At 61.0% G+C, this 56,874-nt stretch carries 55 protein-coding genes (2 of these 55 only partly in view); 29 read left to right on the top strand and 26 right to left on the bottom strand.

Annotated elements, in window-relative coordinates; genetic code table 11:
* A protein-coding gene (locus tag GH983_RS12920) for an alpha-glucosidase family protein (RefSeq protein ID WP_153762596.1) crosses the window boundary here: on the top strand, positions 1-927 show its 3' portion. The gene continues 735 nt to the left of window position 1, outside the view; 927 of the gene's 1,662 nt are visible here — the last part of the coding sequence; the start codon falls outside the window, past its left edge; the stop codon is at positions 925-927.
* The gene (aac(6'), locus tag GH983_RS12915; protein WP_153762595.1) at positions 924-1,376 is read left to right on the top strand and encodes an aminoglycoside 6'-N-acetyltransferase; all 453 of its coding nucleotides are present in this window, start codon (positions 924-926) and stop codon (positions 1,374-1,376) included. Before GH983_RS12920 ends, aac(6') begins: the two co-directional genes overlap by 4 nt.
* 3 nt (positions 1,377-1,379) lie before the next feature.
* Here aac(6') and GH983_RS12910 read toward each other — a convergent pair whose 3' ends face one another.
* From GH983_RS12910 to GH983_RS12865, 10 genes are all read right to left on the bottom strand, one after another.
* On the bottom strand, positions 1,380-2,171 hold the full coding sequence (locus tag GH983_RS12910; protein WP_054148456.1) for an ion channel: 792 nt from the start codon (positions 2,169-2,171) through the stop codon (positions 1,380-1,382).
* 9 nt (positions 2,172-2,180) lie between these two features.
* Positions 2,181-2,270 carry a type II toxin-antitoxin system YoeB family toxin gene (locus GH983_RS12905; RefSeq protein ID WP_371418348.1) on the bottom strand — a complete coding sequence of 30 codons (90 nt, stop codon included), beginning with the start codon at positions 2,268-2,270 and terminating at the stop codon, positions 2,181-2,183.
* 33 nt (positions 2,271-2,303) lie between these two features.
* Positions 2,304-2,561, bottom strand: coding sequence for a hypothetical protein (locus GH983_RS12900; protein WP_153762593.1), 258 nt, complete (start codon positions 2,559-2,561; stop codon positions 2,304-2,306).
* Positions 2,558-2,764, bottom strand: a complete 207-nt coding sequence (locus GH983_RS12895) for a hypothetical protein (RefSeq protein ID WP_069043608.1) — start codon at positions 2,762-2,764, stop codon at positions 2,558-2,560. The genes GH983_RS12900 and GH983_RS12895 overlap by 4 nt, the downstream gene beginning before the upstream one ends.
* Positions 2,765-2,814: 50 nt before the next feature.
* Positions 2,815-4,509, bottom strand: coding sequence for an adenine deaminase (gene ade, locus GH983_RS12890; RefSeq protein WP_153762592.1), 1,695 nt, complete (start codon positions 4,507-4,509; stop codon positions 2,815-2,817).
* A gap of 90 nt (positions 4,510-4,599) precedes the next feature.
* Positions 4,600-5,016 carry a carboxymuconolactone decarboxylase family protein gene (locus GH983_RS12885; RefSeq protein WP_153762591.1) on the bottom strand — a complete coding sequence of 139 codons (417 nt, stop codon included), beginning with the start codon at positions 5,014-5,016 and terminating at the stop codon, positions 4,600-4,602.
* A gap of 10 nt (positions 5,017-5,026) precedes the next feature.
* The gene (locus GH983_RS12880; RefSeq protein WP_153762590.1) at positions 5,027-5,839 is read right to left on the bottom strand and encodes a cyclase family protein; all 813 of its coding nucleotides are present in this window, start codon (positions 5,837-5,839) and stop codon (positions 5,027-5,029) included.
* Between the two features lie 174 nt (positions 5,840-6,013).
* Positions 6,014-6,880 (bottom strand): aldose 1-epimerase family protein, encoded by an 867-nt coding sequence (locus tag GH983_RS12875; RefSeq protein ID WP_153762589.1) that lies wholly within the window; start codon positions 6,878-6,880, stop codon positions 6,014-6,016.
* 131 nt (positions 6,881-7,011) lie between these two features.
* Positions 7,012-7,311, bottom strand: a complete 300-nt coding sequence (locus GH983_RS12870; RefSeq protein ID WP_153762588.1) for a hypothetical protein — start codon at positions 7,309-7,311, stop codon at positions 7,012-7,014.
* A gap of 199 nt (positions 7,312-7,510) precedes the next feature.
* Complete coding sequence (locus GH983_RS12865; RefSeq protein WP_054148464.1) at positions 7,511-7,912, bottom strand: rhodanese-like domain-containing protein; 402 nt, start codon at positions 7,910-7,912, stop codon at positions 7,511-7,513.
* Positions 7,913-8,049: 137 nt separating this feature from the next.
* On the opposite strand from GH983_RS12865, the gene GH983_RS12860 reads away from it, so the two are divergent.
* Entirely contained in the window at positions 8,050-8,460 is a 411-nt protein-coding gene (locus GH983_RS12860; protein WP_054148465.1) for a thiol-disulfide oxidoreductase DCC family protein, read from the top strand.
* Positions 8,461-8,512: 52 nt separating this feature from the next.
* Positions 8,513-9,190: an SDR family oxidoreductase gene (locus GH983_RS12855; protein ID WP_153762587.1), complete on the top strand. Its 678-nt coding sequence runs from the start codon at positions 8,513-8,515 to the stop codon at positions 9,188-9,190.
* A gap of 117 nt (positions 9,191-9,307) precedes the next feature.
* Here the strand turns inward: GH983_RS12855 and GH983_RS12850 are convergent, their stop codons facing one another.
* The 9 genes from GH983_RS12850 to GH983_RS12810 all read right to left on the bottom strand — a co-directional run bounded on the left by GH983_RS12850 (position 9,308) and on the right by GH983_RS12810 (position 18,420).
* Complete coding sequence (locus GH983_RS12850; protein WP_069043615.1) at positions 9,308-10,561, bottom strand: hypothetical protein; 1,254 nt, start codon at positions 10,559-10,561, stop codon at positions 9,308-9,310.
* Positions 10,562-10,808: 247 nt separating this feature from the next.
* Entirely contained in the window at positions 10,809-11,915 is a 1,107-nt protein-coding gene (locus tag GH983_RS12845; RefSeq protein WP_153762586.1) for a branched-chain amino acid ABC transporter substrate-binding protein, read from the bottom strand.
* 181 nt (positions 11,916-12,096) lie between these two features.
* Positions 12,097-12,366: a hypothetical protein gene (locus tag GH983_RS12840; RefSeq protein WP_153762585.1), complete on the bottom strand. Its 270-nt coding sequence runs from the start codon at positions 12,364-12,366 to the stop codon at positions 12,097-12,099.
* Positions 12,367-12,620: 254 nt separating this feature from the next.
* Positions 12,621-13,949, bottom strand: coding sequence for an aspartate aminotransferase family protein (locus GH983_RS12835; protein WP_054148537.1), 1,329 nt, complete (start codon positions 13,947-13,949; stop codon positions 12,621-12,623).
* A gap of 350 nt (positions 13,950-14,299) precedes the next feature.
* Positions 14,300-14,617, bottom strand: coding sequence for a helix-turn-helix transcriptional regulator (locus GH983_RS12830; RefSeq protein WP_006725707.1), 318 nt, complete (start codon positions 14,615-14,617; stop codon positions 14,300-14,302).
* 116 nt (positions 14,618-14,733) lie between these two features.
* Entirely contained in the window at positions 14,734-15,480 is a 747-nt protein-coding gene (locus tag GH983_RS12825) for a HugZ family protein (RefSeq protein WP_153762584.1), read from the bottom strand.
* Positions 15,481-15,525: 45 nt separating this feature from the next.
* Positions 15,526-16,569, bottom strand: coding sequence for a choline ABC transporter ATP-binding protein (gene choV / locus GH983_RS12820; protein WP_153762583.1), 1,044 nt, complete (start codon positions 16,567-16,569; stop codon positions 15,526-15,528).
* On the bottom strand, positions 16,566-17,435 hold the full coding sequence (gene choW / locus GH983_RS12815) for a choline ABC transporter permease subunit (RefSeq protein WP_054148472.1): 870 nt from the start codon (positions 17,433-17,435) through the stop codon (positions 16,566-16,568). Before choW ends, choV begins: the two co-directional genes overlap by 4 nt.
* A gap of 94 nt (positions 17,436-17,529) precedes the next feature.
* Positions 17,530-18,420 carry a choline ABC transporter substrate-binding protein gene (locus tag GH983_RS12810; RefSeq protein ID WP_371418488.1) on the bottom strand — a complete coding sequence of 297 codons (891 nt, stop codon included), beginning with the start codon at positions 18,418-18,420 and terminating at the stop codon, positions 17,530-17,532.
* A 323-nt stretch (positions 18,421-18,743) separates the two neighbouring features.
* Between GH983_RS12810 and GH983_RS12805 the strand changes: the two genes are divergently transcribed.
* From GH983_RS12805 to GH983_RS12770, 8 genes are all read left to right on the top strand, one after another.
* Positions 18,744-19,130: a cytochrome c family protein gene (locus GH983_RS12805; protein WP_054148474.1), complete on the top strand. Its 387-nt coding sequence runs from the start codon at positions 18,744-18,746 to the stop codon at positions 19,128-19,130.
* 204 nt (positions 19,131-19,334) lie between these two features.
* Positions 19,335-20,423 (top strand): hypothetical protein, encoded by a 1,089-nt coding sequence (locus GH983_RS12800; protein ID WP_153762582.1) that lies wholly within the window; start codon positions 19,335-19,337, stop codon positions 20,421-20,423.
* Positions 20,424-20,502: 79 nt separating this feature from the next.
* Complete coding sequence (locus GH983_RS12795) at positions 20,503-21,654, top strand: hypothetical protein (protein ID WP_153762581.1); 1,152 nt, start codon at positions 20,503-20,505, stop codon at positions 21,652-21,654.
* A gap of 2 nt (positions 21,655-21,656) precedes the next feature.
* A complete protein-coding gene (locus tag GH983_RS12790) occupies positions 21,657-23,570 on the top strand; it encodes an AAA family ATPase (protein WP_153762580.1) in 1,914 nt (637 codons plus the stop codon).
* Between the two features lie 51 nt (positions 23,571-23,621).
* Entirely contained in the window at positions 23,622-23,882 is a 261-nt protein-coding gene (locus GH983_RS12785; protein WP_153762579.1) for a type II toxin-antitoxin system RelE/ParE family toxin, read from the top strand.
* Positions 23,882-24,292: a helix-turn-helix transcriptional regulator gene (locus GH983_RS12780; protein WP_153762578.1), complete on the top strand. Its 411-nt coding sequence runs from the start codon at positions 23,882-23,884 to the stop codon at positions 24,290-24,292. The genes GH983_RS12785 and GH983_RS12780 overlap by 1 nt, the downstream gene beginning before the upstream one ends.
* Positions 24,289-25,584 (top strand): DUF6638 family protein, encoded by a 1,296-nt coding sequence (locus GH983_RS12775; protein WP_069043623.1) that lies wholly within the window; start codon positions 24,289-24,291, stop codon positions 25,582-25,584. The genes GH983_RS12780 and GH983_RS12775 overlap by 4 nt, the downstream gene beginning before the upstream one ends.
* A complete protein-coding gene (locus GH983_RS12770; protein WP_153762577.1) occupies positions 25,577-26,686 on the top strand; it encodes a DUF2333 family protein in 1,110 nt (369 codons plus the stop codon). Before GH983_RS12775 ends, GH983_RS12770 begins: the two co-directional genes overlap by 8 nt.
* A gap of 85 nt (positions 26,687-26,771) precedes the next feature.
* On the opposite strand, the gene GH983_RS12765 is transcribed toward GH983_RS12770, so the two are convergent.
* Complete coding sequence (locus GH983_RS12765) at positions 26,772-27,464, bottom strand: LuxR family transcriptional regulator (protein WP_153762576.1); 693 nt, start codon at positions 27,462-27,464, stop codon at positions 26,772-26,774.
* 179 nt (positions 27,465-27,643) lie between these two features.
* On the bottom strand, positions 27,644-28,108 hold the full coding sequence (locus GH983_RS12760) for an Lrp/AsnC ligand binding domain-containing protein (protein WP_054148481.1): 465 nt from the start codon (positions 28,106-28,108) through the stop codon (positions 27,644-27,646).
* 107 nt (positions 28,109-28,215) lie between these two features.
* On the opposite strand from GH983_RS12760, the gene putA reads away from it, so the two are divergent.
* The 3 genes from putA to GH983_RS12745 all read left to right on the top strand — a co-directional run bounded on the left by putA (position 28,216) and on the right by GH983_RS12745 (position 35,816).
* Complete coding sequence (putA, locus tag GH983_RS12755; RefSeq protein ID WP_153762575.1) at positions 28,216-31,335, top strand: bifunctional proline dehydrogenase/L-glutamate gamma-semialdehyde dehydrogenase PutA; 3,120 nt, start codon at positions 28,216-28,218, stop codon at positions 31,333-31,335.
* A gap of 338 nt (positions 31,336-31,673) precedes the next feature.
* Complete coding sequence (locus GH983_RS12750) at positions 31,674-33,347, top strand: formate--tetrahydrofolate ligase (RefSeq protein WP_153762574.1); 1,674 nt, start codon at positions 31,674-31,676, stop codon at positions 33,345-33,347.
* 231 nt (positions 33,348-33,578) lie between these two features.
* Positions 33,579-35,816: a TonB-dependent hemoglobin/transferrin/lactoferrin family receptor gene (locus GH983_RS12745; protein ID WP_153762573.1), complete on the top strand. Its 2,238-nt coding sequence runs from the start codon at positions 33,579-33,581 to the stop codon at positions 35,814-35,816.
* Positions 35,817-35,872: 56 nt separating this feature from the next.
* Here GH983_RS12745 and GH983_RS12740 read toward each other — a convergent pair whose 3' ends face one another.
* The gene (locus GH983_RS12740) at positions 35,873-36,778 is read right to left on the bottom strand and encodes an extensin family protein (RefSeq protein WP_246727400.1); all 906 of its coding nucleotides are present in this window, start codon (positions 36,776-36,778) and stop codon (positions 35,873-35,875) included.
* 286 nt (positions 36,779-37,064) lie between these two features.
* On the opposite strand from GH983_RS12740, the gene GH983_RS12735 reads away from it, so the two are divergent.
* From GH983_RS12735 to GH983_RS12695, 9 genes are all read left to right on the top strand, one after another.
* Positions 37,065-39,254 carry an anthranilate synthase gene (locus tag GH983_RS12735; protein WP_153762572.1) on the top strand — a complete coding sequence of 730 codons (2,190 nt, stop codon included), beginning with the start codon at positions 37,065-37,067 and terminating at the stop codon, positions 39,252-39,254.
* A gap of 173 nt (positions 39,255-39,427) precedes the next feature.
* Positions 39,428-39,688: a CopG family ribbon-helix-helix protein gene (locus GH983_RS12730; protein ID WP_153762571.1), complete on the top strand. Its 261-nt coding sequence runs from the start codon at positions 39,428-39,430 to the stop codon at positions 39,686-39,688.
* Between the two features lie 50 nt (positions 39,689-39,738).
* Complete coding sequence (locus GH983_RS12725; RefSeq protein WP_153762570.1) at positions 39,739-40,026, top strand: hypothetical protein; 288 nt, start codon at positions 39,739-39,741, stop codon at positions 40,024-40,026.
* A 338-nt stretch (positions 40,027-40,364) separates the two neighbouring features.
* On the top strand, positions 40,365-42,626 hold the full coding sequence (locus tag GH983_RS12720; RefSeq protein WP_153762569.1) for a TonB-dependent siderophore receptor: 2,262 nt from the start codon (positions 40,365-40,367) through the stop codon (positions 42,624-42,626).
* Positions 42,627-42,831: 205 nt separating this feature from the next.
* Positions 42,832-43,740, top strand: a complete 909-nt coding sequence (locus GH983_RS12715; RefSeq protein WP_300889325.1) for a cation diffusion facilitator family transporter — start codon at positions 42,832-42,834, stop codon at positions 43,738-43,740.
* A gap of 18 nt (positions 43,741-43,758) precedes the next feature.
* The gene (queF, locus tag GH983_RS12710) at positions 43,759-44,223 is read left to right on the top strand and encodes a preQ(1) synthase (protein WP_069043636.1); all 465 of its coding nucleotides are present in this window, start codon (positions 43,759-43,761) and stop codon (positions 44,221-44,223) included.
* 76 nt (positions 44,224-44,299) lie between these two features.
* Positions 44,300-44,650, top strand: a complete 351-nt coding sequence (locus tag GH983_RS12705; RefSeq protein ID WP_153762568.1) for a hypothetical protein — start codon at positions 44,300-44,302, stop codon at positions 44,648-44,650.
* A 932-nt stretch (positions 44,651-45,582) separates the two neighbouring features.
* Entirely contained in the window at positions 45,583-46,254 is a 672-nt protein-coding gene (locus GH983_RS12700; protein WP_153762567.1) for a hypothetical protein, read from the top strand.
* A 96-nt stretch (positions 46,255-46,350) separates the two neighbouring features.
* The gene (locus GH983_RS12695; protein ID WP_153762566.1) at positions 46,351-47,418 is read left to right on the top strand and encodes a hypothetical protein; all 1,068 of its coding nucleotides are present in this window, start codon (positions 46,351-46,353) and stop codon (positions 47,416-47,418) included.
* Between the two features lie 51 nt (positions 47,419-47,469).
* Here GH983_RS12695 and GH983_RS12690 read toward each other — a convergent pair whose 3' ends face one another.
* Positions 47,470-47,886 (bottom strand): hypothetical protein, encoded by a 417-nt coding sequence (locus GH983_RS12690; protein ID WP_069043640.1) that lies wholly within the window; start codon positions 47,884-47,886, stop codon positions 47,470-47,472.
* 249 nt (positions 47,887-48,135) lie between these two features.
* Between GH983_RS12690 and GH983_RS12685 the strand changes: the two genes are divergently transcribed.
* Positions 48,136-48,474 carry a hypothetical protein gene (locus GH983_RS12685; protein WP_069043641.1) on the top strand — a complete coding sequence of 113 codons (339 nt, stop codon included), beginning with the start codon at positions 48,136-48,138 and terminating at the stop codon, positions 48,472-48,474.
* A 10-nt stretch (positions 48,475-48,484) separates the two neighbouring features.
* The gene (locus GH983_RS12680) at positions 48,485-49,363 is read left to right on the top strand and encodes a CsgG/HfaB family protein (protein WP_153762565.1); all 879 of its coding nucleotides are present in this window, start codon (positions 48,485-48,487) and stop codon (positions 49,361-49,363) included.
* A 124-nt stretch (positions 49,364-49,487) separates the two neighbouring features.
* Here the strand turns inward: GH983_RS12680 and GH983_RS12675 are convergent, their stop codons facing one another.
* Positions 49,488-49,991, bottom strand: a complete 504-nt coding sequence (locus GH983_RS12675) for a hypothetical protein (protein ID WP_153762564.1) — start codon at positions 49,989-49,991, stop codon at positions 49,488-49,490.
* Positions 49,992-50,440: 449 nt separating this feature from the next.
* Here GH983_RS12675 and GH983_RS12670 point away from each other — a divergent pair, with 449 nt between their 5' ends.
* Positions 50,441-51,937 (top strand): YdiU family protein, encoded by a 1,497-nt coding sequence (locus tag GH983_RS12670; protein ID WP_194842714.1) that lies wholly within the window; start codon positions 50,441-50,443, stop codon positions 51,935-51,937.
* 91 nt (positions 51,938-52,028) lie between these two features.
* Here GH983_RS12670 and GH983_RS12665 read toward each other — a convergent pair whose 3' ends face one another.
* Positions 52,029-52,562 (bottom strand): DUF992 domain-containing protein, encoded by a 534-nt coding sequence (locus tag GH983_RS12665; protein ID WP_054148498.1) that lies wholly within the window; start codon positions 52,560-52,562, stop codon positions 52,029-52,031.
* A gap of 238 nt (positions 52,563-52,800) precedes the next feature.
* On the opposite strand from GH983_RS12665, the gene GH983_RS12660 reads away from it, so the two are divergent.
* Positions 52,801-53,232, top strand: a complete 432-nt coding sequence (locus tag GH983_RS12660) for a pyridoxamine 5'-phosphate oxidase family protein (RefSeq protein ID WP_069043647.1) — start codon at positions 52,801-52,803, stop codon at positions 53,230-53,232.
* Between the two features lie 228 nt (positions 53,233-53,460).
* On the top strand, positions 53,461-56,022 hold the full coding sequence (locus tag GH983_RS12655; RefSeq protein ID WP_153762562.1) for an FAD-dependent oxidoreductase: 2,562 nt from the start codon (positions 53,461-53,463) through the stop codon (positions 56,020-56,022).
* Between the two features lie 74 nt (positions 56,023-56,096).
* Here GH983_RS12655 and GH983_RS12650 read toward each other — a convergent pair whose 3' ends face one another.
* Positions 56,097-56,874 carry the final stretch of an ATP-dependent endonuclease gene (locus GH983_RS12650; protein ID WP_153762561.1) on the bottom strand. It continues 1,004 nt past the right edge of the window, so only the last 778 of its 1,782 coding nucleotides appear in the window; its start codon lies off the right edge, out of view — the gene reads right to left on this strand; its stop codon occupies positions 56,097-56,099.

The raw sequence follows: 56,874 nt of genomic DNA, 5'->3' as shown, positions 1-56,874 counted from the left end.
GGCATGCAGAGCCATCTCTATGACAAGACGCAGCCTGAGAATATCGAGTTCCTCAAGCGCTTCCGAGCATTGCTCGACCAGTATCCGGACCGCACGACCGTGGGCGAAGTTGGCGATGGCGCCCGTTCCCTGAAGACTGTCGCCGCCTACACCTCCGGCGGCGACAAGCTGCACATGTGCTACACCTTCGACCTTCTGGGGCCAGACTTCACGCCGAGCCATATCCGCCACTGCGTCGAGAGTTTCCAGAAACAGGTGAAGGACGGCTGGGTCTGCTGGGCCTTTTCCAACCACGACGTTACGCGGCATGTGAGCCGTTTCGTCCAGCAGCCGCAGGAACGGGAGGCTGTGGCGCGGCTCGCCATATCAGTGCTTTCGGCTCTCCGCGGCTCCATCTGCCTCTATCAGGGCGAGGAGCTTGGCCTGCCCGAGGCAGAGCTTGCCTTCGAGGATCTGCGCGATCCCTATGGCATCCGCTTCTGGCCTGCCTTCAAGGGGCGGGATGGATGCCGCACGCCGATGGTCTGGGAGAAGGGCAAGACGCAGGCCGGCTTTTCCACGGGCAAGCCATGGCTTCCGGTGCCGGCGGAGCATCAGGCGCTTTCGGTCGATGTGCAGGAGAGGAACGGCGGCTCGGTGCTCCCCCACTACCGGGCGACGCTTGCCTTCCGCAAAAGCCATCCGGCGCTGATCGACGGGGACATGGAGTTTCTGGCGACCAATGAGGATGTGCTGGCCTTCATTCGCTCTAAGGGCGACGACCGGCTGCTCTTCGTCTTCAATCTCCGCCGGGGCCCGCAGGAGATCGGCTTGCCTAAGGGGCATGGCGTGCGCGAGGTGTTTCCGATGCCCGGTCTGACCGGCTCGGTAGTCGACGGAGAGATCCGCCTCGGGCCGCTGGATGGCATTTGCGCGCGATTGTCATGACCGGGTTTCGGGTTCGGCGAGCGACAGAAGAGGATCTCGACGCTTGGGCATCCCTTCGCCATCAGCTCTGGCCGCATCTGTCGCTTGAGGGACACCGGACGGAAATCGTCGATGCGCTGGCACAGCCGGAGAAGCTTGTCGCCTTCCTTTGTGTGAGTGCCACCGGCAACGCAATCGGGCTAGCCGAGGCCAGTGTGCGGTCGGACCATGTCAATGGCTGCGAGACTTCGCCGGTGGCCTTCCTGGAGGGCATTGTGGTGGACCCGTCTTTCCGTCGGCAAGGCGTGGCGGCGAGCCTCGTCGCGGCCGTTACAGATTGGGCGAAGGATGAAGGCCTGAGCGAACTCGCTTCCGATGCCGAGATCCACAATACCGTCTCCCATGCCATGCATGCGGCACTGGGCTTCGAAGAGACCCAGCGGGTCGTCTGTTTCCGCAAGTCGCTTTGACGATCAGACGGCGCCGTCATCGGGAATGTTGAGCACATGGCCGCAGGCCTTGCAGTGCACGGCGTCCACGTCGTGTCGCTGAAGCCCGCATTGCGGGCAGGGGAAGGTCACCTTGTTGGGGCGGACGATCGCCTGGGCGAGCCGCACGAAGAGCGAGATACCGATGATCATGGTGACGATCGACGTCAACTTGCCGAAGGTGCCGGGCAGCGTGATGTCACCGAAACCCGTCGTCGTCACGGTCGCCACGGTGAAATACATCGCATCAATGAAGCCGGTGCCGGGATCTTCGCGATAGAAAAAGAAGGTGTAGACGAAGCCGGTTACCAGAAAGAGGAAGACGAAGAGATTGATGAAGGCGGTGACGACATCCGTCTGCTCCTTCAGGCCAAGCCGGTTCAGCATCAGTTTGAAGACCGGTCGCTGGGCGACGGCCCAGATGCGCGCCACGCGCAGGAAGGCGAAGTTGAACAGCCATTGCGGGAAGAGCAGCGTGCCCAGCACGAAAAGATCGATCCAGGTCATCGGCCGCATCAGGAAGCGGCGCGTCGACCAGGACGCCGACCATTGGGCAATCAGCTCCACCGCGATCCAGGCGGCAATCATGTAGTCGAGGATCAGGTAACTCGGACGATCACGCAGATAGGGTCCGGCGAGAAAGAAGCCGATGATCGCGATGTCGATCACCATCAGCGTGAACTGGAAGCGGATCGCGGCGGTATCGCGGCCGTAGTAGAGGCGAACGAGGCGCTGGCGGAACGGCTTGATTCGATTGCCTTCAGTCTCGGATACCATGGGCCCTCGTCAGTAATGGTAGCGGCATTGCAGGACGACCAGCGTCTGGTCTTCTCCCATGCCGACAACGGCGTAGACGACCCTGTGTTCCTGGGTCATGCGGCGGGACCACATGCCTCCAGCACACAGCGATCATCGAGTGATCAGTTTATCGTAATCCGCATGAGAGCCGATCCAGAACCAGATCCAGTCCTCGCTCGACCGGACGGCAAGCGCCCGATGTCCAATGCCGACCCTCGCCGACCAGACCTTGCCGATCTGCTTGAAGTGCAGAGATGGATTCTGGGGATCGGCCTTCAGGCGATCGAAGTTACGGTCGGCGAGTTTGCGAACCGCTTCTGGAAGAGGGTTGTCACAAGCCCAGAACTCCGGTGTCGTGTGGTGATTCACAGCGGCCGCGTTCGCGCACCCGCGTGAGATGCCAATGCCAACGCGCCCTCGATGAGTTTGTCCAGTTGTCCTGCTGCCGAATCGTGTTCGATCTCTCGATCCCAGCGCTCGGCGCGCAGTTCTTCCACCGAGGCCGCAAAGGTGTCGAACTCCTCAGGCGACAGTTCGCGGACCATTTCTACAAGACGTTCGAGACGTGTCATGGCTTCATCCTCGCTTCAAACATAAGGCTTCTATGGTCCGCTGCCAATCCTCACCCGATCAGGCAGAACTTGTCGACATCGACCATGCCCTTGTCGGAAATCTTCAGATGCGGGATCACCGGCAGTGGCAGGAAGGCGACCTGGAGGAAGGGTTCTTCGAGTTGCGTTCCAAGGGCATAGGCGGCTTGTCTCAAGTGATGCAGCGTGTCGCGCACGCTCTCATAGGGCTCGAGGCTCATCAGGCCGGCGACGGGCAGCGGGATCTCGCCGGTGACCTTGCCGTCTTCCACCACGACGAAGCCGCCCTTGATTTCGCCGAGCCTGTTGGCGGCGAGCGCCATGTCCTCTTCTGAGACGCCGACGACGCAGATGTTGTGGCTGTCATGGCCGACGGTCGAGGCGATGGCGCCCTTCTTCAGGCCGAACCCCTGAACGAAGCCATTGGCGTGGTTGCCGTTCTTGCCGTGACGCTCGATGACGGCGACCTTGATCACGTCATTTTCGAGATCGACGGATGTCTGGTTGCCCGAGGTCGGCAGGCGGTAGCGGCGGTGTTCAGTGATGATCTTGCCGGGTATGACGCCGATCACGGGTGTTTCGCCCTCTGCGACCGGCACGCCGAAGTCCGCAGGCTTCACTTCCCGTGCCTTGACGCTGTCGAGCCCGACGGGGGCGACCGGCTTGCGGGTGGCGAAGAGGGCGTCTGTCACACGGCGGCCGCCGGCAAACACCATCTCGGCCTTGCAGTTTTCGAGGCTGTCGATGACCACGAGATCGGCCCGCCAGCCCGGTGCCACGAGGCCTCTATCGCGAAGTCCGAAAGCGCGGGCGGCCGAAATCGAGGCGGCGCGGTAGACGGCGATGGGATCCACGCCGTGTCTGATTGCTTCGCGGATGAGATAGTCGAGATGGCCCTGCTCGGCGATATCGAGCGGGTTGCGGTCGTCGGTGCAGAGCGCCAGGAAGGGCGACAGCCGCTCGGTGAGGATCGGCATCAGCGCGTGCAGGTCTTTCGAGACCGAGCCCTCGCGCACAAGGATATGCATGCCCTTGCGGATCTTCTCCATGGCTTCCGCAGCACTCGTGCATTCGTGGTCGGTGCGGATGCGGGCAGAGAGATAGCCGTTCAGGTCGCGGCCCGACAAGAGCGGCGAATGACCGTCGATATGGCCGTCCTGGAAGGCTTCGAGCTTCGCCATGCAGATCGGATCCTTGTGGATCACGCCCGGAAAATTCATGAATTCCGCAAGCCCGATCACCTTCGGATGATCGCGGAAGGGCAGGAGCCTTTCGATCGGCAGGTCGGCACCCGACGTTTCCAGATGTGTCGCCGGTACGCAGGACGAAAGCTGGACGCGGATGTCCATGATCGTCTGCTCTGCGGAATCCAGGAAGAACTGGATGCCCTCGGTGCCCAGCACATTGGCGATCTCGTGCGGGTCGCAGATCACGGTCGTCACGCCATAGGGCAGTACGCAACGGTCGAATTCATGCGGCGTGACCAGCGAGCTTTCGATATGCAGATGGGTATCGATGAAACCGGGCACGACGATCTTGCCGGTGATGTCTATGACCTCGCGGCCTTCATAATCCTCGACGGTTCCGACAATTGTCTCGCCTGATATCGCGATGTCGGAGGCAACCAGTTCGCCGGTGACCAGATCGAAGAAGCGCCCACCCTTCAACACGAGATCCGCCGGCTGGCGGCCGGTCCCCTGATCGATGCGGCGTTCGAGGTCGGTCATGCAGCGTCTCCGATTCTGTTGTTCCCGGCACTGTAGCGACTGGGACGGGTAGAGGGAAAGGGCCGCGATCTCGATCTGCGACGCTGATCCTCAATCACCCTTGCTGGCGGAATGAGCCTCAAACCGCTCATCCACCGGCACGCCGAGCGCCACCGCCAGCGCATTGGTACGGCTTGCCATGGCAACGACCTGCAGGAGTTCGGCATGCATTTCGGGCGTCATGCCCTTGGACTTTGCGGAGGCGGTGTGGCTGTGAACGCAATAGGCGCAGCCATTGGTCGCTGACACCGCGATGTAGATCAGTTCCTTGACCAGCGGGTCGAGGGCGCCGGGCGCCATCACTGTCTGCAGCCGGTCCCAGACGGATTTGAGTTCGTCCGGATCATGGGCGAGCGCCCGCCAGAAGTTGTTGACGTAATCGGTGCCGCGTTTTGTTCTGATATCGTTGAAGACGGCGAGCGCTTCCGCGCTCGCCTGCTCGTCGCTGAGGAGAGGGAGGACAGCCATGTGGTCGTCCTCAAATCAGCGCGAGGACGCGGGCCGGCCCACCGGTGCCGCGCTTGTGCTTCGGCGCGCCGACCATGATCGTCGCTCCGGTGACCGGAAGCTCCTCCAGATTGTTCAGGCATTCAATGCCGTAGCGCCCGCCCGGCAGCCAGCTGTTGTGCACGGCGAAGTCGGCCGAATTGCCCGGATCGAGCGACAGCGAATCGACGCCGATTGCCGCCACGTCGAGCGTGGCTAGCAGGTCGGTCGCCGACTTGCCGAAACCGGGGAAAGCGAACTTGCCTTCACCGTCGTTGCGGAAGGCGGGTTCACTCACCTTCTTCGCCCAACCGGAGCGAAGTGCCACGACCGCGCCCCGAGGGATCTCGCCATTGGCGCTGATCCAGGCCTCGACGTCTGCCGCCTCGACAGTCGCATTGGCGTCTTCTTTGGCGCGGTCTGTGATGTCGATGATCGCGAGTGGGGCCACAAGTTGTTGTGGTTCGATCTGGTCGACGCTCTTGCCGTCGGCGCTGAAATGGAAGGGGGCGTCGATATGGGTGCCCGTGTGCTCGAAGATCGTCAGCTTGTGAAGCTGGTAGCCGTTACCCTCAAATTCGACCGCCCATTCATATTCGATGCCCGGGTTGCCGTCGAAGGTCGGGAAGGTCTCGTCATAGGCGTGGGTCAGGTCCACCACCTTGCTCGGGCTCTGCTGCGCCAGAACCGGCCTGGAAACTCCGCCGGCGGCGACGGCCGCGCCCGCAAAGGCCATGCCCTTGAACAGCGAGCGCCGCGACAGCATGTTCTGCTTCACATTCTCGATAACGCAATGATTGCACATTGGGGTTGCCCTCTCCACGGTTGGTAACCCGTGGAGAGTAGCCGAAGGATGGCAGCGAGCAAGAGGTGTCTCGGGCGCTGGTCTCGAAGCGCAGTCAAGGGAATTTCCCGGAGAGGACCGCCGCCATCGATTACCAGGCGCGCTTTTGCTCCGGGTCGCATGGGACCTTTTTCCTTACCCCCTGATCTCCACCGAAAAACCGAAGCGCATGACATCCCCTGCCGGCAGGGCCAACGTATAGGGCCGTTCGACCAGTTCTGCGGTCCCACCCGCATGGGCGGCCATGCCGTGCCAGGGTTCGACGCAGAGGAAGGGGGCGCCGGGCTTCTGCCAAAGGGCGATATTGGGCAGGTTCTCGAAGGTGAAATGCATCGAAGGCCCATTTTCTGCGGCATAGGTCAGCCCGGTGCCCGCATCTTCGGGGAAGACCAGTGCATCATTGGCAAAGAGCGCATGGTTCAGATCGAGCCTCCCGGCCGTGAAGGGAGAGGGCAGGCGCTTGCCGATCAGGCCGGCTTCGAGCTGCACGACCGCAGGTTCGGCGCCATTGTCGAGCTGAACATGATGCGGCTTGTCCTCGGCTCCCGGCAAAGGCCAGAGAAAGGCCGGATGAAAACCGAGGCCGAAGGGCAAAAGCCCGTCGCCGGTGTTCTCGACCGTCGCCGTTACCGACAGGCTGCGTCCGTCGAGGCGGTGCTCCAGCGTCAGGCGAAAATCGAAGGGATAGACCTCGCGCGTTTCTTCATTCGAGACGAGTTCATGGCGACAGGCTGTCGCCGTCTGCTCGACGATTGCAAATTCCCGCCGGCGGGCGATGCCGTGCTGCGCCATGGGATAGGTCTTGCCGTTGATCGCCAGCCTGTCGTCCGGCGCCTTGCCGACGATCGGGAAGAGGATCGGGGACCGCCCCGTCCACCAGGTGGCATCGCCGTCCCAGAGGAAATCTCGGCCATCCGCTGTCTTCAGCGACTGCATTTCTGCGCCGAGCGTCGAGACCTCGACGGCAAGTTCCTGGTTGGCGATGCGAATCGTAAGGGGCATGAAGGGTCCTCGTCTGTTTGGCCGCACCCTAAAGGGATTGGCGGCAAAGTGCGACGCGGATGTGTCGAGCTTCCTTCCCGAGCTCTGCAGGGCTTTCCCCGTTGGCTCTCCCTTTGAAGAGGTGCTCCTTTTCAGACGATCGCGACACGCTCGCCGAACGGGGTGTTTTCATCGAAATTCTGGGTGCCGATGCGCTCGCTCTCGCCGGAGAAGCGCTTCTCCTCAACATCGCCGCCGTCTTCCACAGGTGAATCTTGACCGATCTTCTCTTCTGCATCTTGCTGATGCCGTTCTTCGAGGTCGTGATTGATCTTCGACTGGCGGGCCGCAACCCAGGCGTTTTGCGCGTCGGAACCGAGGTTCAGGGTGGAACCGGCTTCCGTCTGGCTGGAGGCTTCGCTGCTGGAGATGCGGCTGATGCGTTCGACCATGATCGTCTCCTCACGAGACTGGACCCTCACAACACCTGCCATGACCTCCTGTCACGGACAAGGCGAGCGCGGGTCGTTGCGGAGCATCGACCCAGCCTCGTCGCCGTCATGCGCGAGGGTTGCGATCGTGCGGCTTTCACGCTTCAAGATAGAGCAATTGCCCTCGGTATTCAACGTACGGCTGGTCGCTGGTCGCCCGTCAGCCCTTCGTCTTCGCCATGACCGTCTCGACCGGCAGGCCCCGATCGCGCCAGGCGGAAAAGCCGCCTTCGAGATGGCAGACGTTTTCCAGTCCCATCTCCAGTGCCGTCTTCGTCGCTAGCGCCGAGCGCCAGCCGCTGGCGCAGAAGAAAAGGAAGAGTTTGCCCTCGGCAAAGACGGGTTTGTGGTAGGGGCTCTCCGGGTCGATCCAGAATTCCAGCATGCCGCGCGGGCAGGAGAAGGCCTCCGGGATCGTGCCTTCCCGTTCGCGCTCGCGCGGGTCGCGCAGATCGACGAAGACGACGTTGCTCGCCGAATGCAGACGCGCTGCCTCCGACGCATCCACCGCCTCGACCAGTGCCTCCGCCTCCGCCAGCAAGTCCTTGTAGCCCTTCTTCATGTCGATCCTCCCGACCTCTTCCCGCCTGTTGCCAGACGCCATCCTAACGCTGTCGCAGCGTCTGTCACGATCTGCGTTGCCGAGAATGACGGCTTGCCGCATTGTCGTTGCCCTGAGACGCGCCTAGATTGCCTCCCATGGACACCATACCCGCCACCGGCCCAATCATCCTCTTCGATGCCGAATGCATCCTGTGTTCGGCGAATGCTCAATTCGTGCTTTCGCAAGATGGCAAGAAGCGGTTTCGTCTGGCTTCGATGCAGGGCGAGGTGGGCTCGGCGCTCTACCGCCGCTTCGGCATCGATCCTGGCAATCCGGACAGCATCATCGTGGTCGACGGCGAGCACATGCTGCGCGACAGCGATGCCGTGTTGTCGATTTATGCCGGCCTCGGCTGGCCCTGGAAGGTCCTGTCGGTATTTCGGTTCGTCCCCCGGTTCATCCGCGACCCGCTCTACCTTCTGCTCGCGAGAAACCGCTACCGGCTCTTCGGCAAGCGCGAAAGCTGCTGGCTGCCGGCACCGGAGTATCGCGACCGGCTACTTTAACGCTGGCTGAACTCTAAGCGAAACTTTCCCCGTCTGTCGCCGTTGAGGCTTCATGAAACATGCAATCGTCACAGGCGGCGCCGGCCTTATCGGCGCAGAAGTTTGCACCGCTCTCCAGACCGCCGGTTATGAGGTGGCCTCATTCGATCTGAAGGCGGGGCCGGCCGGCATCCGGTCGGTTCTCTGTGATGTCTCCGATGAGGCGGCCGTTTCGGCCGCTTTCGCCGAACTCGGCTGGACAAGCCTCGATCTGCTGGTCAACAATTCCGGGATTGCCAGTCCGGAACGGGGACCGATAGCCAGCCTCTCGCTCGACGATTGGCGCAAGGTCACGGACAGCCACCTGACGGCGGCCTTCCTGATGACACGTGCTGCCGTGCCCTTGATGGGTGAGGGGGCGTCCATCATCAACATGCTGTCGACGCGTGCCTTCATGTCGGAGAGGAATACGGAAGCCTATGCTGCCTCGAAAGGTGGTCTCTTCGGGTTGACCCACGCCCTTGCAGTCAGTCTCGGCCCGAAGATCAGGGTCAACGGCATTGCGCCCGGCTGGATCTCGGGAGACCACGACTTGCTGCCCGAAGACCATGCCCAACATCCCGCCGGCCGCGTCGGTCGACCGGAGGATGTCGCGAAAGCCGTGCTCTATCTCGCCGACGCCGGCTTCATGACCGGATCGGTGCTGACGCTTGATGGTGGCATGACGCGGAAAATGATCTACGCCGAGTGAGGAGGCGCCAATGCTGAAAAGGGTCGCTCAGCCTCGCAATAGCCTAGGCTGACGACCCTTGTCTCGGCGGTTTTGCGCGGGCTCAATTTCTCGTTCGAGCCCGCGCCTGGCGCTCGATCACGCCGCCAGTTGCAACCGCATCAGGTCGCCATAAGCCGACACCAGCCGATCGACATGCAGTTCTGCCTCTTGTGGCCCGAAGCTCAAGTGGCTGACGACGAAATCGGAGTAGATCGCCACGGGCCTGTTCAGAATTCGAGGCATGTCGACGGCCAGCGCCTTTTCGTCGCCTAGACGCCGGAAACCGAAGTGCTTCAGATCCTGACCTAGCCATGAGATGAAGTTGATCGAAACCCGTTCCTTCACCTCCACGACCGGTTGGACAAGTGGCATGCGCTTGTCCGGCGTCTGGAGGAAATAGTCATGCAGCGCATTCGCACGGCTTCCGCTTTCCCAGAGGCTGCCGTTGAGGCCACCCGGCGGCATTTCGAAGTGGCCGACTTCGATGGGAAGGGAGCCCGACCTTTGTTGCCAGTGGGCGCAGACACCGTTGTTGACGACGTTGGCCGAAACCAGGAAGGGGGTCGGATTGTCCCGGCGGAAGGCGATAAAATCGCTCAGGCGCTCCAGGTTCATGTAGACGATATCATCGTCGCACTTCATGAAGATGGCGTCCTGGAACCGGTTCGCATGCTTCGAATAATAGGCGTAGGTGTGGTGGTAGGGGTATTTCTCGTTCCGCGGACCGATATAGCGGCGGACCTTATCGTTGACATTGAGGATCTCGAGGTCTGAACCCCAGCCGCCACGGACCATCACATCGGCGCCGCCGGAAAGATTGATCTCGTTGATCGGACCGATCTTCATGCCGTTGACTGTCAGGACAGGGTGGCCATTGCGGTCGATCGCCAGGGCAACCGGGTTGGGCAGGCTGGGGGAGAGGATGCCGGGTGTCGAGAATTCGGCAATCCGCGGAACCGTGTCACGGTTGAAGGTCGCGAGTTCCGACCGGCCCATCTTGCGAACCGCGCTCAACTGGTTGTCCCAGCCGCCGACCACGAACTCGTAGAAGACGTCCGGATCGTTCTTCGGCAGCAATGCCAGATGCAGATCGCCGCCGATGCCCGCATCCATGCGGAACGGCGACAAGGCGGTCACCTCGCCTGCAGGATTGTAGGGGGTGTCCGGATGCATGAAGCGCGCGGGACCGAAGTTCTCGGAGACCCAGAGGCGGTCCTCTTCGGAGCGGGTGAAGTCCCAGACGTGCCACTCGTCGATGATCCCGGCAGAAAGCGCTGCCTTCACATAATTCGTGAGGATTTCCATCCGATTGCGTCGGCCTGCAAAGGTGATCAGTATAATGGGCGCCATGAGAGTTCCACCGGGTTGAGTTGAGTACTCCTTGCAGCCGAACATTGAGCGAAGCTTTCTGGCACACTTGCCGAACGAGTTTGATCGAGGATATCAAACTATAAATCGGCACGATCATGTGCTGTCCAAGTATCGGGACTTCGCGCGCGCAGTCGTTCGTTTCACTGGTGTGCTCTCCAATCTTCGTTTGCCAACAAAAAAGGCGACCCTCGTGGGCCGCCTTTTCAAGGTCAGATAGCGTGTCAGCTTACTCGGCAGCGACCGTCTTGCCAGCTTCCCACTTGTAGACCGCGAAGCTCTGAGAGGTCAGGTCGCCGGTCTCGCCGTAGGTCAGCTTGCCGATGGCGGTCGGGATTTCCGAGCCGTCCTTCAGTGCTGCGGCCACAGCTTCCGCGTCGTCGGTGCTTCCGGCCTTGGCGATGCCGGCGGCGATGACTTCGACGGCGGCATAGGTGTTCAGCGTGAAGGCTTCTGCGGGGATGTTCTTGGCGGCAAGCGCGTCGACGGCGGCCTTGCTGTCATCGTTCTTCAGGGCGTCGGCCGCATTGGTGAAGATCGTGCCTTCGGCAGCGTCGCCGCCGATGGTGACGAATTCGTTGTTCGACAGGCCGTCACCGGCGATCAGCTGGGCCGAAAGACCGGCATCCTTCATCTGGCGGACCATCAGGCCGGCTTCCGGGTGGTAGCCGCCGAAGTAGATGACCTCGACGCCTTCGGCCTTCAGGCGGGTAATGAGCGCGCCGAAATCCTTTTCGCCTGCTGTCAGCGAATCCTTGAAGACTTCGGTGACGCCGCCGGCGTTCAGGGCTGCCTGGAAGGCATCGGCGAGACCCTTGCCGTACTGGCCCTTGTCATCGAGGATGGCGATCTTCTTGTCCTTGTAGGCGCCGAGAACGAGCTTGGCGGCGACGTCCGCCTGCTGGTCGTCACGGCCGCAGGTACGAAGCACCGTGGTCAGGCCGCGGGCGGTCAGGTCAGGGGCGGTCGCGGTCGGGGTGACCATGAGCACACCGTTTTCGGCGAGAACGCTGGACGCGGGGACGGCGACACCCGAGGTGACCGGGCCGACGACGAAACGCACACCTTCACCGACCAGCTGGTTTGCGGCGGAGACGCCCTGCTTCGGCTCACCTGCGTCGTCGGCGATCTTCAGGGTCACCTGTTCGCCGTTGATCCCGCCCTTCTTGTTGATTTCCTCAACGGCGGTTTCGGCCCCGTTCTTGATCTGCGCGCCGACGGCGGCCAGCGGGCCGGTCAGCGGCGCCATCAGGCCGAGCACGATTTCGGCACGGGCAGCGGGGGCGCTAACGATCAGCGCGGCCAAGGCTGCGCCTGCGAAGAGTTGAAATTTCATGTCCTGCTCCTTGGGTCGGCGCGACCGATCTATGTCGGTTTCAGCGCCATTCGGGTTCTTTTGTTGCTCCCCGTGATCGCTTTAGACAAAAACGACGAGCAGCAAAAGACCCGATGCCGTGGTGTGCGATCACGCCACAGCTTTGTCGGGGCAGCCTATGGCCTGACGATAAGGCCCGTCTTCATACGGTCAGAATACGGCCGCCAACGCCGTCTTCGGCTTCGAAGCCGGCCTTGGCGGCGGCTGCGTCCTGTTCCTTGCGCAAGGCAAGTTCGGCCATGGCGATTTGCTGAAGTTCGAAGAGATCATTGCTGATCTGCGCCCGGCGAGCGGCAAGGCGGGCTTCGTCGGCGCGCGCTGCGGAGATCGCCTCGGGTTCCGGGGCTGCCCTTGCGGGTGAGTTTGCGAGGGAAACGTCTTTACCGAACATACGCTTGAAGAGGTCAACCACGGATTTCCTCCAGGGACCAGATCCGCTTGCGCCCTTTGCGACGTGATGTCGGTGATGACGATTGCGGATGTGCTGAAGTCGTCGCCCGAGCCTTTCGCGATCATCTGCGCCAGGATCGAACGTGCGATTCTCGACAAGATACGGGATGGTGCGACAAGCGACAAGCGCGAGTGAAATCGATGGTCAGCTTCGCGCAAGCTACAAAAAAGCGGCCACGCGGGCCGCTTCCTTGCATCTGGTTCCGAGTGCAGGCCTCAGATGTTGTTCATCAGCACCTTGCGCAGCTTGTCGAACAGCTCGTCGATCTGCTCGTGGGTAATGATCAGCGGCGGCGACAGCGCGATGATGTCGCCGGTGGTGCGGATCAGGAGGCCGTCGTTATAGGCGTTGAGGAAGGCGTTGAAGGCGCGCTTCGTCGGCTCGCCATCGATCGGCTTCAGCTCGATCGCACCGATCAGGCCGAGATTGCGGATGTCGATGACGTTCGGGCAATCCCTCAGAGAGTGCAGCTTCTCTTCCCAATACGGGGCGATTTCCGAGGCGCGGGTCAGCAGGCCCTCTTCCTTGTAGGTGTCGAGCGTGCCGAGCGCGGCTGCAGAGGCGATCGGGTTGCCGGAATAGGTATAGCCATGGAAGAACTCGATCATGTGCTCGGGTCCCTGCATGAAGGCGTCATGGATCTCGGCGGTGACGAAGACCGCGCCCATCGGGATGACGCCGTTGGTCAGGCCCTTGGCGGTGACCATGATGTCGGGCTTCACGTCGAAATACTGGGCAGCAAACGGCGCGCCGAGGCGGCCGAAGCCGGTGATGACTTCATCGAAGATCAACAGGATGCCGTGCTTGGTGCAGATCTCGCGCAGGCGCTGCAGATAGCCCTTCGGCGGGATCAGAACGCCGGTCGAACCGGAGACCGGCTCGACGATGACGGCGGCGATGGTTGAGGCGTCATGCAGGGTGACGATGCGCTCCAGCTCGTCGGCGAGATCGCCGCCATGCTCCGGAATGCCCTTGGTGAAGGCGTTCTTGGCCGGCTGGTGGGTGTGCGGCAGGTGGTCAACGCCCGTCAGGAGCGTGCCAAACATCTTGCGGTTGGAGACAATGCCGCCAACCGAAATGCCACCGAAATTGACGCCGTGATAGCCGCGCTCGCGACCGATCAGACGGGTGCGCGATCCCTGTCCCTTCACGCGCTGGTAAGCGAGGGCCACCTTGAGCGCCGTCTCGACCGATTCCGAACCGGAATTGGTGTAGAGCACATGCGCCATGTTGTCAGGCGCGAGATCGATCAGGCGGTTGGCCAGTTCGAAAGCCTTGGGATGGCCGAGCTGGAAGGCCGGCGCATAGTCGAGTTCGCCGGCCTGCTCGCGGATTGCTTCGGTAATCAGCGGGCGGCAGTGGCCGGCATTCACACACCAGAGGCCCGCGGTGCCGTCGAGCACCTGACGTCCGTCATGGGTGGTGTAGTGCATGTCCTTGGCGCCGACGAAGAGGCGCGGCTCCTTCTTGTACTGGCGGTTCGCGGTGAACGGCATCCAGAAGGCGCGCAGGTCGTTCGGCGTGGAATTGAGGCGGTTAGACATCGTGTTCTCCATGGCCCTTTGGTCGCGGGCGGCCATTCTCCCTGATGTCGGCTGCAAGGGCCGAACTCCGTTGATTGCGCCGTCACGTTATCAGGGCGCATGGCATGGTCAAGCCACCGGCAGGGGCGCATCAACAAAGGTCATGGATCGCTGAATTCGGGTGATGGAAGCGCGATGCATCGACGACCCGTTGCTGAAAAGGCGCGTGCCGTCGGTGCCAAGCAAAAAGCCCCGGCGGCGATGCCGTCCAGGGCTTTGAAATATCGAATGCCAGAGGCTTCATCCGCGCGAGCGGATGTTCACCTGATCGCCTCCCACCCTCAATCAGTGCGCTTCTGGCAGCGCTGTCATCAAGCGGCAGTCTTGCTCGCTGCCGGGGGGCAATAGATGCTTTCCAGCGTTGCAAGGATCTTGATCACCGATTCCGATGTCGAGGAGTAGTAGATCGTCTGTGCGTCGCGACGCGTCTTCACCAGCTTCTGTGCGCGAAGCTTGGAGAGGTGCTGGGACAGAGCCGACTGGCTCAGGCCGACCTGGGTCGCCAGAACACCGACGGGAACCTCACCTTCGACGAGGCTGCAGAGGATCATCAGTCGCTTCGGGTTTGCCATGGCGGACAGCAAGCCTGCAGCAACGGTCGATTGTTCGGACAAAGCTTTCGTTTTCATCTCAGTTCAACTTTCTTTGGTCGAGCGCCCTTGGGGGGAGTGGCAGTCGTTGAAAATCCATCACTTAATTGGAGGCTAAACTCTACCAGCATCATCCAATTTGTATATGCCTAAATTTAAGGTACTGCGTATACTGATTTAGGTAACTCTAATAGCAGATGTTGGGCATTTGTGATCGGCGTCACAAACTCGTGGCGAATCAGCAAGTCTTTGAAAACGATGTCTAATCCGTGCGAATCGATGGCGGCAATGCGCCAGTCGCCCTCAGGGGCGCCGTGAATTTTTGTCGCGATGCGCGTTGCGAGCTCCGGATGCCGCCCCCCTAATTCTCGCAGTAAGGCCGCCTCACACTCAAACAAATCATCATTGATTTGCGAGATCGAGAAATCCGCGCTGCTCAAATGATAGGCACGGCCGAATCCGCCATTCAGGCTCGCCCGTTCGGGCCTCAGCCGGAAGAATCGAAAGTCGGGGAAGTCGATGTAAAGCTGCGATTTCGCATGGCGGGCGAGGAAGCGGCTGCGCAGCCTCTGGTGCGTATCGCTGTCGCGCTCGACGGTTTCGGCCGTGCATTGCAGCGTCAGGCGCGGATGGGCAAGCGGGTCGCCCTTGCCTGGTTCGCCTGTCAGAAGAGAGGCACGCGGATCCGCGAGCAGGGCCGTCGTGTGGGCGGACAGGCCGGAGACGAGAATGACCGCGGCGCCGTCGCTGTCCATGCCGAGCAGCACGCGGCTGACGAAAGGAAAGCCGGTCTCCGGATCGATCACGCCGATCGCCGCGAATCGCGCGCCCCGCAGCAAAATGCGCGCCTGGCGGCGCGCATCGTCGTCGGTATCCCGGATTACCTGGGGCTTGTCGTTCATGTCCGTCTCCCGCATGCGCCTGTCATCGATGCGGGGCAGGGCACGTCACGCCTTGCGGCGATGTTTGGTCAACCCGCTCACCACATCCTGAGCGTCGATCGTGCCGATGACGACGCCGTTGTCAACGACCCCGATCGTGCCAGGTTGACGCGACAGCGCATCCAGGATGTCGACGAGCGGTGTTGCCGGCGCCGTGGTGCCGGTAACCTGGCGCTGTTCGCCGGTCACGCCGGAGCGCATCACGTCCGAGGCGACCAGCATGTTGATCGGGTTCATGTTCTGCACGAAATCAGCGACATACTGGTTGGTCGGGTTCTGGACGATTTCCTGTGGCGTGCCGCACTGGATGATGTGGCCGCCTTCCATGATGGCGATGCGGTTGCCGATGCGGAAGGCCTCGTCGAGGTCGTGACTGACGAAGAGGATGGTCTTCTTCAGCCGCGCCTGGAATTCGAGAAGCTCGTCCTGGAGACGGGTGCGGATCAGTGGGTCGAGCGCCGAGAAGGGCTCGTCCATGAGAAGGATCGGGGCACCTGTCGCGAAGGCGCGGGCAAGGCCGACGCGCTGCTGCATGCCGCCGGAGAGTTCGTTGACCTTACGGTCGGCCCAGGTCGAGAGGTTGACGAGCTCGAGCTGCGTCGCGACGCGCTCCTTGCGCTCCGCTTCGTCTACGCCGGCCAGTTCGAGACCGAAGCCGACATTCTCTGCCACTGTGCGCCAGGGCAGGAGGCCGAACTGCTGGAAAACCATGGAGACGGTGTGCATGCGCAGGTCGCGCAGCACCTGAGCAGAGGCCTTATAGGGATCGACATAGCCGTTTTCCGTGCGCACGCTGACATTTCCGCGTACCACTGGGGCGAGTGCATTGACGGCGCGCAGCAGTGTCGACTTGCCCGAGCCGGAAAGGCCCATGAGCACGAGGATCTCGCCTTCCTTGACGGTGAGCGAGGCGCCGGCCACGCCGAGCACGAGGCCAGTCTCAGCGCCGATTTCGTCGCGGCTCTTGCCCTGATCGAGCATTTCGAGCGCACGCTGGGGATTGTCGCCAAAGACGATGTCGACATTGTCGAAGATTACGGCGTCGGTCATGTCTCTTCTCCGGGAATGCGGAACATCCGGTCGAGGATGATGGCGAGGATCACGATGCAGAGACCGGCCTCGAAGCCACGCGCGATGTTGACGGTGTTGAGAGCCCGAACGACCGGCACGCCGAGGCCGCTTGCGCCGACGAGCGCGGCGATGACCACCATCGACAGCGACAGCATGATCGTCTGGGTCAGTCCCGCCATGATCTGCGGCATGGCGAAGGGCAGTTCGACCTTGCGGAGCACCTGGGTCGGGGTCGCGCCGAAGGCCACGGCCGCTTCCACCAGAGAGGGCGGGGTGGAGATGATGCCGAGGCGTGTCAGGCGGATCGGGGCGGCGATCGCGAAGATCACGGTCGCGATCAGGCCGGGCACCATGCCGAGGCCGAACAGGATCAGCGCCGGGATGAGATAGACAAAGGTGGGGATCGTCTGCATCAGGTCGAGAATGGGGCGGACCACTGCATAGAGCCAGGGGCGTCTGGCGCAGGCGATGCCGATCGGTACGCCGATGACCATGCACACGCCGGTTGCCGCCAGTACGAGTGCCAGTGTCTCCATGGTCTCCTTCCAGTAGCCCTGATTGAAGATGAGGAGCAGGCCGAAAAAGGTGAAGGCTGTGACACCGAGCGAGCGGCGCATGAACCAGGCGAGCAGCGAAAACAGCGCGATCATGAACAGCGGATAGAAGGCTTCCAGCGCTGTTCCCTTGAGAAAGGGTGCCTGAAGCACGAAGAGCATCGCGTTGATCGACGCGCTGAGAATCGTTGCGATAAAATCAAATACAAAATCGACGTTATCGGTCAGCCAGTCGACGAAGCTCTTCGACCAGGGCCCGATGGGTAGTTTGTTGTCTGTCAGAAAATCCATGTTCGTCCCCGATTGGCCACAGGTTCAATGCCTGGGAGGCCGCGCGGCCGGATCCCCCTTCCGGTCGCGCGGTTCCACGATCGATGGACAGGGCTTAGAGGCCCAGTGCCGTCTTCACGGCCGCGAGGCCATCGCCGCCATCCTTGGTAGTGACGCCAGCGAGCCAGGGCTCGACAGCCGCCGGATTGGCCTTCAGCCAATCGGACGCAGCGGCTTCTGCATCCTGGCCGTCATTCAGGATCTTGCCCATGATCTCGTTCTCCATCTGGAGCGAGAACTTGAGGTTGGTGACGAACTTGCCGACATTCGGGCATTCGGCCGTGTAGCCGGCGCGGGTGTTGGTGAAGATGGTCGCGCCGCCGAAGTCCGGCCCGAAGACGTCATCGCCGCCGGACAGATAGGTCAGCTTGAAGTTGGCGTTCATCGGGTGCGGTTCCCAGCCGAGGAAGACGACCGGCTGGCCATCCTTTTCGGCGCGGGCGACCTGGGCCAGCATGCCCTGTTCGGAGGATTCGACGACTTCGAAGTCACCGAGTTCGAACTTGTTGGCGTCGATCATGTCGAGGATCAGGCGGTTGCCGTCATTGCCCGGCTCGATGCCGTAGATCTTGCCTTCCAGCGCGTCGGCATGCTTGGCGATGTCGGCAAAATCCTTGATGCCGAGTTCGGCGCCCTTGGCATTGGTGGCGAGCGTGTATTTCGCGCCTTCGAGGTTCGGGCCGAAGACCTCGACCGACTTGTCTTCACGGTAGGGCGCAATGTCGGCTTCCATCGTCGGCATCCAGTTGCCGAGGAAGACGTCGATATCCTTGTTCTTCAGCGAGGAATAGGTGACCGGCACGGAGAGGACCGTTGTCGTCGGCTCATAGCCGAGCGCCTGCAGCAGAACGGAGGCGGTGGCTGTGGTGGCGGTGATGTCGGTCCAGCCGACATCCGAGAAGCGGACGGTCGAGCAGCTTTCGGCTTCCTGGGCGGAGACCGGCATGGCGCTGATGGCGATCAGCGATACAGCGGCCGCAAGGGTGCGGCGACAAATGAGAAGTGACGTCATTGAAAGGCTCCCGGTTTTCTTATTGATGTTCCCAAGTCAACATTCAATACCGGAGAATTGCAAGGATGCCCGCGCGTTTGCGTCGCACCACCGTCCCTGTTTGCGACCTCTAGCCCCTACAGGGCAGGGAACTCGGGCGGCGGAAAAAAGTTCGAGTGCTTGATGGGCGTCAAAGCAAGTGCTTGCCTGTTGTGCGATGAGGTGATGCCATGGCGGCGGCGCGCACTTGCGCCAATTGGATGCATACAGGAGTTTCGATGAAGACGTCTTCAATGATCATGCTGCTCGCGCTTGCGGCCTCTCCGTTTCCGGCTCTCGCCGATGGCGATCCGGTTGCCGGTGCCAAGGCGTTCAAGGCCTGCCAGGCCTGTCATGTCGCGACCGAGGCCAAGAACAAGGTCGGCCCGCATTTGCAGGGTATCGTCGGCCGCCCGGTCGCTTCGATCGCCGACTACAAGTATTCGCCGGCAATGACCGCATTCGGTGCGGGCAAGGTCTGGGACGAGGCTCTGCTTTCCGAATATCTGAAGGCGCCAAAGGCCGTCGTGAAAGGCACCAAGATGGCCTATGCCGGGGTCAAGAAGGACGATGACCTCGCCAACATCCTAGCCTATCTCAAGGATCCTGCCGCCGGCGGTCAGTAAGATCCTCGCAACTCCTTGATGCGACGGCCGTTTCGCGGCTGTCGCATTTCTCTGATAGCGCCTCTTGTGTGGGCGTTCGGACCCTCCATATCGGGGGAGGGCGACTGGTGCTGTGCGCTGCGATACTTTCCCGCGTCGGGAAACGCGCTATGGTGGCAAGAGACGAGACCGGCGAGCCGCCGGCATGAGGGACAGGGAGACAACATGGCGACTTTGCAAGGCTTCGACACTGAGATCGAAAAGACGCGTAAGATCGTCTCGGAGATGCGTGGAAAGATCGACCAGTCGAGCGTGGTGCTGGATACGCTGGCCAAAAGCGATTCGAAGCTGGTTGGCCAAGATTTCGACATCGAGAACGCCCGGATCTCGGATGTCCTCAACCAGCAGAAGGTTATGGAGGCGAATATCGCCGACCTGATCATCGGGCTGGAGGACGCGACCAATGTCTTCGGCGCCGAGTTCGAGAGCATGAAGAGCTTTTCCGGCATGGAAAAGTTCATCGGCATCTTCTCCAAGCAGAGAGCGCAGCGCATGCGCACCGAGCGCGTCCGCAACATGTCGCTTGCCGGCAATCTGCAGGAACTGCTCGCCAAGTCCGACAGCATCGTCGGCATCCTCAAGGAACAGAAGACGGTTCTTGAGGAGCGCTACAAGACCTCCGAGGCGAGCCTCGTGCAGGTGATCGAGCGGCGCAAGCAGACGATTGCCAATCTCGAAGAGACCCAGAAGAAGATCGAGACGCTCAATCCGGCGCTGCTCGACATCGAAAACAAGATCGCAGCCTCGACCGATACCTCTGACCGCACGGCGCTTGAGGCCGAGCGCTCGAAGCTCGCCACGGACTATAATCAGGCCCAGGCCCGCGAACAGGAACTGCTGGCCGAAAGCCAGACACTCGAACGCTATACCTCGATGTTCCAGACCTTCGTCGACAGTCTGAACAACCAGATCGCGGCGCAGAATACGCTGATCAACAAGCTGAGCATCGATACCGAGCAGCGCATCGTGCTCTACAAGGCGCTCGAGGATTCGCTTAAGACGGCTGCCCAGCAGGAAGTTGCGCACCGGATCAACACGCTGGGCTCTCAGGTCGACACGGCCGCAGAAGAAACGATGGCGGGGATCGGTGCTGCCGCCCAGCGGCATATCGGCGACCTCCTCGAGCTGCACGAGAAGAACATGCTCTCGACTCAGGACATCCAGCGCCGCAAGAAGCTCGCCGACGAGGCCTTCGCCCGGCGTTTCCAGGCGGTTCTCGACAAGCACAATGCGGCCGACTACGTGAAGCCTTGAGCATGTCGTTGATGTGGACGCGGCCATCCGGCCGCGTGCCGCTTTCGCGGTGCGCGGTCGCTTCGATGGGGGGAGGGGTATGAACGCCGTCGATCGCAACAGTGCCGTCACGCACTATTTCACCACCATGGCCTCGGCATTTTCGGGGCTCGAGCAGTTCTTCGGCCAGTCCGATCGCCGCTTCGGCGAGAAAGGGCCGCCAGCGCTTCACCTGCTGCCCTACCTCGACCGCTTGAGAAACTCCTTCACTTCCTGGCAAAACCGCATCGGTTTTACCGGGCAGTTCAAGATCGCCCAGGCCGAGAGCGGCTTTCCGATCTTCCAGAACGTGCTGGAACTTGAGAACGACCGCGCGGGCGCCGCCACACGGCTTTCCACCATTCCTGCCGTTTCCAAGCTGCGCGAGGAAATGGTCGATTTCATCCTGCGGCAGAAGGAGTTTCCGACGGCATTGCAGCAGCAGATCGCCGAGCGGCTCTATCTGGAGCAGGTGAGTGCCGGCGAGATCTTCTCTCCCTTTGTGCTTCCCACCACCGTTGCCGTCAGCGTCAATCCGCAGTCGCGCCGGCCCTCCTATCTTGTCAGCTGGGCCGCCTTCGACGGGGTCAGCACCCTGCCGATGATCTATCTGGCGACGGTCGAGGATTCCTCCGAGAATGTCGCAAAGATCCTTGTGACGGCTGAGGGCAAGCTCAATGACGAGGTCGAAATCCCGCTTCCTGTGGGTGGTCTGCTCAATCCCGAGCTCGCCCGCACATTCGACGATTTCTGTGCCAGGAATTCCGCCTATTCCCTGACGCCTGCGACCATCGCCACCAACATGGACCGCGATTTCCCGACACTGCATCCGAAGTCGGTCCGCCGCATTGTGCTCGGGCCGCTCTATTCCACGGGGCTTACCCAGAATTCCGGCCGTGTCACCGAGATCCTCGACCGGGTCCGCAGGCCTGAGAATGCGTGGGTGATGACCTGGACGGTGCAGGAGGTGTTTTCCAGGCGCGAGCAGCCGGCAGTGAAAGGCTTCTTTTCGTCCACACCGGCTTCCCAGGAATTCCATATCGAAACGCATGATCTCGAAGCGGCGCGCATGGGTGTCTCCACCTATGAGAAACACGCGCTGGTGCCGCATGACGCCTATCAGGCGCTCTATGCCGCCGGCGAGATCAAACCGATCTTCGGCAATTTCAAGGTTCACGTGATTTCCGGCAATCAGGTCGTGAGCGAGGTCTGAGCATGAGTGAACTGACGGCAGGCCTTACGACGCTGCGGGAAGAAGATGTCGCCAAGCATCTGGCCGTTGCTCAGGGGCTGGTGACACGCATCGTGGTGCTCGATCAGGGCGAAGGTGTTTCGGGTGCCCCGATTGCTGGTACAGGGCGGCGTTTCGTCTCGACTGTTTCAACGGGCTCCGTGCGACGCACCCGCGAAATCGAACTTTCCAAGACCATTCAGGCGACCGGCGCTGCCGATCCGCTGTTGACGCCTGCCCAGCATACCGTGCTCTACCGCGTCAGGCGCGGCGCGCAGGTGGCGCTTGCGATATCGGATGTCTTTGCCCGGCAGAGCGAGCTGGAGCCTTTGCAGGCGCGGAACATCAGCGCGCCGTTGCAAAGCGAGGAAGCCGCCCGCTTCAAGGCGTTGCTCGCGTCCCAGGCCTATGTCGCGGCCTTTGCCTTTGCCGCTTATCTGAAATCCACCGTCGCGGGTGAAGGCGAGCAGCTCGACGGCATCCGCGCGCCGGATTTCCTCTTCGATACTGCTCAGGATGCGCTGAAAAGCATGGTCGCCGGCATTGACGCAGCCGTGCAGGGGGCGGGCGACGATGTGACGCTGATCGGCCGGGTGCGCGGTCTGGCCGATCTTGCGCTCGACGGGCTTCTGACCCGCAAGGCGCGCTTCGAGCATCTCGGCGTCTTCGAAAACGCCCATATCCGCGTCGATCAGGACGATTTTACTCTTGACGGTTTCGATGCCGCGCCGGGCGTGAAATCGAAGCCGCTTTCGATGAGCTTCAAGAAGCCGGAAGAAATTGTTGGCAACCACATCGCAAAGTATCAGGCGCTGAAGCTCGCCAAGATGCTGATGGCCTACGATTTCGACCGCCAGATGAACCCCTTCGTCGATCTCGGCGGCTTCCTCTTCACCTTCATCGGTGATGGCATGCCGGGTACTGGCAAGACGATCCTGATCCAGATGCTGGCAGGTCTCCTCAACGACTACTGCCGGATGGCGGGTTATGCCTTCCATTACGAGAATTTCGGCGTCGACCAGATTTCGTCTTATCAGGGCAAGTCAGGCCAGAATGCCAAGAGTTTCGTCAACAACGTGCTCAAACCGCGCGTCATCGGCTTCGGCACGATCGACGATGTCGACCAGGTGACGGCCAAGCGCTCCGACGACCGGGCGTCATCCGGCCAGCACGAGGTGACGGCCGTTCTGATGGAAAGCTTTGCCGGCGCCTCGACCGTCGTGCGAGGCAATGCCACCTTCGGCATGTTCTCCAACTATCCTGAAAATGTCGATGATGCGCTTCGCCAGCGCGCTGGGGCCCGCTGGCTGGTCGACGGGCCGCAGAGCCGCGAGGACTATATCGACATCTTCTCGCTGCTCGTTGGCAAGAACCATCAGATCCCGCTTGGCGAACACCAGTTGTTCGCGGGTCAGCAGATCCAGCAGGCGGTCAGCCGCTCCTATGGCGAGCATGACCGCCCGAAGGAAGACGGGCTTGTTGCGGTCTGGGAACGCTACGAGAAGACCGAAGGCAGAATAGAGACGCTCGCCGATGTCGGCGGCTATCTGCATGCGATCAAGCTCGTCGAACCGCGCTTTACCGGCCGGGCGATCAAGAACATCACCGATGCGATCAAGATGCGGGCGATGGACGTCGAACTGCCCGACGCCTGGTTCGAAAAGCCTGACGCCTTCGTCCACAAGAGCTACGACGAGAAGAAGGCGATGATCTCCGAACTGCGCGGCCCGGTGACGATGGAGATGATCCTGCAGGAAATCAACCGCTACGCCGACTCGGAATTCCGCTACGCCGACAAGTCGGATGATGCTGCAGTCAAGGAGATCATCCGCCGCGAGCGTCAGCGGGAGCGGGCGATCGGCGAGATCGAGAAGATGAAGGGGGAGGGGAGATGGTGAAATTCGCTATTTGCGAATTTGGTTGTCGAGATCGGGGTTGAGGATTAGGATGTGCGGGACATTGTCTACAGCAAGGATGCCATTCGTAGCTTGAACCGGATGCCGGCAAACGAGGCGCGACGTATCCGGTCTAAGGTTCTTCAGTATGCCGCCGACCCGGCTTCACTCGCCAACAATGTCAAAAAGTTACGTGACAGCCGTTACCATCGCCTGCGGATCGGAGACTGGCGCGTGATCTTCCGTGAAGACGGAACCGTCGTCGACGTGGTGCGTGTGGCAGCACGCGGTGAAGCCTATGAGGGAGAGCTCTGATGACGATCGCATCATCGTTTACGACGCCAAATGGCGAAGAGATGATCGTACTCAGCCGCAAAGACTACGAAGCACTGATCGAGCGCATCGAGGATCTGGAAGACAGTCTGGCTGTCGTTGGTTTCGAGAGGAAGCTAGCTGCGGGCGAGGAAGAGCTGATCCCTGCCGAGTACGTCAACCGGATGGGTGAAGGTGAAAGCCCGATCCGCGTCTGGCGCGATTTTCGCGGTATGGCGGCCAAGGACCTTGCTGCCGCTGCCGGAATCAGCACCGCTTATCTGTCCGAGATCGAAACAGGCAAGAAGGACGGCAGTGTCGCAACACTCAAAGCGATCGCCGATGTCTTGAAGCTCGACCTCGATGACCTCTACTGGCGGCACGAGGGCAGGAAGGTCACAGATACCGCATGAACCGCCTCCTCGAAGCCGAACTCATCTATGGCCGCCTGCTTGCGATCCGCGAGCCGCATCTGGTCGCGCGCTACAACAAGGCACTTGCCGCCTTCGACCTGCCCGAGACCACGCTCGCCGAATTCGACATCGACATCACCGGTTTCTCGCCACAGGTGGCGGCAGAACTGGGCGATCCCGATTATCTGGATCCGTTGAAGGTCAACCGGCGCTTCATCATCCTGACCCCGGAGCAGGACAGTCTGCCGGTGGTGCATACGAGCTTTTCCAACACCGCCGGCCTGATGCACGAGTTCTTTTCGGCCAATGCCCGCGCGATCCATGCGATCACGCTGAAGGATACGCTTTATGGCGAGATCGAGGACAGTGTTTCCGAGGTGAAGACGCTCGACGACCTGCTGTCGATCAACGAGGTAAAGTTCAAGGTGCTGTCGGCCGAGGACCTGCTCGGCAAGGCGGGGCAACTGCGGCAACTCTGCGACGCGCTGGTAACGAGCCCGGATGGCTGGCGCGACGACGCGATGCTGGAGCGCATGGTGTCGCTGGCGAAAGAGACCGGCGATATCCGGCAGAACACGCTGGTGCCGGATAAACTCGTCTTCCGCCATGATGCCTTCTGGGCCGATCATTTCGGCGGTGTCTTCGTCTTTGTCGACGAGAAGATCACCACCGTCATCTGCGATCCCGAAGCCCCGGGTTTCCGGCGGTCGCGGCCCTGGCAGGTGAGCTACATCTCGATCGATGACACCGCCCAGGTCGCCGACTTCCTGGCGCGCACCGGCCGGCTCGAACTGCCGCGTGCCAGCTGGGTGGAAAGCTCGGGTCTCTTTGCGCACCGGCTGGAGATGGCGCTTCTGTCGGTCGCCGCCACGCTCGATCCTGTCCCGGATCTCGCGCGCATCGATGCGGTCTGGATGCAGACTTTTCTGCACCGGAACGCCAAGGTGATCGGCGATCGCGGCATCTATCCGCTCTTGCAAGAGGCGTTGCGGACGCTCGCGCGCACCGGAAACCTCAGAATGGCGGATATCGATCCGAAGCTGCGGCTGTGGCTGGTGCGCGCCGAGCCGGATCATCCCGATCAGTGGCTGACAAACCGGCTGATCGCGCATCTGACGGCAGACGATTTCGTCTCGCGCTTCGTCTTCGACAAGCAGGGCTTCTACCGCGCTTACGAGCGCTATCCGGAAGCCTATCGCGATTATGTTGTATCCCGCCTGTCCGACACTTATCTGAAGGACAAGGCCGCCTTCCGCAAACGCCTTTATGGACTAGGAGATGACCATGCTTGATCCCATCATCGCGTTTTTCCAGCGCGTCTTCGCCGCCATAGGGCGCGGCATCGGCATGGTGGTCGCCTGGTTCCTCTGGCCGTTCCTCGCCGCCCATGGCTGGTATCGCGACCGCAGCTGGATCATCAAGGGACCGATCCTTGCCGTCCTCGTGCTGCTGGTGATCGTCTATGGACAGTTCATCTATCGCACCCAGGTGTGGCACGCCTTCGACCCGGCCTTCGTCCAGGCCTACAAATTTGAGGAACGCACGGTTCCGGCCGGCTCGCCGCTGCCGGGGGAGGCTAATCGTTGCCAGGACTCGGCCGTGGTGATGATGAGTGCCGCGCTGACCGACCAGAATGTCAATCAGAACAGCTGGGTCTCCTCGACGCTTCTTTACAAGCTCGGCCTGTTCGGGCTCGACTGGGATACGACGCCGTTCATGGACAACAAGGCTTCGTTCCAGCGCGGCGTGAACCAGGTGGTGCGCCGGACTGCCATTCAGCTCGCCGACAATCTGGGCCGCGTGCGCGGCACCTCCGGCATCAACAACGATTTGCAGGATGCGCGCGGCAATATCCAGTTCGACGAGGGAACCTGGTATTTCGGTACCGATCCCTTCGGCTTCAAGACGCCGACCCCGAGCTACTACAGGGCTGCTGTCGAGAGCTGGAACCGCTTTAACACCTCGCTTGCCAATTGCGAATCCGTCTTCGATACCCGCTCCGACAACCTGCTGCAGCTGCTCGACGGTATGGCCAGCGACCTCGGCAATACCTCCGACATTCTTCGCCGCCGTTCGGAAGAGTTCAACGCCGGCTGGTTCGATACCCGTGCCGACGACCGCTTCTGGTTCGCCTATGGTCAGCTCTATGCCCAGTATGCAATCCTGCGGGCGACCCGCGCCGATTTCGGCGACGTTATCCGTGAGCGCAATCTGACTGCCATCTGGACCGAGCTCGAGCTTCAGCTGCAAGCCTCGCTGCGCATCCGGCCGGCAATCATCTCGAATGGCAGCGAAGACGGCTGGATCATGCCGACGCATCTCGCGACCATGGGCTTCTATATTTTGCGCGTCCGCTCCAACATGGTCGAGATTCGCGCCATCCTTGATCGTTGAGACGGCGGGGCCTTCTCTCCATGCCGCATGCAAAAAGGGCCCGGTCGCGAGACCGGGCCCTTTTGTTTTCAGTTGCTTGGTGCAATCAGTTGATGATCTTCATGCGTATCGCCTTGGCGACCAATTGCGTGCGGTTGACGCAATCGAGCTTGCGGATCGCATTGGTCATGTAGGCGTTCACGGTATGGTCGGAGAGCGAGAGGATCTGGCCGATTTCGAGCGAGGTCTTGCCCTGCGATGTCCAGCGAACGACCTCGAGTTCGCGTGCCGACAAGACGTTCGAATTGCCTGTGGTGCGGCGCAGACGGTCGAAGACATCGAAGGCCTGGATGCTCAACATCGACAGCTCGTTGATTTCGGGCATCGCAAGCGGACTGCGGTCGCCGTCATAGCGGACGACGAAACGGTTGCCATCGACGGAATTCATCGAAAAGAGAATGCCGGTGATCAGCCGGTATTTCAGCATCAGGGCGGAGAATTCCGGCGGGCAATCAAATGTCGCCGCCTTCCCATCCGGTCCGATCGTCCAGTCATTGTGCATGATCGACCGGCTGATATGCGTGACCGTCGGGCAATGCTTCAGGAATTCGAGACGATCGAATTCCCGGCAATAATCGGCGGGAAGAGTCGTCTCCCGCACGAGCGGGCCGAACAGCTTGTCCTGAGCCGTGGGCGCTGCTGCCAAGCTTACATAGTCGAGGCCGTATTCACGCGCTGCCCGGGACCAACTGTCCATCAGCTCGGCGCGGCTCTGACAGCTCCCGATGTGCTCGCTCAAGAGTGCCTGTCTTTCTGGAAACATTTTATCAATTTCGAAAGTTGACATCAATTCGGAAGTTTAAGACCAATATATCAGTCCAAACGAAAAGCTAGCAGTTTTTCAGGGTCTGTCACGATTAATATGACTAATGTCTGACTGCTGCCGATCAAAATGGCAACTGCCTGTTATGCTGATATTTAAACGGGCAGAGCCGATCCTGCCTTGACCTCTTCCATCACTGCATAGGTGTGGGTTTCGCGCACCCCGGGAAGCGGCAAAATGACCTCGGAGAGGAACTGCCGGTAAGCCTCCATGCCGGCGACCCGTGCCTTGACAAGATAGTCGAAGCCACCTGCCACCATATGGCATTCCATCACGTCGTCCGATCGCTTCACGGCCGCCGCGAAGGTGTCGAAGACATCGGCGGTGGTGCGGTCGAGCTTCACCTCGATGAAGACCAACAGGTTGCGCCCAAGCTTCTGCGGCGAGAGCATCGCCATGTAACCGGTGATGTAGCCTTCCCGGGTCAGGCGGCGGACCCGCTCCGCGGTCGCGGTGGGCGACAGATTCACCCGTTCGGCAAGCTCGATATTGCTCAGGCGACCCTCGGCTTGAAGCGCGCGCAGGATCTTTCGGTCGAGGCGATCCAGTTCTTTGCTCATTCTCTGCCAAACTCCATTTTCCTAGTGAATATGCCAGAGAAGTGACCAAAGAATAGTGGGAAATTCGGTAAATGCGAAGATATGTTGCCGATACCACGGAGGTGACAATGATCAAGCCAGCCACGACCGATTTCCCGCGCTTCGAAGCCCCCTATGCCGGCGACGACGACCAGCTCATCCGCCATTTTGCTTCGCGCCTGTCGCTCTCCGAGAGCCAGAACGGCGCCATCGACCGGCGCGCCACGACCTATATTGATGCCATCAGAAACAATTCCGGCTCGGTCGGCGGCGTCGAGGACTTCTTGCGCGAATACGGTTTGTCGACCCGTGAAGGTCTGGCGCTCATGGTGCTTGCCGAAGCGCTCTTGCGCGTGCCTGACGCGCTCACCCAGGACCGTCTGATCGAGGACAAGCTGAAGGAGGGCGGCTGGAGCGAACACGAGGCACACGGCGACAGCTGGTTCGTCTCGGCCTCTGCCTGGGCGCTCGGCCTCTCCGCCCGCGTCATCCGTCCGGGCGAGACGCCTGAAGGCGTCATGCGCGGTCTCGTCAAGCGCCTTGGCCTCCCGACCGTACGCTCGGCCACCAAGCAGGCCATGCGCTTCCTTGGCCATCACTTCGTTCTCGGCGAAACGATCAAGGACGCGCTGTCGCGTGCGGCCAAGAGCGAGGAGCGCGGTTATCGCCACTCCTTCGACATGCTGGGCGAAGGGGCGCGGACGGCCGAAGACGCCAAGCGCTACTTCCAGTCCTATGCCATGGCGATCGAGGCGATCGGCGCGCATATGGCAAAACACGGCAAGAGCCAGCTTCTGCCGAACCGCATGGGCATTTCGGTCAAACTGTCTGCGCTGCATCCGCGTTATCTTGCCACCCATCGCGACCGGGTGATGCGTGAACTGGTGCCGGATCTCTTGAAGCTCGCGCAGATGGCGAAAGCCCATCAGCTGAATTTCACCGTCGATGCCGAAGAGGCCGACCGTCTCGAACTCTCGCTCGACGTGGTCGCCGCCGTCTTTGCCGATCCGTCGCTGTCAGGCTGGGACGGTTTCGGTCTCGCCATCCAGGCCTATCAGAAGCGCGCGCCGCAGGTGATCGATTACATCGACGGCCTCTGCCAGCAGTATGGTCGCCGGATGATGGTGCGTCTGGTCAAGGGCGCCTATTGGGATACGGAAGTGAAGCGCGCTCAGGAGCGCGGTCTCGACGACTACCCTGTCTGGACCCGCAAGCAGGCGACGGATCTCTCCTATCTGCATTGTGCGGCGAAGCTGATGGAAAAGCGGGCGCGCATCTTCCCGCAGTTTGCCACCCACAATGCGCTTACCGTTTCGACGATCATCGAGCTTGCCGGTGCCGATCGCTCCGGCTTCGAATTCCAGCGCCTGCATGGCATGGGCGAGGCGCTCTACGACACGCTGCTTTCCGGCAATGATCGCATTGCCTGCCGCATCTACGCGCCTGTCGGCGGCTACCGCGACCTGCTCGCCTATCTCGTCCGCCGCCTGCTGGAAAACGGTGCGAATTCGTCCTTCGTCGCCGTTGCTGGTGACAAGAACATTCCGGTCACCGCACTGCTTGAGCGGCCCACGGAAAAGCTGGGCCTCGGCAATGGTCAGAGCGCCCGCCACAGCCAGATTCCCATGCCGCTCGCTCTCTACGGCGACCGCAAGAACAGCGCCGGCTTCGAATTCGGCCATCGCGACTATCTGGAACGGCTGATGGCCCGCATCGGTCAGCCGCTCTCCGAAATCGCGGCCCGTCCGCTGGTTCCAGGGGCAACCGGCGCGACCAGTGACGAGGCCGTGCTGTCGCCGGCCGATCGCGCCCACAAGGTCGGTACCGTGCGCAATGCCACGCCCGCCGATGTCGACCGCGCCTTCGCTGCCGGACGTCAGGGCTTTGCCCTGTGGTCACGGACCCCGGTGGAAGAGCGCGCGGCAACGCTGGACAAGTTGGCCGACCTGCTCGAAGCCGATCGTGATCGTCTGCTTGCGCTTCTGGCGCTCGAAGCCGGCAAGACGCTGGACGATGGTGTTGCCGAAATCCGCGAGGCTGTCGATTTTTGCCGCTACTATGCAGCCCAAGCGCGCAAGCAGTTCGGCGAGGCCGAAGTCATGCCGGGCCCGACCGGTGAACTCAACCGTCTCTCCTGGCGCGGTCGTGGCGTCTTCGCCTGCATCTCGCCGTGGAATTTCCCGCTGGCCATCTTCCTCGGCCAGGTCTCGGCCGCCCTGGTCGCCGGCAATGCCGTCATCGCCAAGCCCGCGCCGCAGACGCCGCTGATCGCTTTTGAGGCGGTCAAGCTCTTCCACAAGGCCGGCGTTCCGGAAGACGTGCTGATGCTGCTGCCCGGTGCTGGCGATGTCGGGGCCGCGATCGCTGCCCATCCAAAGCTCGCCGGCATCGCTTTTACCGGCTCGACGGGAACCGCCCAGGCGATCAACCGGACGCTTGCCGCCAAGGACGGCCCGATCGTGCCGCTGATTGCCGAAACCGGTGGTCTGAACGCGATGATCGTCGATGCGACCGCGCTTGCCGAACAGGTGGCCGACGATGTCGTGCTCTCGGCCTTCCGCTCGGCCGGCCAGCGCTGCTCGGCGCTACGCATCCTCTATCTGCAGGAAGACATTGCAGACGGCATGCTGGAGATGATCGAAGGTGCGGCCCGTGAGCTCAATCTCGGCAATCCGCTGGAGATCACCACGGATATCGGCCCTGTTATCGACGAGAAGCAGAAGGCGATGCTGGAGAGCCATATCGCCGAGATGAAGCGTAGCCAGAAGGTGCGTTACGCCGGGAAGGTGCCCGCGACCGGCAACTTCTTCGCGCCACATATTGTCGAGCTGGATCGGCCAGAGGCGCTGACCAGGGAAATCTTCGGCCCCGTGCTTCACGTCGTGCGCTGGAAGGCCAAGGCCCTCGACCAGGTCATCGCCTCGATCGATGCCACCGGCTACGGCTTGACGCTTGGCGTGCACAGCCGCATCGAGGCGACGATCCGCAAGGTCACCGAAGCGCTCGACACCGGCAACATCTATGTCAACCGCAACATGATCGGCGCTGTTGTCGGCACCCAGCCCTTCGGCGGCTCCGGCATGTCCGGCACCGGCTTCAAGGCGGGTGGACCGGCTTACTTGAGCCGCTTTGCGGTCGAGCAGGTTATCTCGGTGAATACGGCGGCTGCCGGCGGGAACGCGAGCCTGATCGCGATTGGCGAGGGGTGAGGTTTGCGACGGCTGTCGCAATCGCTGCGGTCTGAGGCACCCCCCGCTCTGTCACTGCGTGACATCTCCCACACACGGGGGGAGAGTGGGTGCCTGCCGCCGGCTCGATGTAACGTCACAGCTCGATTTCGGAAAGCTGCGAGGTCAGCCGCATTCCGAAATCGCCCCGTGTATGGGAGATGCCCGGCAGGGCAGAGGGGCCTTGCCGCTAAGCGGGAGCGCGAGGTCTCATGTCGCATTCAGCCCCATACTCTTCGCTGTGAAAAAAGTCCTCTGCCCTGCTTGCCAGCCGGGCTGCGCCGTCCGATCTTCTCGGCACACATAAGGGGCAGGGACACATGACCGTACCATCCGACATCGAGATTGCGCGCGCAGCCAAGAAGAAGCCGATCCAGGAGATCGGCTGCAAGCTCGGCATTCCCTCCGAAAACCTGATCCCTTACGGCCACGACAAGGCAAAGATCTCCGCCAGCTTCATCAAGGGGCTTTCGGATCGGCCGGACGGCAAGCTGATCCTGGTTACGGCCATCAACCCGACACCGGCAGGTGAGGGCAAGACAACCACGACCGTCGGCCTCGGTGATGGCCTCAACCGGATCGGCAAAAAGGCCGTGATCTGCATCCGCGAACCCTCGCTCGGTCCCTGTTTCGGGGTGAAGGGTGGGGCCGCCGGTGGCGGTTATGCGCAGGTCGTTCCAATGGAGGACATCAATCTTCATTTCACCGGCGATTTCCACGCGATCACCTCGGCCCATAATCTGCTGTCGGCGCTGATCGACAATCACATCTATTGGGGCAACGAGCTCAACATCGACACGCGTCGCATCACCTGGCGCAGGGTCATGGATATGAACGACCGGGCGCTGCGCCAGATCGTGACGTCGCTCGGTGGCGCCTCGAACGGTTTTCCGCGCGAGGCTGGCTTCGACATCACAGTTGCTTCGGAAGTCATGGCGATCCTCTGCCTTGCGACCGACCTCGAAGACCTGGAGCGGCGGCTCGGCGCGATCATCATCGGTTATCGGCGCGACAAGAGCCCTGTCTTTGCCCGCGATCTGAAGGCCGACGGCGCCATGGCCGTGTTGCTCAAGGAGGCCCTGCAGCCGAACCTCGTGCAGACGCTCGAAAACAATCCGGCGCTGGTGCATGGCGGCCCCTTCGCCAATATCGCCCATGGCTGCAATTCGGTGGTGGCGACGAAGACGGCGTTGAAGCTCGGCGACTATGTCGTGACGGAAGCGGGCTTCGGCGCCGATCTCGGCGCAGAGAAATTCTTCGACATCAAGTGCCGCAAGGCCGGGCTCACGCCCTCGGCCGTCGTCCTCGTGGCGACGGTGCGGGCGCTCAAGATGAATGGCGGCGTGGCCAAGGAGGATCTCTCCCGCGAGGATGTCGCCGCCGTCGAGCGCGGTGCCATCAATCTCGCGCGCCATCTGGAAAACCTCGCCAAGTTCGGCGTGCCGGCGGTGGTGGCGATCAACCATTTCACCAGTGATACCCAAGCCGAGATTGCCGCGGTCAAGGCGGTCGCTGAAGGCCTCGGAGCAGAAGCCGTGCTCTGCCGGCACTGGGCTGACGGCTCGGCGGGGATCACCGAGCTTGCCGAAACGGTGGTCCGGATTGCCGAGACACCGTCCGCGTTTCATCCGCTCTATCCCGATGCCATGCCACTCTTTTCCAAGATCGAGCGCATTGCGGCCGAGATCTACCGGGCCGGCGAAGTGACCGCCGACAAGGCTGTGCGTGAGCAATTGGCCGATTGGGAGCGGCAGGGCTATGGCGAGCTGCCGGTCTGCATGGCGAAGACGCAGTATTCCTTCTCCACCGATCCGACGCTACGCGGCGCGCCGGAGGGGCATGAAGTGCATGTTCGCGAGGTGCGGCTCTCGGCCGGCGCCGGTTTCATCGTTGCGATCACAGGCGAGATCATGACCATGCCAGGCCTGCCGCGCGTGCCGTCTTCGGAAAAGATCCGGCTCAATTCGGACGGCGCTATCGAGGGCCTGTTCTAGCCCGAATTTGCACCCGGAATTTGTGATAATTTCGCCACGGTGACGGCGATCACAATTCATGATGAAAATAATCATGTTTTATATGTTGACTCATAACATCATGTTTTATAGGGCGTGATTGCGGCGGGAACAACGGTCCTGCCACGTTTTTGACGCAATCCCATTCGGCCGACCCGCTTCCCGCACCGGAGGCGGGATCCCCCAACTGCGGCCATTGAAAGGACGACACGCATGCGCTCCCGGTCCCTCCGCCCCATCCTGCTGGCCTGCACGGCCCTCGCAGCCATCTCCTCGCTTGCCCCCGCAAAGGCCCAGACCGCCGCAACGACGACGACTGCCAATGGCGAGACGCAGCTGCAGACGATCGTGGTGAAGGGGAAGCGGGTGCCGGTGGGGTCGGTTGCGGATACGCCGCTGGCGACGGAGACGACGGCGGAGGAGATTGAGGCCAAGCAGATCACGAGCATCGAAGATCTCGGTCGCGTGGCAGAGCCGGGTGTCAACTTTAACCGCTCCAGCGGAGCCGTGAACATCAGAGGTCTCGAGGGCGCGCGCGTGCTCACGACCTTAGATGGCATTCCTGTACCGTACATCTTCGACGCGACGCGTGCCGCAAGCGGGGGCGTTGACGCGTTCAACTTCGCGGCACTTTCGGCAGTTGATGTCATGCGTGGAGCCGACTCGAGCCGAGCCGGATCGGGTGCGTTGGGGGGCGTTCTAGCCCTCCGGACGCTTACGCCTGATGACCTTATCTCAGATGATAAGGATTGGGGCGGGGTTGCCAAAACGACCTATGACAGTTCCGACAACAGCTGGGAGGGATCCGCCGCCATCGCGAAGCGAGTGGAGAATACCTCGGTTATGTTCCAGGGATCTTACAAAAAAGGTCATGAGCGCAAAAGCAATGGTACCGTTGATACCTTCGGCACCACGCGGACCAAGGCTGATCCTTCCGAGTACGACCAGCACAATCTCCTGTTCCGTCTGGAACAGCAGCTGGAAGGTGGGCATACACTTGGTCTAACGGCGGAGCGTTTCCGCAAGGATCGTGTAACTGATTCCAGAAGCCTACAGAACACCACCACCTTCCGGCCTGGAAACTATACTGGCAAAAAAGACACCGATCGCGATCGCGTCTCGTTGGACTACCAGTATGAAGCCCAGTCACAGGACGCCATAGTTTCCAATGCATGGGCATCCTTGTACTGGATGGATCAGCGGACCATGGACGGCTATGATGCCATCCGGCAGACCACTCCGATCGGCGCGATTGGGCGCGAAAACGATAACAACGAGCGGACGATCGGGTTTATTGGGGCCGCGCAATCCGAGCTTACGACTGGTCAGCTGAACCATACCTTCAATTATGGTCTGGACATTGCCTTCGGTGTTTCGGATCAATATTCAAGCGGTTACGATAACTGCACAACGCCTAGAACCGGAACGTGCCTAAACTTGCACACCAACCAGGCCGATACGCCGAAAGTCAACAGCAGCAAGGTTGGACTGTATTTTGATGACGAGATCGAGGTCGGTTCGTCGGGTGTGACCGTAACTCCAGGCTTGCGTTTTGATTGGGTGAAGCATTCTCCGGAAATGACACCCGAGTATGACCGCAACTATCTCAATCCGGCACTGCCGAACGGCTTCGAGGATGCGGGATTGTCACCGAAGTTGCGTCTGGCATATGACCTGCAGCCTGACGTGACGTTTTACGGTCAGTGGGCGATGGCGTTTCGTGCGCCTACGGCCAGCGAACTCTACAGCGCGTTTGGCGGATCCGGCACTTATCTGCGCGTTGGCAATGCCGATCTCCAATCCGAAACGAGCAATGGCTTCGAGTTCGGGGTCGATCTCGGTGACGAAGAGATGGGCGCACGTGCCTCAGTGTTCTACAATCGATACAAGAATTTCATTGACGTCACCTCGATCACTGCTGCCGAGGCCGCCGCACTTGGTTTCACCGGTACTTACCCTCAAGGCAGGACCCGCTATTCCAATATCTCCGATGTTGAGATGTTCGGCGTAGATCTTTCAGCTCATAAAGTGTTCGACAACGGTTTCCGCGTTTCGGGCGGCCTTGCCTATGTGAAGGGCAATGATCTTGATCGTGGCACCTTTATCCGTTCGGTTGCGCCGCTTAAAGTCGTGGCCAGCATTGGCTACGACACTGAATTCTGGGGAGTTGGTGCCGATTTCGTCGCGGCGCAAAAATCGAGAGCCGACGACGGTAAGGGCACGGCTGGCACTTCCTATTTTAGGACTGCAGGCTACGGTGTCGTTGACCTCAATGCATGGTGGGAGCCGGAACAGCTGAATGGCATGCGGATCACCGCCGGGGTTTATAACGTCTTTGACAAGACCTACTTCGATTACGCATCGGTCCGTACAAATTCATCGACGCAGGCGCGGGACTTCTACTCTGAACCCGGCCGTACCTTCAAAATTTCGCTCACCCAGAAGTTCTGAGCTGAGCTAAATCCACAACAAAGGCGGCGCAGCGATGCGCCGCCTTTTGCCTTGCGTCACCGGCAATACCGGAAGCCGCTCTTCCGCTTGACGACATCCAGATGCATGTGATCCTGATGTGTCGCGTCGCTGCCGGGGGATAGCACTGTCGTGAAATAGAGGCAGGCGATGGCGTTGAAGGCGCGCTGGAAGGCGGCTTCGGCCGTGCCATCATCCTGTTTTGCGATCATCACGGCCATGTCGTCGTCGCCGAAACGCAAGCCGGCAATGTCGATGGCGTTGCCATAGGCGTGCTCCGACACCTTGCCGGTCTCTACGCTGTTTCGGTTGCGGCAGACATAACCCGAGGCGTGGCGGATGGCGGCAAGCTTCGGCTTGTCGGGGAAGGCGGCTTCTGCTGCCGGCTTCAGCATGTCGCGTGTCATGCGTGCCAGTTGCAATGCCGTCTCGCAGCGAAGCGTCGCCTCCGGCTCCAAGGCGACGTCCGGGAGCAGCTTTGTCAGCGTGATCGGGGCCGAGATGCCGCAGCCATCGGTGTCATCGATGGCTTTGTCCGTCTCGAAGCGCGCACCGATCGCCTTGAGATCGGCGAGGCAGGCGGCAAGAGCCTTCGGGTCTTCGACCGGCGGCGGCGGATCAAGGGAAGCGGCTTTCTGCTCATCCCCATCAGGCTTGGTCTCTTCACTCGCCTTGTCCTTTGCTGCCTCCGTTTCCGCAGGCCTTGACGGCTCTGTGCCTTCCTCTGCATCGGCCGCCGTCTCGGGCTTGCTCTGCGGTGTGGGAGCCTCGAGGGGAGCGGATGCTTGGGCGCCGTCGTTCGCTTTCGCCTCTGCGTCCGGTGCCGGCGTTGCCACCTGTGGTCTCATTTGCGGCAGGGGGCCGCGCGAGGGCAGGGTAAGGCCGGTCACGATCGGCAAGGCCAGCAGGAGACCGATCAGTGTCGGCGTTCTCGTCTTCGTCATCTCGTTTCCCTGTTCCCCAGTCCCCGGGTCAAAAGGCGCGAGCCGTCGAAAAGTTCATCAACTGAGCCCAGCAAAACGCCCTTGCTAAGGCAGCGGCTCCACGGTATTCGTTGGCCCATGAAGATCGTTTCGAAGACCTTTGCTTGGTGGTGGGCACGCTAACGCGGCCTTGACCAGTCATGTCTTCAGACGATTGACCCCAAAGCCGCCCGGAAACTTTCCTGAGGCGGCTTTTTCGTGTTCAAGGCCTCAGGAGACGGGCCTCGAAGAGTGGAGAAGGACGGATATGTCGACGATTTTGCAGGAAGACGGCTCGGAAGCCTATCAGACGCGCGGCGGCGTGACCGTCACGCGCAGGCGCCGGCCGACGCCCTATGGCGATGCCATCTCCACCTATGTCGACAAGCTCGACGAACGCCGTGGTGCCGTGTTCTCGTCCAACTACGAATATCCGGGCCGTTATACCCGCTGGGATACGGCGATCGTCGATCCGCCGCTCGGCATTTCCTCCTTCGGTCGCAAGGTCTGGATCGAGGCCTACAACGGTCGCGGCGAAGCGCTGCTGGCGATGATCGCCGACGCTCTGGCCTCCGTTGACGATCTGGCACTGGGCGCCCGCACCGCGACCCGGCTCGATCTCGACGTCAAGCTGCCGTCTCGCGTCTTCACCGAGGAAGAACGCTCGAAGATGCCGACGGTCTTCACCGTGCTGCGTGCCATCACGGCGCTGTTTTATTCGGAAGAAGACGCGGCCATCGGCCTTTTCGGCGCCTTCGGCTATGATCTCGCCTTCCAGTTCGACGCCATCGACCTGAAACTCACCCGTCCCGATGACCAGCGCGACATGGTGCTCTTCCTGCCGGACGAGATCCTCGTCGTCGACCATTATTCCGCCAAGGCCTGGATCGACCGCTACGACTTCACCAAGGGTGACGTCACCACCATCGGCCAGTCGGAGGAGATCGCGCCGGAGCCCTTTGTGCACACCGACACGATCCCGCCGCGCGGCGATCATCGTCCCGGCGAATATGCCGAGCTGGTTACCAAGGCCAAGGAAAGCTTCCGTAAGGGCGACCTGTTCGAGGTCGTGCCGGGTCAGAAGTTCATGGAACGCTGCGATTCAAAGCCGTCGCAGATCTCCAAGCGGCTGAAGGAAATCAATCCGTCGCCCTATTCCTTCTTCATCAATCTTGGCCATCAGGAATATCTCGTCGGCGCATCGCCGGAGATGTTCGTCCGCGTTAATGGCCGCCGCATCGAGACTTGCCCGATCTCCGGCACGATCCGCCGCGGTGCCGATCCGATCGAGGATTCGGCGCAAATCCTGAAGCTCCTCAATTCCAAGAAGGACGAGAGCGAGCTCACCATGTGCTCGGACGTGGACCGCAACGACAAGTCCCGCGTGTGTGAGCCGGGCTCGGTCAAGGTCATCGGTCGCCGCCAGATCGAGATGTATTCGCGCCTCATCCACACAGTAGACCACATTGAAGGGCGGCTTCGCGACGGCATGGACGCCTTCGACGGCTTCCTGTCCCACGCCTGGGCTGTCACCGTCACCGGTGCGCCAAAACTCTGGGCCATGCGCTTCATCGAAAAGCATGAGAAGAGCCCGCGCGCCTGGTATGGTGGTGCGATCGGCATGGTCGGCTTCAATGGCGACATGAATACCGGCCTGACACTGCGCACGGTGCGCATCAAGGACGGCATTGCCGAAGTGCGCGCCGGTGCGACGCTTTTGAACGACAGCGACCCGCAGGAAGAAGAAGCCGAAACCGAACTGAAGGCCTCCGCCATGATTGCAGCGATCCGTGACGCCAAGAGCGGCAATGATGCCTCCTCCAAGCGTGGCGTCGCCCGCGTGGGTGAGGGGGTCAACATCCTGCTCGTCGACCATGAGGATTCGTTCGTCCATACGCTGGCCAACTACTTCCGCCAGACGGGTGCCACCGTGAACACCGTGCGCACGCCGGTGCCGGAGGAGATCTTCGACAGCCTGAAGCCCGATCTCGTTGTGCTGTCGCCCGGTCCCGGCTCGCCTGCCGATTTCGATTGCAAGGCGACAATCAAGAAGGCGCGCGCTCGGCAATTACCGATCTTCGGCGTCTGCCTCGGTCTGCAGGCGCTGGCGGAAGCCTATGGTGGCGAACTCCGCCAGCTCGCGGTTCCCATGCATGGCAAGCCGTCGCGCATCCGCGTGCTCGAACCCGGCCTCGTCTTCTCAGGCCTCGGTAGGGAAGTGACCGTCGGTCGCTACCACTCCATCTTCGCCGATCCGGCAACGCTGCCGCGCGATTTCATGATCACGGCAGAAAGCGAAGACGGCACGATCATGGGTATAGAGCACACCAAGGAACCGGTCGCCGCCGTCCAGTTCCACCCGGAATCGATCATGACGCTCGGCGGCGATGCCGGCATGCGAATGATCGAGAATGTGGTGGCGCATCTGGCGAAACGGGCGAAGGTGCAAGCGGCTTGAGGGAATAAGCGGGGCGCTTCGGCGCCCCGAATTGTTTCGGCGATAGACGCAGATCCGTGTCCGGGGGGGGGCTAACGGCTCTTCCGACGGAGCTGCCGTTAGGTTGCTGTTTGACAGCATGTACACTCCGTTACACTATTCCCTGAAGCCAAGCCGCAAGGAGCAGTGATCCGATGAACAAGGTCGTTTTGACCACTGAAATCGACGCCGGTCTCAATCAGGCGCTTGAAGAGATCGCGCGTTTCGACAAACGCTCGGCTTCCGACCTAGCAGATCAGGCTATCCGCAATCTTGTGGAGGAGCGCGTCGCGACGCGTGAACTGGTACGTCATGGACTTCGTCTCGTTGACGCAGGTGACGTCAAGGCCGTGGACAGTGCAGAGGTGCACCGCTGGCTGATGTCTGACGAGGACGATTTTCCGGCGGCGCGCTGAAGTCCATGCATCTCCGCTACCTTCCGACTGCCGAGCCTGGCCTTCGATGGATGCGCGACCACTACAAGCGTCATCCGCAACTGGACATCGTGGCGGCGTCGGCAGCCTTGGCCACAGCGGAGCGGACGATCGTCAATCATCCCGAGAGCGCTCCACGCTTCGAGGATTTCGAGCGTGTTCGAGAATACCACATCCGCGGGACGCACTTTGCATTGCTGTATGTGGCGACTGCTGACCAGATATTGATCATCGACGTTCGCGACACTTGCGGCCAGAGAAGCGTGGATAGGCTTCGGCAGTTCCTTGCAGGCCAAGCCACGCTGTTTCCGGAGAAATGACTCTGCGGCTGACACCCTTCTTCTGGATTGATTGCGCCATGTTTGCCATCGCGCACTCAAACAGATGACCCGCGTCTTCACCCGTCCTTCTCGAATAATGATAAAAACTCTCAAGATTTTTTCTTCCCCCTGAAAAATCCTTCTGACCCGATCGTTTTTCCTTTGGCAGCCTGCGTCTGAGCCGGTGGTCTCCATGCTCATGGTCCCATCGTTGGACGGCTTCGGTGAGCGTTGAACCCGGTGAAGCGGCCGCATGCGCGCAGCCTCGGTTCGAGGGACTGCGCTTTGCGGCAAGGCTTAGACGCTGCTGATCGTGTTTTGGTAACAGGGGACTTTTTATGCACATGTCGAGGGGAACTCACACGCGAAGCCTGAAGGCGAGCAGGCGGAGCATTGTTGCAGGCGTTTCGCTTCTGGCGATCTCGGTCGTTTCGGCGCATGGCCAGGATGCGACCAGCGAAGACGGCGCTAACGAGAACGGTGATACGAGGCTTGCGCCGATCGTGGTGACGACGACGGCCGAAGGCCAGCCGCCAGCCACGGGAACGGTCGGCCAGCCGCCGGAAGCCTATGCCGGCAACCAGGTGGCCAAGGGTGCGCGCCTCGGTTCGCTCGGCAATCGTTCAATCATGGAAACGCCGTTCAGCATCACGGCCTATACGGCAAAGCTGATCCGCGACCAGCAGGCGCGCACGGTCGCCGACATCACGCTCAACGACCCCTCCGTGCGCTCGGATGCGCCTGCCTTCAGCGAACGCGATTCCTTCTTCATCCGTGGCTTCTCGGTGGTCAATCTGGACGTGCTCTATGACGGGCTGCCCTATATCGCCAATCCGCGTCGCAGCTACCTTGAAGGCATCGAGCGGGTCGAGGTTCTCAAGGGGCCGACTGCCTTCGTCAACGGCGGCATCGGCCGTGTCGGCGGTACCGTCAATCTCATCCCCAAGCGCGCCGGCGACGAGCCGCTGACCCGCCTGACAACCACCTATATCAGCGATGGCCAGTTCTGGAACCATCTCGACGTCGGTCGCCGCTACGGCGCGGCCGGCGAATGGGGCATTCGCGCCAATGGCTCCTACCGCTTCGGCGATACCGCCATGGACAGCAACGAGATCAAGGTCGGCGTTGCCTCGCTCGGTCTCGACTACGAGGGTGAAGACGTGCGCGCCTCGCTCGATCTCAGTCATTCCGACCAGCAGATCGATGCACCGACATCGCTTTTCAATGCGGCAGCCTCCGGCATTGCGATCCCGGATGCTCCCGATGGCCGCATCAACACGGCAAGCCCGTTTGAGTATCACGACAGCACCCACAGCATGGCGGCTGCCCGTGTCGAATATGATCTGCTCGACAACACGACGCTTTATGCTGCCGTGGGCGCCAGCCGCTATCGCGAGGACTTCCTGACCTCGTCCTATACGATCAACAATGCGAACGGCAATGCGACCTCTGAGCTTGCGATCCAGCCGCAGCAGATCGACGGCTATTCCGGGGAAATCGGCATCCGTTCAGAGTTCGAGACAGGCCCGGTCAACCACAAGGTCAATCTCTCGGTGCAGAAGAGCCTCAACGAGAACTACCGTGGCGGCTTTGCACCCGGTGCACTCGGGCTGCCCGGGTCCTATTCGATGAACATCTACAATCCGAGCTACCTGCCCGGTAGCGCCGTGAGTAGTCTCAATCTGCCGACATCGGACAACCTGCCGCTGTTTGCCGACCTCTTGTCCACCAGCGTCGCGTTTTCGGACACCCTGGGTTTCTTCGACGAACGTCTCGAGGTCACGCTCGGCGGCCGCTACCAGGAAATGCGCCAGAGGGGCTTCAACACCCGGCCCGATCGCGGGACGGTTGGCGTGCAGAACTACTACTATGACGAAGCGCGGTTCAGCCCGGCCGTCGCCGCCAATCTGCGCCTGATGGACGGCCTCTCGCTCTATGCCAACTATGTCGAGGCGCTGACGGAAGGGGCGATTGCCCCGGCCGCCGCTGCCAATGCCAACGAGGTGTTCCAGCCCTTCGTCAACGAGCAGAAGGAAATCGGCTTCAAATACGATCTCGGCAGTGTTGCGTTTACCGCCGCCCTGTTTGAGATCCGTCAGGCCAGCGGCTATACCACGGCAGCCACGAACATCTATTCGGTTGACGGTCTGCAGGTAAACCGTGGTGTCGAACTGTCAGCCTTCGGTGAGCCGATCGACGGCTTGCGGCTCCTGGGTGGTGTCACCTTCCTCGATGCTGAGCTGGCAAGAACCCGGAATGGCGCCTTCGACGGCAAGGACGCGCCGGGGGTGCCGAAGACGATGGTCAGCCTTTACGGCGAGTATGACCTGCCATCGATCGAGAACCTGACGCTCACCGGTCGCCTCGTCTACAGTGGCAGTACCTTCTACGACCAGGCAAACACGCAGAAGGTCGATGGCTGGACCCGCGTCGATCTCGGTGCGCGCTACAAGTTCGAACGCGAGAACGGCAAGCCGATCGAAATCCGGGCGAATGTCGAGAACGTCTTCAACGAGAACTACTGGGCATCGTCCGCGCGTGGTTTCCTCGCGGCCGGCGCACCCCGGACATTCATGCTCTCCGCCTCCTTTGATTTCTAGGCGTTGATAACATCCTGACGAAGGAATTGGCCGCGCCGTTCACGGTGCGGCCTTCCGGTTGTGTGCAGAGAGCATCTCCTGCCTTGACCTTTCCTCAACCCTTCGGCATTACGCTCACACTTCAACGAACCGCCCGCTTTGCCGGGCGGTTTTGTCGTTTCTGGAATTGCGTCTGCAATTCGCTCGCATCTGCAGGGAAAAGGCCATGGTGGCTGACAACAACACGTTCGTTCGGCGGCTCGCCCTCTTCGGCATTCCGCTCGCCTTCGGGGTCATGGGGCTGAAGCTTTGCGCCTGGTGGGTGACGGGTTCGGTCGCGCTGCTGTCCGATGCGCTGGAATCGACCGTCAACGTGATTGCCGCCTTCCTTGCCTATTTCGTCATCCGCTATGCGCAGAAGCCGGCGGATGACGATCATCCCTATGGCCATCACAAGGCGGAATATCTTTCGGCCGTTCTCGAGGGCGTGCTGATCGTGGTGGCGGCACTGCTCATCATCCGCGAGGCGATCCCGGCCCTTCAGAACCCGACCTTGCCCGACGCACCCTTCCTCGGGCTCGCGATCAACGGCCTTGCCGCCGTCATCAACGCGGCCTGGGCAACGCTTCTGATCCGCGTTGGCAGAAGCCACCGTTCGCCAGCGCTTTCGGCCGATGGTCAGCACATCATGTCGGACGTCGTCACCTCCGTCGGTGTGATCATCGGTCTCCTGCTGGTGCTGGCGACCGGCTATGCAATCCTTGATCCGGTGCTTGCGATCCTTGTTGCGCTCAACATCATCTGGCAGGGCTGGAAGGTGATCGCGCAATCCGTCGCCGGGCTGATGGATGTCGCCGTCTCTCCCGAGGAAGCCGAGGCGATCCGGCAGGCGATCAAGGAGAATTCGGAAGGGTCGCTGGGCGTCCATTACCTGCGCTCGCGCCGGGCAGGGGCTGCAACCTTCGTCGCCTTCGATCTGGTCGTGCCCTCGAAGATGAGCGTGCGCGACGCCCATGTGATCTGTGACCGGCTGGAAATGGCCGTGCACAAGGCCGTGCCCGGCACGCGCGTTACCATTCACGTTGAACCCGAAAACGAGATGGCGCATGGCGCCGGCATCGAACTCGGGCGCTAAAATTCAAAGGATCCTATCATGAGCAAGACCGATACTTCAGGGCTGACCCAGCTCGGCCAGAGCGTCGATGCCCCGACCAGCCCCGAGACTGCCGTTCTCGAGCGCGTGCCGAACGGCAATGCCGGCACTGACTATGTCGTGCGCTTCACAGCACCCGAATTCACCTCGCTCTGCCCGATGACCGGCCAGCCGGATTTCGCCCATATCGTCATCGACTACATCCCCGGCGACTGGCTGGTGGAATCGAAGTCGCTGAAGCTCTTCCTCTTCGCCTTCCGCAATCACGGTGCCTTCCACGAGGATTGCTCGGTTTATATCGCCAAGCGCATCGTCGAACTTCTGGATCCCAAGTGGCTCCGCATCGGTGCCTACTGGTATCCGCGCGGCGGCATTCCGATCGATGTCTTCTGGCAGACCGGCGAGCCGCCAAAAGGCGTCTGGCTCCCCGAACAGGGCGTCGCCACCTATCGCGGACGCGGTTGATCTCAAACGCTTCGGATGACTTCCCGCGCCCGAAGCGCTAGCCTCCGGCCCGTCGCATCCGGATCGGGGGCCCTACATGCCAAAGTTTCTTGCCGTCTATACGATGAAGCACGAGGACTTCGCGCGTTTTCGCAACCTGCCCAAGGCCGAGCAGGATGCGATCGATGACGAGAGCATTCCGAAGTGGATGGCCTGGGAGGAACGCAACGCTGCCGCCATCGTCAATCGAGGCGGCATGGTTGGCAAGACCACGCGCGTCACCAAGGATGGCATTGCCCCGGCGACAAATGGGATCTGCGGCTATCTGATTGTCGAAGCGGAAACGGCAGAGGCGGCAGCCCGGCTTTTCGAAGACCATCCGCATCTCACCGTCTTTCCCGGTGATGGCGTTGATATCATGCCCTTCGTCACCGATCCGCCGGAATGAGGCCAGCCTCTGCGGTAGTCCTGTCAGCACACATACCTAAACACGGCGGCCAAGGTGCCGCCGTTCGCATCTGCGCCTCTTGGAATGGGTCGGGATCAGCCGAAGACGATCAGAGCGTCGCTGGCGACCGTCACCAGACCAAGCCTGCTGTGTCCCTCTTGCTCGGTTGAGCCAGAGCGTCCGGATATTCGGTCCCGCCGATCGGCAGTTGGCGATGATGGACGACGTTCGCGCAAGTGGTTTGCCGCTGTCCAAGGGAAACACAGCGCAAATCTACGTCGGATAGCGGAGGTCACATCCCAAATCTCAATGATCGCAACCCACTTCTCGTTGTCATTGAGACTGGGCGCCACCGCCCTGTCAGAGCCCCCTCCGGCCTGAAGTAAAATGTCACAAATACTTGAAACCGATCGTCTACGGTCGCGGCTGGGGGCTCTGGGTGCCGAAATGCCGGACCTGTGCCACGCCAAATTTGGGGATTTTTGCCGAAGGAATGGTGGCTCTTGCAACCATTGGTATTCAAGCATCTGATTCGAAAACCGTTTTTGACCGTCCACCAGTGTCATTAATCATCACTAATTTTGTGTTAATAAAGTATTGACCGAAGCAACGAGGGTGTGGTTCTATCTCGTTGGGTTGGTTGTCTCCTAGGCTTTAGTATTGCGCTACATATATAAATATAATTCGATATCTATCGTGGCGTTTGTAACGGCTTTGGGGGCGCTCGGCGCTGCTTCTATATCGAGAGATATGTCGTTGAATTGTTTCCGTTGATAAACGGCGACTTTGAATGAATCAAAATATACATAGAGATTCTCCAGAATAGTCTGGGGGGTGTTAAGCTCTGTTGTCTTGTACGGCCTAATCTCTGTCTGAGGTGGTTGAGTACGGATTGAAATCGGGGCGATAGATTAAAACAGAGGAGAGAAACTATGAAAACTATTCTCGCAGCTTCGGTCATTGCATTGATGGCCACTTCCGCAATGGCGCGTGGCTGGGGCTCGCCGCCGCCGCCGGTTCCGGCGCCTGAGATCAACATGAATCAGGTGTTCCAGGGTATCCAGGCCGCGCTGAACAAGATCGAAGGTGGCGAAGACGTCAACGACGTCACTCAGACGGCTCTGAATGCTGCCAACCTGATCAACCTTCCTGATGAGGAACTCGATGTTGTCACGCAGACGGCAGCTGGCGCACAGCTGGCGGCCAACTATGTGAACTTCTCCGAAGACCTGTCGGATGTCACGCAGTCGGCGACGAACGTCCTGAACTCGCTGACCGTCGATTCCGTGACCGGCTCGATCACACAGACGACGACCGCCGGCCAGGCCGCGTTGAATGCGGTTGAGGGTGTCGGTTCCTATGGCTGGAAGCATGGGAAGGGCGGTTACGGCAGCGATGACATCTATGATGTCACGCAGACGGCCCTGAATGCCGCAAACCTGGTCTCGCTCGGCAGCGTCAGTGACGATCTGAACATCGTTCAGACCTTTACCACCGGCCAGCTCGCTGCGAACTATGTCGGCGCGCTCGACAACGTCTCGAAGATCACCCAGAGCGCGACGAATGTCGCCAACTCGATCGGGGCGATCGCTTCGGGCGAATGACTTGTCTGGATGGGGGCGAGTTTCAACTCGCCCCCGTTTCTTTCCAACAGTTGTCTGAGGGGGTCCGGTTCATGATGAGCCGGGATGCGTGTTTTCATGTTCCGGAGTTTGCGAGTTTCCCTCGCAGTTGCCTGTGGGGTCGCCATTGTGGTGCCCGGCTTTCCGGCCGCGGAACCTCTCGAACTGCTCGCGTCTGACGAGGCTTCGCGCTCTACCCAGATCATCCAGCGTTTCGCGGGTCAGCAGGACGCGACGCAGGTGCTGAACTGGACGGCGCCGTCATTGGCGGTTGGGGTTCGGCAGACAGCCAGCAATGCGGGCAATGTTGTCGACATCAATGACAAGGCGCTGAAAAGTGTGCGTCAGGATTTTGACGGAAAGCAGCTTTCGCTGAATGAAATCGTGCTGAATACCGTTGCCGCCCTTGAGTCGATCGAGCAGGATGCCTCCAATATCGGCAATGCCGTGATCGGCGGCGATATCGGCAATGTCGAGCAATATTTCGCCGACGGTTCCGTGCAGCACGCGATGAACCATCTGATCCTGCCTGAATTGCCGAACACGGTGCGGCAATCTGGCCTCAACACCATGAACCTCGTCTATTCCGAGCAGTCGGTGGCGCTGAGTTCGCAGAATTTCACCAAGCAGGCCGAGCAGGTCGTCGACAACAGACTGAACATCACCGGGGCCGGTGGCGGCGGAGCGATTGTCCAGGAGGGCACCAATCTTGGCAACATCATTATCGCGCGCAATGTCGATGAGGTGGTGCGCGATTTCTCCGGCGATCAGGTCATCAACAATGTCGTGACGCTCCAAAATGGCGCGCGCTGGGGTTCGATCAGCCAGAACGGCATCAATATTGCCAACTATATCGAGGCCGAGAGCATCGGTTATCTCCGCCAGACATCCAGCAATGGACAGCAGATCGTCAACAACCGGGTCGAGCAGGTCACGCTCGATGGTCTGACGCAGACGATCACTTCGCCGAACATCACCCAGAATTCGAACAACTATGTCAACGTGATCGTCTTGAAGAAAGCTTTGCCGGACGGCACGTCGCAGGTGGTCGATGTGCTGCAGTCCGCCGAGTATGGCCAGACCGTCCAGGGGGCAAATGCCGGCGCCGTGTCTCAGACCGGCAATGCGGTCGTGATCGAGCGCTAATCGCTCAGCAATCGCGCGTCGTCCAGGCGGTGATCTACCATTTCAGTGAGATCAATAATCCGCGCAGGCCGGGTCCTGGCACCATTGCGGGAACTCGATCCATGGTGCGTCGGGCCATTGTGTCGGCTTCGTCTCCATGTAGGACGCGGCCGCACGGAGGTAGTTATTCTGCGCCTTCACCAGTTTTGTCGAGCAGATATAGGCGGCATGTTGCTTGATCAGCTTGCCTATACTGTCCTTCGCGCCCTGATCCACGGTATTCGGCACGGGCTGGTTAAGGGCGGTAAAGTAGGCGTCTATCCCGGTCATGACGCTCTGCGGCGAGCCGCGGACGTAGGTTTCGCAGGTCGCGCCGGTTCGCTTCAGCTCCACCATGGCACGCACCATGTTCTCCACTGCGTTCGTCTCGGACGCTGCCGGTGAGGCCCCAAGGACCACTGCAAGTGTCAGATATGCAAATTTACGCATTGGAATCGCCTATACAATCGCTTGTCGTTTAAAGATTCTTGCTTCATCCATCTTCTATTGTCCAGCGTTGTGATTCGCGTGTCCGTTGTTGTGCGGCGGTGTTGTCTTTAAGCAACGAACTTGCGGTCACTTAACTGCTCTGTTGTTTTTTATGTAGATTTCCGCTGTCTCTCGCTGGCTTTAGTGCTATCCAAACCCTTGGTTATTGGGTGGAATGAGATGGGTAACCTATAAATTTATGGGGGTTTTATGATCAATTCTCGGCATGTCGCCTGGCTTCTTGCGCTGGGTCTCATAAGCCCTGCTGCTGCCGTCGCGAACGGCCTCGGTGAGGATCGCCCCTACCAGTTTCGAACGCCCAACGAGCGCCAGGTGCTTCTCAATCTTGAGCGCACCCGCCTCGAACTGCAGGGCGAGTTCCCGGCGACCGGCGTTGGATCGGCTGCCGGTCTCGGCACGCAGCAGACCGGCAATGCCACGACCATCACGATCAATGGCTCTGGAAATACGATTACTGTCGATCAGGACAATTCCGGTGATCAGACGATCACCCAGACCGACAGCAACAATTCCATCCTGAACAATTGAGGCTTGGGGCATGACTTTTGGTAAACTTCGCAGCCTCCTGCTTGCTCCCCTCCTGTTGCTCGCTGCATGCCAGTCGCAAACCGCCGAGAAGGCGCCGAAGGAGCCTTTCCTCGGGCCCGTTCCGATTGCGACGCGCACGCCGGTCGACGCAGCGCTTGAATGCCTGAGCAAGACGCCCGAGGTGCAGCGCTATCCGCGCATGTTTGCCGTGCACGTCATCACCGACCAGACCGGCCGCTACTCGTCCGAAGAAGCCGGCAATTACCTGCCGCGCGACAGCGCCGGCATGATGGTCTCGCTGCTGCAGAAGGCTGGCGTAAAGCAGGTAAACCGGTCGAACACGGCCGTTTCCGAATGGGAAATCGCCCGCGCCCGGGAGCAGATCCTGGGCGACGGCGGCAATGTCGTCGTCGGCGATGAGAGCCTGCCGTTCCGCCCGCTCGTCAAGGGTGCGCTGCGCGGCTCCGATTATGTCATCGATGGTGTGATCACGCAGCTCGACTTCAACACCTATTCCGATGGCATCGAGGCAACCGTGGGTGGCGGCGGCGGTGGCGCCCGCCGGTTTGCCGTGACGGCGGCCGTCGACATCCGGGTCACCGACACCAAGTCTACGCGCATCGTCAGGGCCAAGTCCTATTCGAAGCAGGCCGTCGGGCGCGAAGTCTTCGCCTCCGTCTTCCGCTTCTTCTCCGACGAATTGTTCGACATCAAGATCGGCACGAAGTCACAGGAAGGCCTGCAGGCCGCGGTTCGCTGGACACTCGCCGATGCAACCTATGATCTGGTCAAGGAGTTGACCGGCCACAAGGGCGCCTGCGACGTCTATCTGCCCAAGGCGTCCCAGGACGATCGGGCCGAGACGACAGTGGTCGCCTCGGCCAATTGAGCCCTTTCCGACTGCATCAGGAGTGGCGCCGCTGCGGCGCCGTTCGCCATGACCCGACAGTCAGGCCTTTCAGTTGTTTGTGTTCAATAATTCCACTCGATCCGTTGAAGACGCACGCGCGTCTTCACTTCTCCACGCCCAGCACTTCCGCGCAACGCGACAGGCTGAAGCCGTCGCCATCGGTGTCGTTGCTGGCACGGATGCTGGTGATTGCGCCCGAGGTGTCACTGTTGATCTGCAACTCACAGAAGAGCTGCTGATACTGCGGCGGCGTGATCATCTCGGGTTCCCAGAATGGATCTCGGGTCATGACGCGTGTCTGGGTCACGACCGTCTGGCCGGATCCGTCGGTGCGGGTTTCCGTGCGCACGATGGTGCGGTCCGGTTCCGGGCTTGAATAAGTCGGCGGGATGTAGCGTGTCTTGTCGCCGCCGCGCCAAGTATAGATCTTGCCGGATGACAGCGGATATTCGCTCTCCGGCGGACCATAGGCTGCAAAGAAGCGCTCGACAGGCTGGCCGATCCAGCGCGACTGCAGGGCGCGATTGGCATCCTCCGTCGTCGTGCAGCCGGCAAGCAGCGTAAGCGGCAGAAGAAAAGCGGCGATCAGGTTTCGGGCGGGGCGCATTTGGTTCTCGCAAGACGGGTGCGTGGTGAGGTCGTCAGTCGTACTGCGTCGGGGTCATGGCCCGCAAGATGGTGTGGTGCCCTGTCGGGCAGAAGCTCTGGTCCAATCCTGGTCGTGTCGACTGATGGGGCTGGACCGCTTGCGTTTTTCCCGACAGCTGCCTCTTCTATGCCGATTTTCGCATGGCGAGTGTTCTGCCCTTCAATCACGTCGCGGGGACGTTGCGGGGCTGCAGTCCATCGACTCTCCGGCCGTTTTCGCTTGGTCCCGGCGGTTGGCGGCTTGCCGGCCTGGGCCGAGCCCTTTCTCGGCCTGAACGCGCCGCTCCTTCCCACCGGCACCGCTCTCCGCGGAAAGACCGGCAGCGCGCCGGTCAGAACCCGCGGGCTGAGCCGCGGTTCGGCTTGTCTCGTGACAGGGTAGTCCCATATCAGAGGAAAGCCAAACACATGTCCGCTCCTTCGCGGACAAGGAGTGCCATCTTGTTTTCCTTCGACAACAGTTATGCCCGCCTGCCGCAGACCTTCCACCGGCCTGCCAGACCCGCTGCCGCGTCCGCTCCGAAGCTGATCCGCTTCAACAAGGACTTGGCCGATGAACTCGGCCTCGATGTCGCTGACGCCGACGAGGGGCGGCTTGCGCAGGTCTTTGGCGGGCAGATCATTCCGGTTGGCGCCGAGCCGCTCGCCCAGGCCTATGCCGGTCACCAGTTCGGCCATTTCAATCCACAGCTCGGTGATGGCCGTGCCCTGCTGCTCGGCGAAGTGATCGACCGTGCGGGCAGGCGGCGGGACATCCAGCTCAAGGGTTCGGGGCCGACCGCCTTCTCGCGCAATGGCGACGGCATGGCGGCTCTTGGCCCGGTCTTACGCGAATACATCGTCTCGGAAGCTTTCGCCGCGCTCGGCGTGCCGGCCACCCGGGCACTCGCCGCGGTTTCGACGGGTGAACAGGTCGTCCGCGAGACCATGATGCCCGGTGCGGTTTTCACCCGCGTCGCGGCGAGCCATGTCCGGGTCGGAACCTTCCAGTTCTTTGCAGCGCAAGGCGACGAGGCGGCGGTCCAGACTCTCGCAGATCACGTGATCGATCGCCACTATCCCGAGGCGCGCGACGCTGAAAATCCCTACCTTGCCATGCTGACACTGGTCGCCGAACGGCAGGCGCGGTTGATCGCCCGTTGGCTGTCGATCGGCTTCATCCACGGAGTGATGAACACCGATAACATGGCGATCTCGGGCGAGACCATCGATTTCGGCCCTTGCGCCTTCCTCGATGAATACGATCCGCGCAAGGTGTTCTCCTCGATCGACCAGCGCGGCCGCTATGCCTATGCCAACCAGCCCGGGATCGGTCAGTGGAACATAGCCCGGCTTGCCGAATGCCTGTTGCCGCTGCTCGATGCGGATGAGGAGAAGGCGATCGAGGCGGCGAACGGTGTTCTCAAGGCCTACGGCGACGTCTTTCAGGATGCGTGGCTCGCGCTCTTCAAGTCCAAGCTCGGTCTGGCGGGCGAGGGGCCTGACGATCGGCTGCTGATCACCGACTTCCTCGAACTGATGCATCAGGGCGAGGCCGATTTCACGCTGACCTTCCGTACCCTTTCGAAGGTCGCTGGCGGGGCGGCCGTCGAGACGTTCACCGATCTCTTCATCGTGCCACAGTCGGGCCTGTCCGACTGGCTCACCCGCTGGCGGGCCCGCATCGATGATGATCGCACCGCCGCCGAGCGGCAGGCTGCGATGGAAGCGGTCAATCCGGCGCTGATCGCCCGCAACCACCGGATCGAAGAGGCCATCGCCGCTGCCGTCTACGGCGACTTCTCCTTCTTCCACCGGCTGGTCGAGGCGCTTGCCAATCCTTACGCGGAGGATCCCGACACCGCGGACCTGCGCGTGCCCCCGACGCCAGAGGAGCGGGTCACGCGAACCTTCTGCGGGACCTGAGTTGGTCCTCACGGCGGCGACTGACGCGCAGCACGAAAAAAAAGGCGCCCCATGCGAGGCGCCTTTTCAATTCTGTGACGGATGCGGCCGATCAGATTGCCGACGGCTGCAGCGTCATCGAGGTGCCGGTTGCTGCGATGTTCAGGCCGATCTGGCCGGAAATGCTGACGGGCTGCAGGTGGATCGAGCCGGAGGTGCCGCCGAACAGCACATTGGCACCGATGCCGGCGCCGACGGTCGCTTCTGCGGTCGCGCCGCCATAAAGGCCGCCGAGCGAGCCCTTGTGGTAACCGGCAGTCGGGGCGAAGACGGCCCAGATCACGCGGCTCTGGGTGGTGAAACCGAGGTCGACGCCGAACTTCTTGATCGAGCCGGAATAGGTGTCGAGCGGCTCGCCGTCGATCACGGAGGTAAAGGCACAATCGGCTGTTTTGGCAGAGCCGAGGACATAGCCGAAGCCGCCGCCGATCTGGCAATCCAGGTAGCCGATGCGCACACCGCCGACACGGTCGCTTTCGATGACGACGGGGGCAGGAGCCGCGCCGGTCATGTCTGCGGCGGCGGTAATGCCGGCCGAGGTGAGGACGGGGAGGGCGGCGAGGGTGAGCGTAACGAATTTCTTCATGGGATTTCTCCTTCCATGTTCTGCTGCCCGCGGGGAGGTTGGCCGTTTTCGGCTTCTCGGGCAGCGTGGAACAACGCCTATCGGCAAAGATTGATCCAACTGAGGCTGAAGATAGGCGGCAAGGTGGCGATCCACCGGCTTATCGGCCCAAGGGGAAACGACGTCGCGCCGGGCTTCCCTTGCCGGAACATTCGCCCCGTTCGGCGCTTGTCCCGGACACCCAAGCAGGAGGCCTCCCATGACACTCACCCTTCCCGACCTCGCCAAGAAGATGCAGAAGATCGACTTCTGCATGATGATCACCAAGTCCGAATTCGGCGCCATCGCCAGTCGGCCGATGAGCAATAACGGCGATGTCGACTATGACGGCGACAGCTACTTCTTCTCCTATACCGACACCCGCAAGATCCGTGAACTGACCGCCGATCCGACCGTGTCGCTAACGTTTACCGCGCCGCCCAGCCTGCTCGGCAAGCCTGGCATCTTCGTCGCCGTCTCCGGGCGCGGCAGCCTGATTGCCGACAAGGCCGTCTTCGAGGCCCACTGGACCAAGGATCTCGATCGCTGGTTCCCTGAAGGTATCGACACACCGGGCCTCGTGATGATCAAGGTGCATGCCGAGAACATCCAGTATTGGGATGGCGAGGACAATGGCGTGATCCGCGTCTGATCTCCAGGTCCGTCAGCTGCGAGATGGGGCGTCGACTGTAGTCGGCGCCCCATCTCGTTCCCGACGCGACATCCTCTCTGCCCATCCCGCCGCGATCAGACGGATTTTGCAGTGCAAACGGGTCGTGCGTCTCTTGCAGAATGTCGCAGACAGGCTGCAATTGTCTTTGCCCGCCTCTTAAGATCGGCGCTACATCATCCACTCCCAGACATCAGGGTTCACAAGGCTATGGCAGAGTTTCCGACCAAGGCGAAAGTCGTCATCATCGGTCTAGGCGGCATCGTCGGCGCGTCGATCGCGCATCATCTCATCGAGCGCGGCTGGGACGATATCGTCGGCATCGACAAGTCGGGCATACCCACAGACATCGGCTCGACCGCGCATGCCTCGGACTTCTGCTACACCACGTCCCACGACTATCTCTCGGTCTGGACCACGCAGTATTCGATCGATTTCTTCGAGAAGATGGGCCACTACGCCCGCATCGGCGGTCTCGAAGTTGCCCGCACCGGCGATGACATCTGGATGGAAGAGATCAAGCGCAAGCTTTCCTCCGCCAAGGCTTTCGGCACCCGCGCCCATTATGTTTCGCCGGCCGAGATCAAGAAGCTCTTCCCGCTGATCGAGGAAGACCAGGTCATGGGCGGCATGTTCGATCCCGATGCCGGCCTCGTCATTCCGCGCTCCCAGACCGTTGCCGGCAAGCTTGTCGATGCGGCGGAACAATCCGGCAAGCTCAAGTCCTTTGCCAATACGCCGGCCCAGTCCCTCATCGTCGAGGGTGGTCGCATCAAGGGCGTCGTCACCCATCGCGGCACGATCATGGCCGATCACGTCGTGGTCTGCGCCGGTCTCTGGGGCCGCCTGATTGCCGAAATGGTCGGCGAAGACCTGCCGGTCATGCCGGTCGACCATCCGCTGACCTTCTTCGGCCCCTATAACGAGTTCGAAGGCACCGGCAAGGACATCGGTTATCCGCTTTTGCGCGACCAGGGCAATTCCGCCTATATGCGCGACACCGGCGACCCGAAGACGTCTGAAGGCGGCCAAATCGAATGGGGTTATTACGAGCAGCACAATCCGCGCATGTGCCATCCGCGCGAGCTCCTCGAAAAGCACGAGGCGCGCCTCTCGCCCTCGCAGCGCGACCTCGACATGGAGCAGATCATCGAGCCGCTCGAGCGCGCCATGGAGCTCACCCCGATCCTCGGCGAACTCGGCTATAACGAGAGCCATTCGTTCAACGGCCTCCTGCAGGTCTCCGCTGCCGGCGGCCCGTCCTGCGGCGAAAGCCAGAAGGTGCGCGGCCTCTGGTACTGCGTCGCCATCTGGGTCAAGGACGGCCCGGGTTATGGCAAGCTGATCGCCGACTGGATGACCGACGGTCGCACCGAGATCGACCACAATTCGATCGATTACGCCCGTTTCTATCCGCACCAGCTGACCGAAGACTTCATCGCCGGCCGCTGCTACGAGGCCGCCCAGAAGATCTATTTCCCCGCGGTTCACACCCGCGAACCCTATGCATCCGGTCGCGGCGCCAAGCGCTCGCCGATGTATGAGCGCGAAGTCGAGCTCGGCGGCTACTTCATGGAACTCGGCGGCTGGGAGCGTGCGCATGGCTACGCCGCCAACGAGCACCTGCTGGAGAAATATGGTGATCGCGTTCCGGTCCGCGCAAACGAATGGGACAACCGCCACTTCTGGCGCGTCTCGAATGCCGAACATCTGGCGATGAGCGAGGATTGCGGCATCGTCAACTTGAGCCACTTCCACATGGTCGACATCGAAGGTCCTGACCATGTCGAGCTCCTGGAATGGCTCTGCGCCGCGAAGATCGGCGGTGACGGCAATATCGGCAAGGGCATCTACACCCACTTCCTCGACGACGAGGGCATGGTGCGCGCCGACTTCACCGTCTTCCGCCTCGCCGACCGCTGCCGCCTGGTCAACGGCGCCGATGCCGGCCCGCGCGACTTCCACTATATGAAGCGCGTGGCGCAAGATCGTGGCCTCGATGTCACCATCACCGACACCTCGGAAAAATACATCACCATCGGCATCTGGGGCCCGAACGCCCGCGTGACGCTGAAAAAGGCCGTGGCCGACCCGGCTGGTCTGGACCCCGAAAACTTCCCCTTCGCCGCGATCAAGCAAATCGAAATCGCCGGCAAGCCGGTCACCGCCTTCCGCATCTCCTATGTCGGCGAGCAGGGCTGGGAACTGCACATGAAATACGAGGACGGCCTCACTGTGTGGGATGCCCTTCGTGCGACGGGTGTGATGGCCTTCGGCGTCGAGACCTATGCCAACTCGCGGCGTATGGAAAAGAGCCTGCGCCTGCAGAACGGCGACCTGCTTACCCAGTACAACCTGATCGAAGCCGATCTCGCCCGTCCCAAGGTCAAGGAAGCCGATTTCCGCGGCAAGGCCAAACATCTCGAATACAAGGCCCGCGATAAGCAGCCGGCGATGCTCTGCACGCTCGTGATGACCGACAATGTCGACAAGTCAGGCACCGCCCGCTACCCGGTCGGTTCGATGCCGGTGATGGACCCCGCTACCGGCGAAGTCCTGATCGACAGCCTCGGACGGCGCTCCTACACGACGTCTGTGGCCTTTGGCCCGACGATCGGCAAGAACATCGCGCTGGCCTATCTGCCGGCGGACTATTGCGAGGTGGGGCGGAAGCTGAATGTGGAATACTTCGCCGAGAGCTTCCCGGTCGAGGTCGCGGCGGTGGGGTATAAGCCGCTGTATGATCCGGAGAACTTGAAGCCGCGCAGCTGAGGGCAGGGCGGTTTGTTCAGGGGGGAATGGACCCGTCGGTTGGGAGACCGGCGGGTTTTTTGTCGGGGCTTTGGTCACTCAATTTGCATTTTGCCGAATTCAGCGAGTTTGCGCACGAGCTCTTGCATGTCGTCAGGTACCTCACCGACGTGCATTGCATCAATGATCGCATTTGCTGTTACGCTCACTGAAAAGTTGTCAGAGAGATATTTGTTGACTGCGCTAAGCGCGTCTTTAGCTGGAACGAGTCTGTGCCAAGCATTCTTGTCTTTCCATTGTTCTTCAAATTCTTTTAGAAGTTGTTCATGGACAGTAGCTTGATGTCGTCCCGACGGGTTCTCCTTTTCGAAACGGCTCCGGAAGTCAAGGTATTGGGCTGATACGTAAGTTTTGCGCTCGTCACAAAACGATGAAAGTACTGCGCCAACATCCAAACGCTCCGAGTCTCGCATTGCGTTCCCGGAACGCTTTGCATGTTCCGCAAGTCGGTGGCGTGCGGCGCGCTCTATAGCGGTCGCATGGAGGACATAGCTCTCGATTTCTTTGCAGTTGTGCAATACCGCTAAGTCGCAGAATTCCATGCACTTCTCGGTTATGTGTGCACACTCGTCTGCGCTCCGATAGTCTTTGTCCAATATGGCGGCCGCTCGGATCCTGCCGCCAAGCGTTGCTTCCATGCCTGCCTTGAGATTGCGGATTCTCTCTGGATTGAAGCCATCCACGGGTACAACAGCAAAATCACGTCTATTCCCAACCGACTCTGCACCAAGTTTACGCGCGAAACGTCCTAGGATCTGGAAGTCTTTGCCTTCCACGAACAGCACCCTTCGTGTCTTGGCTAATTGTGTTAGA

The sequence above is a fragment of the Agrobacterium sp. MA01 genome, from assembly GCF_009650195.1.
Classification (GTDB): domain Bacteria; phylum Pseudomonadota; class Alphaproteobacteria; order Rhizobiales; family Rhizobiaceae; genus Allorhizobium.
The sequence above is the reverse complement of the archived record's forward strand: the minus strand, read 5'-3'. Positions and strand labels throughout refer to the sequence as shown.

Coding starts and splice junctions, on each gene's coding strand:
- GH983_RS12745 (WP_153762573.1), top strand. CDS start 33,579: ATGCGCTCCCGGTCCCTCCGCCCCATCCTGCTGGCCTGCACGGCCCTC.
- GH983_RS12705 (WP_153762568.1), top strand. CDS start 44,300: ATGCCAAAGTTTCTTGCCGTCTATACGATGAAGCACGAGGACTTCGCG.
- GH983_RS12695 (WP_153762566.1), top strand. CDS start 46,351: ATGTTCCGGAGTTTGCGAGTTTCCCTCGCAGTTGCCTGTGGGGTCGCC.
- GH983_RS12870 (WP_153762588.1), bottom strand. CDS start 7,311: ATGGTCGAACGCATCAGCCGCATCTCCAGCAGCGAAGCCTCCAGCCAG.
- GH983_RS12665 (WP_054148498.1), bottom strand. CDS start 52,562: ATGAAGAAATTCGTTACGCTCACCCTCGCCGCCCTCCCCGTCCTCACC.
- choV (WP_153762583.1), bottom strand. CDS start 16,569: ATGACCGACGCCGTAATCTTCGACAATGTCGACATCGTCTTTGGCGAC.
- GH983_RS12865 (WP_054148464.1), bottom strand. CDS start 7,912: ATGAAGAAGGGCTACAAGGACTTGCTGGCGGAGGCGGAGGCACTGGTC.
- GH983_RS12735 (WP_153762572.1), top strand. CDS start 37,065: ATGTCGACGATTTTGCAGGAAGACGGCTCGGAAGCCTATCAGACGCGC.
- GH983_RS12715 (WP_300889325.1), top strand. CDS start 42,832: ATGGTGGCTGACAACAACACGTTCGTTCGGCGGCTCGCCCTCTTCGGC.
- GH983_RS12685 (WP_069043641.1), top strand. CDS start 48,136: ATGATCAATTCTCGGCATGTCGCCTGGCTTCTTGCGCTGGGTCTCATA.
- GH983_RS12655 (WP_153762562.1), top strand. CDS start 53,461: ATGGCAGAGTTTCCGACCAAGGCGAAAGTCGTCATCATCGGTCTAGGC.
- GH983_RS12910 (WP_054148456.1), bottom strand. CDS start 2,171: ATGGTATCCGAGACTGAAGGCAATCGAATCAAGCCGTTCCGCCAGCGC.
- GH983_RS12810 (WP_371418488.1), bottom strand. CDS start 18,420: ATGCCGGTCTCCGCCCAGGAAGCCGAAAGCTGCTCGACCGTCCGCTTC.
- GH983_RS12740 (WP_246727400.1), bottom strand. CDS start 36,778: ATGACGAAGACGAGAACGCCGACACTGATCGGTCTCCTGCTGGCCTTG.
- GH983_RS12855 (WP_153762587.1), top strand. CDS start 8,513: ATGAAACATGCAATCGTCACAGGCGGCGCCGGCCTTATCGGCGCAGAA.
- queF (WP_069043636.1), top strand. CDS start 43,759: ATGAGCAAGACCGATACTTCAGGGCTGACCCAGCTCGGCCAGAGCGTC.
- GH983_RS12800 (WP_153762582.1), top strand. CDS start 19,335: ATGGCGACTTTGCAAGGCTTCGACACTGAGATCGAAAAGACGCGTAAG.
- GH983_RS12720 (WP_153762569.1), top strand. CDS start 40,365: ATGCACATGTCGAGGGGAACTCACACGCGAAGCCTGAAGGCGAGCAGG.
- GH983_RS12875 (WP_153762589.1), bottom strand. CDS start 6,880: ATGCCCCTTACGATTCGCATCGCCAACCAGGAACTTGCCGTCGAGGTC.
- GH983_RS12770 (WP_153762577.1), top strand. CDS start 25,577: ATGCTTGATCCCATCATCGCGTTTTTCCAGCGCGTCTTCGCCGCCATA.
- GH983_RS12780 (WP_153762578.1), top strand. CDS start 23,882: ATGACGATCGCATCATCGTTTACGACGCCAAATGGCGAAGAGATGATC.
- GH983_RS12905 (WP_371418348.1), bottom strand. CDS start 2,270: ATGACCCAGGAACACAGGGTCGTCTACGCCGTTGTCGGCATGGGAGAA.
- GH983_RS12795 (WP_153762581.1), top strand. CDS start 20,503: ATGAACGCCGTCGATCGCAACAGTGCCGTCACGCACTATTTCACCACC.
- GH983_RS12790 (WP_153762580.1), top strand. CDS start 21,657: ATGAGTGAACTGACGGCAGGCCTTACGACGCTGCGGGAAGAAGATGTC.
- GH983_RS12660 (WP_069043647.1), top strand. CDS start 52,801: ATGACACTCACCCTTCCCGACCTCGCCAAGAAGATGCAGAAGATCGAC.
- GH983_RS12675 (WP_153762564.1), bottom strand. CDS start 49,991: ATGCGCCCCGCCCGAAACCTGATCGCCGCTTTTCTTCTGCCGCTTACG.
- GH983_RS12805 (WP_054148474.1), top strand. CDS start 18,744: ATGAAGACGTCTTCAATGATCATGCTGCTCGCGCTTGCGGCCTCTCCG.
- GH983_RS12730 (WP_153762571.1), top strand. CDS start 39,428: ATGAACAAGGTCGTTTTGACCACTGAAATCGACGCCGGTCTCAATCAG.
- GH983_RS12825 (WP_153762584.1), bottom strand. CDS start 15,480: ATGAACGACAAGCCCCAGGTAATCCGGGATACCGACGACGATGCGCGC.
- GH983_RS12690 (WP_069043640.1), bottom strand. CDS start 47,886: ATGCGTAAATTTGCATATCTGACACTTGCAGTGGTCCTTGGGGCCTCA.
- GH983_RS12895 (WP_069043608.1), bottom strand. CDS start 2,764: ATGACACGTCTCGAACGTCTTGTAGAAATGGTCCGCGAACTGTCGCCT.
- GH983_RS12880 (WP_153762590.1), bottom strand. CDS start 5,839: ATGTGCAATCATTGCGTTATCGAGAATGTGAAGCAGAACATGCTGTCG.
- GH983_RS12860 (WP_054148465.1), top strand. CDS start 8,050: ATGGACACCATACCCGCCACCGGCCCAATCATCCTCTTCGATGCCGAA.
- GH983_RS12700 (WP_153762567.1), top strand. CDS start 45,583: ATGAAAACTATTCTCGCAGCTTCGGTCATTGCATTGATGGCCACTTCC.
- GH983_RS12830 (WP_006725707.1), bottom strand. CDS start 14,617: ATGAAAACGAAAGCTTTGTCCGAACAATCGACCGTTGCTGCAGGCTTG.
- GH983_RS12850 (WP_069043615.1), bottom strand. CDS start 10,561: ATGGCGCCCATTATACTGATCACCTTTGCAGGCCGACGCAATCGGATG.
- GH983_RS12725 (WP_153762570.1), top strand. CDS start 39,739: ATGCGCGACCACTACAAGCGTCATCCGCAACTGGACATCGTGGCGGCG.
- GH983_RS12845 (WP_153762586.1), bottom strand. CDS start 11,915: ATGAAATTTCAACTCTTCGCAGGCGCAGCCTTGGCCGCGCTGATCGTT.
- GH983_RS12750 (WP_153762574.1), top strand. CDS start 31,674: ATGACCGTACCATCCGACATCGAGATTGCGCGCGCAGCCAAGAAGAAG.
- GH983_RS12760 (WP_054148481.1), bottom strand. CDS start 28,108: ATGAGCAAAGAACTGGATCGCCTCGACCGAAAGATCCTGCGCGCGCTT.
- GH983_RS12670 (WP_194842714.1), top strand. CDS start 50,441: ATGTCCGCTCCTTCGCGGACAAGGAGTGCCATCTTGTTTTCCTTCGAC.
- GH983_RS12680 (WP_153762565.1), top strand. CDS start 48,485: ATGACTTTTGGTAAACTTCGCAGCCTCCTGCTTGCTCCCCTCCTGTTG.
- ade (WP_153762592.1), bottom strand. CDS start 4,509: ATGACCGACCTCGAACGCCGCATCGATCAGGGGACCGGCCGCCAGCCG.
- GH983_RS12775 (WP_069043623.1), top strand. CDS start 24,289: ATGAACCGCCTCCTCGAAGCCGAACTCATCTATGGCCGCCTGCTTGCG.
- choW (WP_054148472.1), bottom strand. CDS start 17,435: ATGGATTTTCTGACAGACAACAAACTACCCATCGGGCCCTGGTCGAAG.
- putA (WP_153762575.1), top strand. CDS start 28,216: ATGATCAAGCCAGCCACGACCGATTTCCCGCGCTTCGAAGCCCCCTAT.
- GH983_RS12885 (WP_153762591.1), bottom strand. CDS start 5,016: ATGGCTGTCCTCCCTCTCCTCAGCGACGAGCAGGCGAGCGCGGAAGCG.
- GH983_RS12835 (WP_054148537.1), bottom strand. CDS start 13,949: ATGTCTAACCGCCTCAATTCCACGCCGAACGACCTGCGCGCCTTCTGG.